The organism is Streptomyces sp. NPDC088124 (genome assembly GCF_040685895.1).
In the GTDB taxonomy this organism is placed as follows: domain Bacteria; phylum Actinomycetota; class Actinomycetes; order Streptomycetales; family Streptomycetaceae; genus Streptomyces.
In genome coordinates, this window is record NZ_JBFBJB010000033.1 from 57,359 (window position 1) to 105,470 (window position 48,112).

General features: G+C 71.5%; 42 protein-coding genes (1 of these 42 only partly in view). 27 read left to right on the top strand and 15 right to left on the bottom strand.

Features of this window, described 5'->3' with window-relative positions; genetic code table 11:
• Position 1 carries a 1-nt sliver of a glycoside hydrolase family 3 protein gene (locus tag AB0P17_RS25990; RefSeq protein WP_365814330.1) on the top strand. It extends 1,823 nt beyond the left edge of the window, so a 1-nt sliver of its 1,824-nt coding sequence is all that appears in the window; the start codon falls outside the window, past its left edge; only part of the stop codon is in view: it crosses the left edge, with 1 base visible at position 1.
• A gap of 150 nt (positions 2-151) precedes the next feature.
• Here the strand turns inward: AB0P17_RS25990 and AB0P17_RS25995 are convergent, their stop codons facing one another.
• From AB0P17_RS25995 to AB0P17_RS26025, 7 genes are all read right to left on the bottom strand, one after another.
• Positions 152-1,600 carry a S28 family serine protease gene (locus tag AB0P17_RS25995; RefSeq protein WP_365814331.1) on the bottom strand — a complete coding sequence of 483 codons (1,449 nt, stop codon included), beginning with the start codon at positions 1,598-1,600 and terminating at the stop codon, positions 152-154.
• Positions 1,601-1,728: 128 nt separating this feature from the next.
• Entirely contained in the window at positions 1,729-2,079 is a 351-nt protein-coding gene (locus AB0P17_RS26000; RefSeq protein WP_365814369.1) for a hypothetical protein, read from the bottom strand.
• Between the two features lie 252 nt (positions 2,080-2,331).
• Positions 2,332-6,357, bottom strand: a complete 4,026-nt coding sequence (locus AB0P17_RS26005) for an ABC transporter transmembrane domain-containing protein (RefSeq protein WP_365814332.1) — start codon at positions 6,355-6,357, stop codon at positions 2,332-2,334.
• Between the two features lie 220 nt (positions 6,358-6,577).
• Positions 6,578-7,585, bottom strand: coding sequence for a serine hydrolase (locus AB0P17_RS26010; protein WP_365814333.1), 1,008 nt, complete (start codon positions 7,583-7,585; stop codon positions 6,578-6,580).
• A 128-nt stretch (positions 7,586-7,713) separates the two neighbouring features.
• Positions 7,714-9,393 carry a thiamine pyrophosphate-binding protein gene (locus AB0P17_RS26015; protein ID WP_365814370.1) on the bottom strand — a complete coding sequence of 560 codons (1,680 nt, stop codon included), beginning with the start codon at positions 9,391-9,393 and terminating at the stop codon, positions 7,714-7,716.
• Positions 9,390-10,439, bottom strand: coding sequence for an agmatinase (speB, locus tag AB0P17_RS26020; RefSeq protein WP_365814334.1), 1,050 nt, complete (start codon positions 10,437-10,439; stop codon positions 9,390-9,392). The genes AB0P17_RS26015 and speB overlap by 4 nt, the downstream gene beginning before the upstream one ends.
• Positions 10,440-10,613: 174 nt before the next feature.
• Positions 10,614-12,107 carry a sodium:solute symporter gene (locus tag AB0P17_RS26025; RefSeq protein ID WP_365814335.1) on the bottom strand — a complete coding sequence of 498 codons (1,494 nt, stop codon included), beginning with the start codon at positions 12,105-12,107 and terminating at the stop codon, positions 10,614-10,616.
• Between the two features lie 163 nt (positions 12,108-12,270).
• Between AB0P17_RS26025 and AB0P17_RS26030 the strand changes: the two genes are divergently transcribed.
• Positions 12,271-13,803 carry a PucR family transcriptional regulator gene (locus AB0P17_RS26030; RefSeq protein ID WP_365814336.1) on the top strand — a complete coding sequence of 511 codons (1,533 nt, stop codon included), beginning with the start codon at positions 12,271-12,273 and terminating at the stop codon, positions 13,801-13,803.
• Here the strand turns inward: AB0P17_RS26030 and AB0P17_RS26035 are convergent.
• Positions 13,787-15,097: an FAD-dependent monooxygenase gene (locus AB0P17_RS26035; protein ID WP_365814337.1), complete on the bottom strand. Its 1,311-nt coding sequence runs from the start codon at positions 15,095-15,097 to the stop codon at positions 13,787-13,789. The two genes, AB0P17_RS26030 and AB0P17_RS26035, sit on opposite strands and share 17 nt — an antisense overlap.
• On the bottom strand, positions 15,094-16,494 hold the full coding sequence (locus AB0P17_RS26040; protein ID WP_365814338.1) for an MFS transporter: 1,401 nt from the start codon (positions 16,492-16,494) through the stop codon (positions 15,094-15,096). Before AB0P17_RS26040 ends, AB0P17_RS26035 begins: the two co-directional genes overlap by 4 nt.
• A 191-nt stretch (positions 16,495-16,685) precedes the next feature.
• Between AB0P17_RS26040 and AB0P17_RS26045 the strand changes: the two genes are divergently transcribed.
• From AB0P17_RS26045 to AB0P17_RS26060, 4 genes are all read left to right on the top strand, one after another.
• Positions 16,686-17,327, top strand: a complete 642-nt coding sequence (locus tag AB0P17_RS26045) for a TetR/AcrR family transcriptional regulator (protein WP_365814339.1) — start codon at positions 16,686-16,688, stop codon at positions 17,325-17,327.
• A gap of 144 nt (positions 17,328-17,471) precedes the next feature.
• Entirely contained in the window at positions 17,472-17,807 is a 336-nt protein-coding gene (locus tag AB0P17_RS26050) for a metalloregulator ArsR/SmtB family transcription factor (RefSeq protein WP_365814340.1), read from the top strand.
• A complete protein-coding gene (locus tag AB0P17_RS26055) occupies positions 17,807-18,523 on the top strand; it encodes a cation transporter (protein ID WP_365814341.1) in 717 nt (238 codons plus the stop codon). The genes AB0P17_RS26050 and AB0P17_RS26055 overlap by 1 nt, the downstream gene beginning before the upstream one ends.
• A 197-nt stretch (positions 18,524-18,720) precedes the next feature.
• Complete coding sequence (locus AB0P17_RS26060) at positions 18,721-19,989, top strand: APC family permease (protein ID WP_365814342.1); 1,269 nt, start codon at positions 18,721-18,723, stop codon at positions 19,987-19,989.
• A gap of 243 nt (positions 19,990-20,232) precedes the next feature.
• Here the strand turns inward: AB0P17_RS26060 and AB0P17_RS26065 are convergent, their stop codons facing one another.
• On the bottom strand, positions 20,233-21,177 hold the full coding sequence (locus tag AB0P17_RS26065) for a bile acid:sodium symporter (protein ID WP_365814371.1): 945 nt from the start codon (positions 21,175-21,177) through the stop codon (positions 20,233-20,235).
• Positions 21,178-21,427: 250 nt separating this feature from the next.
• Between AB0P17_RS26065 and AB0P17_RS26070 the strand changes: the two genes are divergently transcribed.
• From AB0P17_RS26070 to AB0P17_RS26085, 4 genes are all read left to right on the top strand, one after another.
• The gene (locus AB0P17_RS26070) at positions 21,428-21,808 is read left to right on the top strand and encodes a metalloregulator ArsR/SmtB family transcription factor (RefSeq protein ID WP_365814343.1); all 381 of its coding nucleotides are present in this window, start codon (positions 21,428-21,430) and stop codon (positions 21,806-21,808) included.
• The gene (locus AB0P17_RS26075; RefSeq protein ID WP_365814344.1) at positions 21,805-22,575 is read left to right on the top strand and encodes an aquaporin; all 771 of its coding nucleotides are present in this window, start codon (positions 21,805-21,807) and stop codon (positions 22,573-22,575) included. Before AB0P17_RS26070 ends, AB0P17_RS26075 begins: the two co-directional genes overlap by 4 nt.
• Entirely contained in the window at positions 22,575-22,994 is a 420-nt protein-coding gene (locus tag AB0P17_RS26080) for an arsenate reductase ArsC (protein ID WP_365814345.1), read from the top strand. Before AB0P17_RS26075 ends, AB0P17_RS26080 begins: the two co-directional genes overlap by 1 nt.
• A 251-nt stretch (positions 22,995-23,245) precedes the next feature.
• Positions 23,246-24,898: a hypothetical protein gene (locus tag AB0P17_RS26085; RefSeq protein WP_365814346.1), complete on the top strand. Its 1,653-nt coding sequence runs from the start codon at positions 23,246-23,248 to the stop codon at positions 24,896-24,898.
• Between the two features lie 32 nt (positions 24,899-24,930).
• On the opposite strand, the gene AB0P17_RS26090 is transcribed toward AB0P17_RS26085, so the two are convergent.
• Positions 24,931-25,203, bottom strand: a complete 273-nt coding sequence (locus AB0P17_RS26090; RefSeq protein WP_365814372.1) for a hypothetical protein — start codon at positions 25,201-25,203, stop codon at positions 24,931-24,933.
• Between the two features lie 203 nt (positions 25,204-25,406).
• On the opposite strand from AB0P17_RS26090, the gene AB0P17_RS26095 reads away from it, so the two are divergent.
• Complete coding sequence (locus tag AB0P17_RS26095; protein ID WP_365814347.1) at positions 25,407-26,201, top strand: helix-turn-helix transcriptional regulator; 795 nt, start codon at positions 25,407-25,409, stop codon at positions 26,199-26,201.
• Complete coding sequence (locus AB0P17_RS26100; RefSeq protein ID WP_365814348.1) at positions 26,194-26,421, top strand: DUF397 domain-containing protein; 228 nt, start codon at positions 26,194-26,196, stop codon at positions 26,419-26,421. The genes AB0P17_RS26095 and AB0P17_RS26100 overlap by 8 nt, the downstream gene beginning before the upstream one ends.
• A 59-nt stretch (positions 26,422-26,480) precedes the next feature.
• On the opposite strand, the gene AB0P17_RS26105 is transcribed toward AB0P17_RS26100, so the two are convergent.
• The gene (locus tag AB0P17_RS26105) at positions 26,481-26,918 is read right to left on the bottom strand and encodes a cupin domain-containing protein (RefSeq protein WP_365814349.1); all 438 of its coding nucleotides are present in this window, start codon (positions 26,916-26,918) and stop codon (positions 26,481-26,483) included.
• A gap of 119 nt (positions 26,919-27,037) precedes the next feature.
• A complete protein-coding gene (locus AB0P17_RS26110) occupies positions 27,038-27,604 on the bottom strand; it encodes a TetR family transcriptional regulator (RefSeq protein ID WP_365814350.1) in 567 nt (188 codons plus the stop codon).
• 153 nt (positions 27,605-27,757) lie between these two features.
• On the opposite strand from AB0P17_RS26110, the gene AB0P17_RS26115 reads away from it, so the two are divergent.
• The gene (locus AB0P17_RS26115; RefSeq protein WP_365814351.1) at positions 27,758-28,687 is read left to right on the top strand and encodes an NmrA/HSCARG family protein; all 930 of its coding nucleotides are present in this window, start codon (positions 27,758-27,760) and stop codon (positions 28,685-28,687) included.
• 115 nt (positions 28,688-28,802) lie between these two features.
• Positions 28,803-29,960, top strand: a complete 1,158-nt coding sequence (locus tag AB0P17_RS26120) for an acyl-CoA dehydrogenase family protein (RefSeq protein WP_365814352.1) — start codon at positions 28,803-28,805, stop codon at positions 29,958-29,960.
• A gap of 33 nt (positions 29,961-29,993) precedes the next feature.
• Here AB0P17_RS26120 and AB0P17_RS26125 read toward each other — a convergent pair whose 3' ends face one another.
• Positions 29,994-30,773, bottom strand: coding sequence for a phosphatase (locus AB0P17_RS26125; protein ID WP_365814353.1), 780 nt, complete (start codon positions 30,771-30,773; stop codon positions 29,994-29,996).
• Positions 30,774-30,948: 175 nt separating this feature from the next.
• Here AB0P17_RS26125 and AB0P17_RS26130 point away from each other — a divergent pair, with 175 nt between their 5' ends.
• On the top strand, positions 30,949-31,434 hold the full coding sequence (locus AB0P17_RS26130) for a peroxiredoxin (protein WP_365814354.1): 486 nt from the start codon (positions 30,949-30,951) through the stop codon (positions 31,432-31,434).
• Here AB0P17_RS26130 and AB0P17_RS26135 read toward each other — a convergent pair.
• On the bottom strand, positions 31,421-32,143 hold the full coding sequence (locus AB0P17_RS26135) for a TetR/AcrR family transcriptional regulator (protein ID WP_365814355.1): 723 nt from the start codon (positions 32,141-32,143) through the stop codon (positions 31,421-31,423). The genes AB0P17_RS26130 and AB0P17_RS26135 overlap by 14 nt on opposite strands.
• A gap of 223 nt (positions 32,144-32,366) precedes the next feature.
• Here AB0P17_RS26135 and AB0P17_RS26140 point away from each other — a divergent pair, with 223 nt between their 5' ends.
• From AB0P17_RS26140 to glmS, 12 genes are all read left to right on the top strand, one after another.
• On the top strand, positions 32,367-33,968 hold the full coding sequence (locus tag AB0P17_RS26140) for a carboxyl transferase domain-containing protein (protein WP_365814373.1): 1,602 nt from the start codon (positions 32,367-32,369) through the stop codon (positions 33,966-33,968).
• Between the two features lie 28 nt (positions 33,969-33,996).
• A complete protein-coding gene (locus AB0P17_RS26145) occupies positions 33,997-36,048 on the top strand; it encodes a biotin carboxylase N-terminal domain-containing protein (protein WP_365814356.1) in 2,052 nt (683 codons plus the stop codon).
• Positions 36,045-37,028 (top strand): hydroxymethylglutaryl-CoA lyase, encoded by a 984-nt coding sequence (locus tag AB0P17_RS26150; RefSeq protein WP_365814357.1) that lies wholly within the window; start codon positions 36,045-36,047, stop codon positions 37,026-37,028. The genes AB0P17_RS26145 and AB0P17_RS26150 overlap by 4 nt, the downstream gene beginning before the upstream one ends.
• Before the next feature lie 4 nt (positions 37,029-37,032).
• Entirely contained in the window at positions 37,033-38,193 is a 1,161-nt protein-coding gene (locus tag AB0P17_RS26155; protein ID WP_365814358.1) for an acyl-CoA dehydrogenase family protein, read from the top strand.
• 130 nt (positions 38,194-38,323) lie between these two features.
• Positions 38,324-39,190: a siderophore-interacting protein gene (locus tag AB0P17_RS26160; RefSeq protein WP_365814359.1), complete on the top strand. Its 867-nt coding sequence runs from the start codon at positions 38,324-38,326 to the stop codon at positions 39,188-39,190.
• 191 nt (positions 39,191-39,381) lie between these two features.
• The gene (locus AB0P17_RS26165; protein ID WP_365814360.1) at positions 39,382-40,824 is read left to right on the top strand and encodes an aspartate aminotransferase family protein; all 1,443 of its coding nucleotides are present in this window, start codon (positions 39,382-39,384) and stop codon (positions 40,822-40,824) included.
• Positions 40,808-42,115, top strand: coding sequence for a lysine N(6)-hydroxylase/L-ornithine N(5)-oxygenase family protein (locus tag AB0P17_RS26170; protein ID WP_365814361.1), 1,308 nt, complete (start codon positions 40,808-40,810; stop codon positions 42,113-42,115). Before AB0P17_RS26165 ends, AB0P17_RS26170 begins: the two co-directional genes overlap by 17 nt.
• On the top strand, positions 42,112-42,831 hold the full coding sequence (locus AB0P17_RS26175) for a GNAT family N-acetyltransferase (RefSeq protein ID WP_365814362.1): 720 nt from the start codon (positions 42,112-42,114) through the stop codon (positions 42,829-42,831). The genes AB0P17_RS26170 and AB0P17_RS26175 overlap by 4 nt, the downstream gene beginning before the upstream one ends.
• Entirely contained in the window at positions 42,828-44,648 is a 1,821-nt protein-coding gene (locus AB0P17_RS26180) for an IucA/IucC family siderophore biosynthesis protein (protein WP_365814363.1), read from the top strand. The genes AB0P17_RS26175 and AB0P17_RS26180 overlap by 4 nt, the downstream gene beginning before the upstream one ends.
• Before the next feature lie 120 nt (positions 44,649-44,768).
• Positions 44,769-45,743 (top strand): DUF4429 domain-containing protein, encoded by a 975-nt coding sequence (locus AB0P17_RS26185; RefSeq protein WP_365814364.1) that lies wholly within the window; start codon positions 44,769-44,771, stop codon positions 45,741-45,743.
• A 102-nt stretch (positions 45,744-45,845) separates the two neighbouring features.
• Complete coding sequence (locus AB0P17_RS26190; protein ID WP_329826955.1) at positions 45,846-46,121, top strand: hypothetical protein; 276 nt, start codon at positions 45,846-45,848, stop codon at positions 46,119-46,121.
• Positions 46,122-46,204: 83 nt separating this feature from the next.
• Positions 46,205-48,034 carry a glutamine--fructose-6-phosphate transaminase (isomerizing) gene (gene glmS / locus AB0P17_RS26195; protein WP_365814365.1) on the top strand — a complete coding sequence of 610 codons (1,830 nt, stop codon included), beginning with the start codon at positions 46,205-46,207 and terminating at the stop codon, positions 48,032-48,034.
• The last annotated feature ends 78 nt before the right edge of the window (positions 48,035-48,112 follow it).

Consider the following 48,112-nt stretch of genomic DNA (forward strand, 5'->3'; position numbering starts at 1 on the left):
ACGGCGTGGCGGAGACGGAACGTGGGGTGCGCGGCCGGTGGTTGACGGCCGGGCACCCCACATCCATGAGCTCAAGGCCTCACGGGCCTAAGGCCTCACGGTCCTAACGCCGCACGGGCCTAAGGCTTTACGGGCTTACGGGCTTACGGGCTTACGGGCGCAGCGCGTGCTCCCGCTGCACCTTCTGCCTGTCGAGCTTGCTGTCGAACGGCGCCAGCGGCTTCGCCTTCGCCGCGTCCTTCTGGACCGCGGCCGGGGCGACGCCCGCCCACTCCAGGATCCTGGCCGTCGCCTTCGCCTGCTCGTCGGGCACGAGACCGGCGACATTGGCACCGTGGTTGGCACCCGGCGCCACGTACACGTAGCTGTCGCGCGCGCCCTTGCCCAGGCGGAAGGGCTCGGCACCCCACGGGTCGTTCTGTCCGTACACGAACAGCATCTGGTTCGCGTGGTGGCGGACCCAGCTGTCGACGGCGGGCATCGCCAGCGGGTTGAACCGCATCGGGATGGAGCGCGGCACGAAGTTCCGCGGCGGCTGGTACCCGTACCGGCTCAGCTTGCCCAGGTGCGGCAGCTTGATGGTGGGCGAGCCGAGCTCGGTACCCGCCTGGTAGTAGTACGGCGTGTACGGCTCCAGCCCCTGGTCCGTGTAGAAGGAGAACCCGGAGATCGAGTCGATGATGTCGTAGATCTCCTGGTCGGAGGCGGTGGCCGGCGGGATGTACTGGCAGTCCGACTCCGAGCTGTACTGCCAGAAGGCCCAGACGAAGTCGAGGACCACGGCTTCGTACGCCCGGTCGAGCGAGCCGACCGTCGTGAAGGTCGCGCCCTCGGCCTCCGCCCACTCCTGGTAGCGCCGCTCCAGCGGCACGCGCCGGACGAGCGCCTCGCGCTGCACGGCGTTGAGCCGGTCGCGGCACTCCTTGGTGCCCACGCGCTCGAAGAACCGGTCGTACGCCGAGTCCTCCTTGTTGATCACGTCGTTGGGCGCGACGTACGCGACGACGCCGTCCATGTCGCGCGGGTAGAAGCGCTCGTAGTACGTGGCGGTCATGCCGCCCTTGGAACCGCCCGTGGCGAGCCACTTCTTGTCGTAGATCTTCTTCAGCGCGGTGAAGATCCGGTGCTGGTCACTGGCCGCCTGCCAGATCGTCAGCTTCGACCAGTCGGCCGGCTGCGGCCGGGACGGGGTGAAGAAGCGGTACTCCAGGGAGACCTGGTTGCCGTCGACGATCCGGGTCGGCTCGCTGCGGCTCGGGTTGGTGGAGACGTTGTAGCCGCTGGTGAAGAAGACCGTGGGGCGGCTGGTGTCCTTGTGCAGCAGAGTGAGGCGCTGCTGGAAGGTGCCCTTGGACGGATTCCGGTGATCGACCGGCTGCGTGTAGTTGAGAACGAAGTAGCGGTACCCCTCGTACGGCTTCTCCTGGATCAGGCTCATCCCCGGGATCGCGAGGATACGGTCCTTGATGTCGGTGGCGGCGGTGGCCGCTTCCGGTGCGGCCGCGGTGGCCGTGGCGGCGTTGGCCGTGGCCACGCTTGCCGTGGTCACGGTGCCTATGACCAGTACGAGCGACAACACCCATCTCAGCGCCTTGCGCATTCACGCTCCCTGTGTTCATGACAGACGCCGTGAACTTAACCGGATCGGCACCCGACCCGCCAGACCCGCACCTCCCGGTCTGACGGCCGGTCACCCCCCGGACGCGGAGCAGCGGGAGGTCCGCGGGGTCAGCAGAGGATCCAGCCCGTGGAGCCCTTCTTCCCCGAGACCACGCCGGAGGCCCGTACGCAGCGGTTCAGCGCGTGCACCGTGACCGGCCCCGCCTGACGTGTGTAACTCCCGCTGTCCACCACGGGGTTCCCGCCGCGCGGCTGGAGACTGACCGACATGGCGCGCTTCTTGCCCGGGTTCTTGGCGACGGTGAGCGCACAGGCGTACCCGCGCGCCTTGTAGATGCGCAGCTCGCCGGTGGCGAAGGCCACCGTCTTCTCCGGCCGCCCCGAACAGACGGACGCGGCCTCGGCGCCCTGCGCGCCGGAGGCACCCACCACGAGGGCGCCTGTGGCGGTCAGCGTCACGAGGCCGTGCAGCAGCACCTTGGGCACCCTGCCGCCGCCGTTGAATCCGAACACCCATTCCCCCAAGCGTTGTCATGCGTACGTACGTACGACGCCCCGGGCGGTCCGGATGGTTGCAGGAGCGTGCGGGAGCCACGGCGGTCCCGTAGGCCGCGGCGGTCCTGCAAGCCGCGGTGGACTCGTAGGTCGCGGCGGTCCTGTAGGCCACGGCGGGCTTGCAGGTCACCGCGGCCGCGCGTCCGGCCGGGCGCCTCACGAGACGACCGCGGGCTCCTCCTCCCCGATGAAGCTCCGCCACAGCCGCGTGTACCGGCCGTCCAGCGCGAGCAGTTCCTCGTGCGTGCCGTCCTCCACGACCTGCCCATGGTCCATGACGATCACCCGGTCCGCGCGCGCCGCCGTCGTCAGCCGGTGCGCGACAATCAGGGTGGTGCGCGCGCGAGCGCTCGATGAGGGGTGGTGGCCGGGCGACGGGTGGGCCGTACGGCGCCCCGCGAGCCGGTCGGTCGCCTGGTTGACCAGCGCCTCGCTGGCCAGGTCCAGGGCGGCGGTCGCCTCGTCCAGCAGCAGGATGTCCGGGTCGACCAGTTCGGCGCGGGCGAGGGCGATGAGCTGGCGCTGCCCGGCGGAGAGGTTGCGGCCGCGCTCGGCGACCTCGTGCAGATAGCCGCCGTCCAGGGTGGCGATCATCTCGTGCGCGCCGACCGCGCGCGCCGCGGCCTCCACCTCCGCGTCGGTCGCCTCGGGGCGCCCGTACGCGATGGCGTCGCGGACCGTACCGACGAAGAGGTACGCCTCCTGCGGGACGACGCCGAGCCGGCGCCGGTACGCCGTCAGGTCCAGGTCGCGCAGATCGGTACCGTCGGCCGTGACCCGGCCACCGGTCGGGTCGTAGAACCGCGCGACCAGTTTGACGAGCGTCGACTTGCCGGCGCCGGTCTCGCCGACGAAGGCGACGGTCTGCCCGGCCGGTATGCGCAGGTCGACCCCGCTGAGGGCGGCCTCCCCCGAACCGCCGGATGTGACGCCGCCCGCTGTCACATCGCCCGCCGTCGCATCGGCCACCGTTCCGGCATCGACCTCCTCGCCCTGGTACGCGAAGTGGACGTCCTCGAAGGTGAGCTCCCCGCGCAGCGACAGCACGTCGAGGGCCTTCTTCGGGGCCGCCGTCGACGTCGGCTCCCGCAGCAGCTCCTGGATCCGGCCGAGCGAGACGGTCGCCTGCTGGTAGCCGTCGAAGACCTGCGAGAGCTGCTGCACGGGTGCGAAGAACAGGTCGATGTAGAGGAGGTACGCGACCAGCGCGCCCGTCGTCAGCGTCCCCGCCTCCACCCGGCCCGCGCCCACGATCAGCACGGCCGCCGCCGCCACCGACGACAGGAGCTGGACGAAGGGGAAGTAGACCGATATCAGCCACTGGCCGCGCACCCGGGCCGCGCGGTAGTGGTCGCTGCGGCCGGCGAAGCGCTCGCCGCTGTCGCCCTCGCGCCGGAACGCCTGCACGATGCGCAGCCCGGACACCGACTCCTGGAGGTCGGCGTTGACGACACTGATGCGCTCGCGCGCGAGTTCGTACGCCTGGACGCTCTTGCGGCGGAAGAAGACCGTACCGATGATCAGCACGGGCAGCGTCGCGAAGACGACGAGCGCCAGCTCCAGGTCGATCACGAGCAGGACGACGAGGATGCCGACGAAGGTGACGACGGAGACGAACGCGGTGACCAGCCCGGTCTGCAGGAACGTCGACAGGGCGTCGACGTCGGTGGTCATCCGGGTCATGATGCGGCCGGTCAGCTCGCGCTCGTAGTAGTCGAGTCCGAGCCGTTGGAGCTGCGCGAAGATCTTCAGGCGCAGGGAGTAGAGAATCCTCTCCCCGGTGCGGCCGGTCTTCCGCATCTCGCCGATCTGGGCCGCCCACTGGACCAGCACGGTCAGCAGGCCGAGCGAGGCGGCCACCCATACCGCGCCGAGCGCGAGCTGTTCGACGCCCTGGTCGATGCCGTGCCGGATGAGGACCGGCAGCAGCAGCCCCATCCCGGCGTCCACGGCGACCAGGGCCAGGCTGGCCAGCAGCGGCAGTCCGAAGCCGCGCAGCAGCCTGCGCAGCCCGTACGACTCCTCGGCGGCGACGGCGCGCGCCTCGTCGACCTCGGGGACATCGGTGGCCGGGGGCAGCGCCGCGACCTGGGCGAGCAGTTCGGGGGTGGCGCCGGCGTCGGCCGGGGCACCGGCGGCGAGTTCGTCCCGTACCCACAGGGCGGGGGTGACGCCGCGCTCCGCGTCGAACTCGGCGTCGATCTCCTGCTGGACCTGCTGGAGGGCGAGGTCGTCCGCCGGGCAGCCGTCCGTCACCGGACAGCCGTCCTTCGTACGCGCCGATGACGGCGACGGCCCCGCCGCCGGCCGAGAGGCCTCGGGCGCGCCCGCGTCCGGCGTTCCCACCGCCGACATGCCCGCGTCCGGCGTTCCCACCGCCGACATGCCCGCGTCCGACGTGCCCGCGTCCGGCGCGGCGGCGTCGCGGGCGCCTCCCGGTGAGGTGGAGCCCAGTTCGTCGGGCTCGGTCAGCAGCCGCCGGTAGAGGGCGGAGCGTTCCTGGAGTTCCTCGTGCGTACCGACATCCGAGAGGCGTCCCGCGTCCAGTACGGCGATCCGGTCGGCCAGGCCGAGCGTGGAGCGGCGGTGGGCGATGAGCAGCGTCGTGCGCCCGGCCATCACCGCGCGCAGCGCCTCGTGGATCTCGTGCTCCACCCGGGAGTCGACGGCCGAGGTGGCGTCGTCCAGGACGAGCAGCCGGGGGTCGGTGAGGATCGCGCGGGCGAGGGCGATGCGCTGGCGCTGGCCGCCCGAGAGCGTGAGGCCCTGCTCGCCGACCTTGGTGCCGTAGCCGCCGGGCAGTTCGCTGATGAAGCCGTGGGCCTGGGCGGCGCGGGTGGCCCGGAAGATCTCCTCGTCGGTGGCGTCGGGTTTGCCGTACGCGATGTTGGCGCGGACCGTGTCGGAGAAGAGGAAGCTGTCCTCGGGCACGAGGCCGATCGCGGCGCGCAGCGAGGCGAGGGTGAGTTCGCGGACGTCCCGGCCGCCGACGAGGACGGCGCCGTGGGTCACGTCGTAGAAGCGGGGCAGCAGAAGCGAGAGCGTGGACTTGCCGCTGCCGGAGGCGCCGACGACGGCGACGGTCTCACCGGGGGCCAGCTCCAGCGAGAAGCCGTCGAGGACGGGGCGGCCGTCCTCGTACGCGAAGGACACGTCGTCGAACTCGACCGACGCCTCCGCGTCGGCCGGCAGCTCCTTCGCCCCGTCCTGGAGGGTGGGTTCGGTGTCGATCAGCTCCAGTACGCGTTCCACCCCGGCCCGCGCCTGCTGGCCGACGGTCAGGACCATGGCGAGCATCCTGACGGGGCCGACGAGCTGGGCCAGATAGGTGGAGAAGGCGACGAACGTGCCGAGGGTGATCTGCCCCCGGGTGGCCAGCCAGCCGCCGAGCGCGAGCATCGCGACCTGCCCGAGCGCGGGGACCGCCTGGAGCGCGGGGGTGTAGCGGGCGTTGAGCCGGATGGTCCGCAGCCGGCCGGCGAACAGCTTGCGCCCGGCCTCGCGGAGCTTCCCGGTCTCCTGGTCCTCCTGGCCGAAGCCCTTGACGACGCGGACGCCGGAGACGGCGCCGTCCACGACACCGGCGACGGCACCGGCCTGCGACTGGGCGTACCAGGTGGCCGGGTGCAGCTTGGTACGGCTGCGGCGGGCTATGTACCAGAGGGCGGGCGCGACGGCCAGGGCTATCAGGGTCAGCGGCGGCGACAGCCACGCCATGATCGCCAGGGACATCAGGAAGAGCAGGACGTTGCCGATGGTCATCGGCAGCATGAAGAGCAGCCCCTGGATGAGCTGGAGGTCGCTGGTGGCGCGACCGATGACCTGCCCGGTGGAGAGGGTGTCCTGACGGCGCCCGTCGAGCCGGGAGATGGTGGCGTACATCTCCGTACGGAGGTCGTGCTGGACGTCGAGGGCGAGCCGTCCGCCGTAGTACCGGCGGATGTAGGTGGCCACGTAGACGACGAGCGCGGCGACGACGAGCAGCCCGGTCCAAACGTACAGCGAGCGGTCTCCCGCGCCGATCACGTCGTCGATGACGACCTTGGTGATCAGCGGGACGAGGGCCATCACCGCCATGCCGGCCAGCGACGATCCGAGCGCGAGAATCACATTGCGCCGATACCGCCACGCGTACCCGGCCAGCCGCCGTGCCCAGCCCTGCTCCGCCGACCCGCCCGCCACTGCTGCCTCCTGTCGCCCGGACGCCGTCGGGACGTCCTGATCTGCCGGAATGCACCAACGCGGGCGAGAGCGGATTTCATCCCTCCGCAACAAATACCGGTCTCCGGTCCTAGACCTGACCTAGGACCGGAGACTCGCACATAAGTTCGCACCGGGGGCCGGGGGTCGCGTCAAGGGACCGCAAGGGACCTCCAGTCGATCACCCAGCGGCGCGGAAGCGTCAGCGCGTCGCCGGAACGGCCTCCCTCGCCGCCTTCTCCGGGGTCGCCGGAACGGCCTCGTACGGCGTCTGCGGTACGGAGTGGACGGCGGCCCCCGTCTTCGCCGCCACGGGGTTGAGGTCCTTGTGGACCGCCTTCGCGACGGCCTGGATGGTGTTGACGCCGTCGTTCATCGTCTTGTTGTCGTGGGTGAGCACGCTGATCGTGTAGTCGTGCCCCTTGCCGGTGAACGCGCCGACGCTGTGCACGCGCCAGCCATGGGTGGAGCGGGAGAGCCAGCCGTTCTTGAGCTGGACGGTGGCGGTCGCCGGGGCCCCGGCGGGCACGCCCCAGCGCTGGGAGGCGACGACCTTGCGCATCCGCTCCAGGATGAAGGCGCGCGAGTTGTCGCTGAGCACGGTGTTCTTCGCGGTGATCAGGGCGAGCAGCTTCTGCTCGTCCCGGGCGGTGATCTGGGTGAGGCCCCAGTATCCGCCCGTGCCGGGGACGGTCAGGGTCATGCCGGCCGCCTTGAGGAAGCCCTTGATCTTCGTCAGGCCGAGCTGCTTCCACAAGGTGGTGGTGGCCGCGTTGTCCGACTTGGTGATCATGGCCGTGGAGAGGTCGACCTCACGCTGGGTCAGATAGCGGTTGGTCTTCTTCGCGTCCCAGAGCAGGGTGGCGAGGACGGTCACCTTGACCACGCTGGCGGAGTCGTACTTCTGCGTCGCCCGCAGGGTGCAGGTCGTCTTCGTCGTACGGTCGAAGACACCGACGGCGGTCGTGGACGCTCTGTTCTTGAGCGCCGCGGTGATGTCCTTGGTGAGCCGGTCGGCGAGCCCCGCCTTCCCCGAGGTGCAGACGACGGCGGGCGCGGCCGCGGCGGCGGGCGCGGCTCCCGCCACGGCCGCGACCGGAACGAGCACGCCCGCGGCGAGCGCCACGGAGAGCGCCCCACGGGCCCGCCGCCGGGAGGAGAAACCCGTTCCCGGACGCTGTCCTGGTGCTGATGTCCACTGCTGGGTCATGTCGGGTCCCGTCCCCCTGGATGTCGGCGAACGCGCCCCGCGGCACGCTCACTGACACATGACTCACCAGCGTCGGCGAATGGTTGTACGGGGCCGGGTCACACTTGCGGACAAGCGGGACCCGGCGCTCAGGTGTCCAGGTGCGTCGGGGCGAACATGCGCAGCAGGGCGGGGAGTACGACCACGGAAGGGCCGGGCTCGGCGAGCGCCTTCGCCAGGTCCTCGCGCAGGGAATCCGGTGCCGTACGGACCGCGGGGACGCCGAAGGACCGGGCCAGGGCGACGAAGTCGGGCCGGGACAGCTCCGTCCCCGTCGGCTCGCCGAAGGCGTCCGTCATGTACTCGCGGAGGATGCCGTAGCCGCCGTCGTCCACGATCAGCCAGGTCACCGGCAGGTCGTACTGGCGGGCGGTGGCCAGCTCCGCGAGGGAGTACATCGCCCCGCCGTCCCCCGACACCGCCAGGACCGGCTTCGTACGGTCGGCCGCCGCGGCGCCGAGCGCCGCCGGGAAGCCGTACCCGAGGCCGCCCGCGCCCTGGCCCGAGTGCATCGGGCCCGGCCAGGCGGACCAGGCCCAGTAGGCGAGGATCGTCATGTCCCAGAAGCTGGGGGACGTGGCGGGCAGGGCGTCGCGGACGGCGGCCAGCACGCGCCGCTCCAGCGTGAGGTCCTGGGCCGCGATCCGCTCCCGTACCCGCTCCAGCACCGTCCGTACGGACGCGGCGGCGGCCGGGTCCGGGCGCTCGTCCACCGAATCCACCAGCGCGGCCAGCGCGAGCCTGGCGTCGGCGTGGATGCCCAGCGCGGGGTGGTTGGACTCCAGCTTGCCGAGGTCCGCCTCGATCTGGATCACCCGGCCGCGCGGGCGGAAGGTGTGGTAGTTCGAGGACAGCTCGCCCAGCCCGGAGCCGACCACCAGCAGCACGTCCGCGTCCTCCAGGAAGTCCGTGGTGTGCCGGTCCTCCATCCAGGACTGGAGGGAGAGCGGATGCTCCCAGGGGAAGGCGCCCTTGCCCCCGGCTGTCGTGACGACCGGCGCGTCCAGCTTCTCCGCGAGCGCGCGCAGCTTGCCGGAGGCGTCCGCCCGGACCACCCCGCCGCCCGCGATGATCACCGGCCGGGCCGCGTGCGACAGCGCCCGCGCCGCGACGGCGGTCAGCTCGGGGCGCGGGTGCAGCTCGCGCGGGGTGGCGTCCATCGCCGTGACGACCGGCAGCGAGACCTCCGCGAGCAGCACGTCCTGCGGGATCTCCACCCACACCGGGCCGTGCGGGGCGGTGAGCGCGGACTCCCAGGCGGCGGCGAGCGCGGACGGGATCTGCGAGGCCTTACGGACGGGATGGACGGACTTGACGATGTCGCGGAAGGACGCCTGCTGGTCGCGGAGTTCGTGCAGATACCCGTGGCGCCCGCCGCCCAGGCCCGCCGCCGGTACCTGGCTGGAGATGGCCAGCACGGGCGCCGAGGCCGCCGCCGCCTCCTGGAGCGCCGCGAGCGAGGTCAGGGCGCCGGGGCCGGTGGAGAGCAGCAGCGGGGCGACCTCGCCGGTGACCCGGCCGTACGCGTCGGCGGCGAACCCCGCGTTGTTCTCGACGCGCAGCCCGATGTACCGGAGCGAGGAGCGGCGCAGGGCGTCGAACATGCCGAGGGCGTGCTGTCCCGGCAGGCCGAAGACGGTCGTGGCGCCGAGCCCGTACAGCGTCTCGACGACGAGATCGCCGCCGCGCCGGCCGGGTGGCGGGGACAGCGCCGCGGCGGCCTGCTCCGGGGTGAGGCGCACCACGTCGTGGTCGTGATCGTGCATCAGCGCGCCTCGGCGGCAGCGCTGTTGGCGCCCCCGGCGACCGGTGCGGTCCTGGCGATCTGGCGGGACATGACCGTCGTCAGCTCGTACGCCGTGTGGGAGGCGGCGACCGAGGTGATCTCCGCGTGGTCGTACGCGGGCGCGACCTCCACCACGTCGGCGGAGACCAGCCGGCAGGAGGCCAGCCCCCGGATGATCTCCAGGAGTTCCCTGGAGGTCAGCCCGCCGGCCTCGGGCGTGCCGGTGCCCGGTGCGTGCGCCGGGTCCAGGACGTCGATGTCGACGGAGATGTAGAGCGGCCGGTCCCCGATCCGCTGCCGCAGCTGGTCCGCGATCTCGTCCACGCCCCGGCGCATCACATCGGCGGAGGTGACGATCCCGAACCCCATCCTGGCGTCCTCGTCCAAGTCCCGCTTCCCGTACAGCGGGCCGCGCGTCCCGACGTGCGAGAGCGCCTCCGTGTCGAGGATGCCCTCCTCGACGGCCCGGCGGAACGGGGTGCCGTGGGTGTACTCCGCACCGAAGTAGGTGTCCCAGGTGTCCAGATGGGCGTCGAAGTGGAGCAGCGCGACCGGTCCGTGCCGCTTCGCGGCCGAACGGAGCAGCGGGAGTGCGATCGTGTGGTCGCCGCCGAGGGTCATCAGCCGTGCGCCGGTGCCCAGCAGGTCGTCGGCGGCCGCCTCGATCGTGTCGACCGCCTCGTTGATGTCGAACGGGTTCGCGGCGATGTCCCCGGCGTCCGCGACCTGCGCGAGCGCGAACGGGGAGGCGTCCTGCGCGGGGTTGTACGGGCGCAGCAGGCGCGATGCCTCCCGGATCGCGTTGCCGCCGAAGCGGGCGCCCGGCCGGTAGGAGACCCCGGTGTCGAAGGGGACGCCGACGACCGCGACATCGGCCGTGCCGACCTCGTCCAGCCGGGGCAGCCGGGCGAACGTGGCCGGCCCCGCGTACCTCGGGACACGGGACGAGTCGACGGGCCCGCGCGGGCCGCTGCGGTGCCCCCGCTGCCCGTCCTGTCCGTGCTGTCCGTGGTGTCCGTTGCTGCTCATCGTCGGGCCTTTCCGGGTGTCGCCGCATGCGGTTCCGTACCGCGTCACGCGCTGGGGTTGTTACGGCTATTTCGACCGTTACAGCCGTTACGGCTGATGCAGTTGTTACGGCCGTTACAGCTGTTGCGTATTGCTCTGTGCCGCTCCGTGCAGTTCTGTCCGGAGTGCTTTCGTCTAAGAATGGACCAGCCCACTGACAGCGGGCTCCCCCGCCTCCTCCGGCGCCTCTCCCGCGAGCCGGGCGCGCCACGCGGCGAGCACCGCCTCGTCCGTCGGCCGCGTCGCCAGGCTGACGATCACATAGGCGGCCAGGGAGGCCAGCAGGCCGTAGTAGATGGGCTGGTTGGCGAGGATCCCGTACGCCGCCATCAGCCCCACGACCGTCACCCCGCCGACGACCACGGCGGCCAGCGCCCCGTACACCGTGCCGCGCCGCCACAGCAGCCCGCCGAGGATCGGTACGAGCAGTCCGCCGACGAGGAGGTTGTACGCGACGGTCAGTGCCTCGACCACGTTGTTGAGCGCGACGGCGACGGCGATCACGCCGACCCCCATGACCAGGATGAACAGCCGGTTCCCGCGCACCTCGTCCACCTCCCCGCGGCCCGCTTCCCCGCGGTCCGCGCCGCCCCGCCCGACGGCGCCGCGCAGCCGCGCCCAGATGTCGTTGTTGGCCACGGTCGCGCAGGCGATCAGCGCGCCCGAGGAGGTCGACATCACCGCGGCGAGCGCGGCGGCCAGCACCAGCCCCCGTACGCCCAGGGGCAGTTCGTCCTTGACGATGGTCGCGAAGGCGTCGTCGGCGCTGCCCAGGTTCGGGTAGAGCACCTTGGCGGCCGTCCCGATGACCGCGCCGGCCAGCGCGTACAGCAGACAGTACGTACCGGCGACGGTGCCGCCCCAGCGCGCGACCTTGTCGCCGCGCGCGGTGAACACCCGCTGCCAGATGTCCTGTCCGATCAGCATGCCGAAGGTGTAGATCAGGACGTACGTGAAGATCGTCTCGCCGCCGATGCCGAACGGCGAGAAGTACTCGGAGGGAAGCCGCGCCTTCATCTCGCCGATCCCGCCCGCCTTGACGACCGCGATGGGCAGCAGGAGCAGCAGCACCCCGATCGTCTTGACGACGAACTGCACCATGTCCGTCAGCGTGATGGACCACATGCCGCCGAGCGTCGAGTACGCGACGACGATGGCGCCGCCCAGGATGATCGCGACCGTGCGGTTCAGGTCGAAGAGGACGTCGAAGATCGTGGCGTACGCGATGGTCGAGGTGACCGCGAGCATCAGGGTGTACGCCCACATCACGATGCCCGAGATGAGCCCGGCCCGGCCGCCGTACCGCAGGTCGAGCATCTCCGAGACGGTGTAGACCTTCAGCCGGGCGATCCGCGCGGAGAAGAAGACGGAGAGGGCGAGCAGTCCGAGGCCAATGGCGAAGACCATCCAGGCGCCGGAGAGGCCGTGCCGGTAGCCGAGGCCGACGCCGCCGATGGTCGAGGCGCCGCCGAGGACGATGGCGGCCATGGTGCCGGAGTACATCCAGGGGCCGAGCCTGCGGCCCGCCACCAGGAACTCGCTCTTGGACTTGGCGCGGCGCATGCCCCACCAGCCCATGGCGAGCATGCCGGCCAGATAGACGACGATCACCGCGTAGTCGACAGCCATGGGCTTCCTCCGTCTCGTCTCACGCTTGAGGGCACTCGCGTTCGTACGTGGCCGTACTGGCCGTACGTGGCCGAGCGTGTGGGTCATGACGGTAGGTGGCCGCAAAGCAGCGCTGAAGTGTACGTTTCATCCATTCTTTCCGTAGAGGAGGGATGGATCATCCATGCCGGACAGCACCGGGGCCCCTTCCGCCCCCTCATCACCCCCGCCCTCTTCCGCCCCCTCGTCCTCTCCACCTACTCCCCCGGTCCCGCTGGCCGAGCTGCTGGCCGACCGAACGCTGGGGCTGCGCCGGATCGCGGGCCCGCCGGACGACGGTGCGCAGGTGGTGCAGTGGGTGCACACCTCGGAGATGGCGGACCCGTACCCCTATCTGCTCGGTGGCGAGCTGCTGCTGACCGCGGGCGTCCAGCTCACCGACGCCGCCGCGGACGCGTACACGGCACGCGTGGTCGAGGCGGGCGCGGCGGCGCTCGGCTTCGGGGTGACGCCGGTGTACGACACGGTGCCGCCCGCCCTGGTCGACGCCTGCGACCGGCACGGGCTGCCGCTGCTGGAGGTGCCGCCGCGTACCCAGTTCACGGCGGTGGCGCGCGCGGTGTGGCGGCTGATGGCGGAGGCGCGCCACCGGGAGCTGCGCCGGGTGACCCGTGCCCAGCAGGGCCTGGCCGCGGCGGCGGCACGGCAGGACCCGGTGCCCGCCGTGCTGCACCAGCTGGCGTCGGGGCTCGGTGGCCGCGCGGTCCTGTTCGCCCCGGACGGCGCGGAGCTGCACTCGACGGGCCGCGTCGCGGCCCCGGGCGCCCGTACGGCGCTCGCGCGCCTGGCCAGGGTGGTCGGCCCGGCCTCCGCCCCGACCCCCTCCTCCGCCACGGACACGACACCGGGCGCCCACCTCGCGGCGTACGCGCTCGGCGGCGGCCAGGGCCTGGTGCTCGGCGTGGCGGCCGAACGGCGCGAACCCGGCGACCACACCGTCGCGGGCGTCGCCGTGGTCCTGCTCTCCCTGCTGACCGCGCCGCATCAGGGCGCGGCGGAGGCGGGCCGCTCGGCCGCGCTCGTCCGGCTGCTGCTCGGCGCCGCCCCCGCCGAGGCGGCGCCGCTCCTCGGCCCCGGGCCCTGGCGGGTCGTCCAGGGGCGCGGCGGCGCCACCCCCTTCGCGGCGGGCGCGCTGGCGGCGGCCCTGGGCAGCGCGCTGGCCGACACGGACGGCACCACGGTCCGCGTCCTCACCGACCGCGAGGTCACGGCCCAGCCGGGCTGGACCCTCGGCGTCAGCGACCCGGTCCCCCCGGAGGAGCTGGCCGCCGCCGACACCCGCGCGCTGCGCGCCCTGGGCCGCGCGGAGGCCACCCGTACGCCGCTGGTACGCCACGACCCGGCCGGCCCGGCGGCCGGGCTCACCGCCCTGATCGCCCCGGAGGAGGCCGCCGCCCACGCCCGCGCGCTCCTGGCCCCCGTGCTGGCGGCGCCGGGCGCCCCGGCGCTGATCGAGACGCTGCGCGCCTGGCTCTCGCTGCACGGCAGCTGGGACCGTACGGCGGTGGCGCTGACGGTCCACCGCAACACGGTCCGCCACCGGATCACCCGCTGCGCGGCGCTCCTGAAGCGGGACCTGGACGACCCCGACGTACGGATGGAGCTGTGGTTCGCGCTGCGAGAGCCGCCCGCGCCCGGTCTCACGTCACGGGCGTGAACGCGGGCAGGGTGAGGGCCGAGTGGGCAGGGCGTCCCTCCGCGACGGGCAGGGTGGTCAGCTCGCGCAGCATGTCGTTGCGCCGCTCCAGGGCCTGGGCCGTGGCCGGGAAGAGCGCGGCGCCGCCCTCGCCGACCAGGTCCTGGTTGAGCGTCACGAAGCCGCGGGTGTCGTGTTCGTAGGCGGCGAGGCCCGCGGCGTGGTCCCGGCCGGCCAGGGAACCGGCGAGCATGTACGCGCCGACGAGCGCGAGGCTGGAGCCCTGACCGGTGAGGAACGAGGGCGCGTACGCGGCGTCGCCCACCAGCGCGACCCGGCCACTGGACCAACGGGGCATGCGGATCTGGCTGACCGTGTCGAAGAACAGGTCGTCGGCGTCGCGCAGGGCGGCGAGCAGCCCAGGGACCTCCCATCCCGCGTCGGCGAAGACCTCGGCGACCAGCTCCCGTTGGGCCTCCGGGTTCCGGAACGCGCCGAACGGCGGTTCCGGGCGGGCGAAGTTCAGGAGGACGTGTACGTCCTCGTCGCCCCCCACGGCGTAGAGTGCCGCGGCCCGGCCCGGGGTGTTCCACATCACGGTCTCGTAGGAGAGCCCGAAGGTGTTGCGCAGGGTGAATCCGGCGAAGCAGTAGCCGAGGTACCGGTGGAACCGCTCTTCGGGGCCGAACAGGGACGCGCGGGTACGGGAGTGCAGGCCGTCCGCGCCGACCACGATGTCGAACGTACGGCTGCCGCCGCCGCGGAAGGTGACGTCGACCCCGTGGCCGGACCGGTCGGCCCCGCGGCCCGGCTGGTCGAGGGTGTCGACGGAGTCGTCGAACAAGAACTCCACGTCGTCGCGGACCGCCGCGTGGAGAGCGGCGGTCAGATCCCCGCGCCGGACCTCCACGTCTCGTCCCGCGACACCGCCGGTGACGGTGTGCGGGGCGACCGAGGCCACCTCGTCGCCGTCCCCGTCGAGGAAGGTCAGCCGGCGCAGGTCGATGTGCGCGTCCCGCAGCCGCGGCAGGATTCCCATTCTCCGGACGACATCGAGCGCGGTGCCGCGCACGTCGACGGGGTAACCGCCGCCGCGCGGTGCGCCCGCCTTCTCGACCACCGTGACGGCGAATCCGTGGCGGTTCAGCCAGAACGCGAGGGCGGGCCCCGCGATGCCGGCCCCGGATATCAGGACCGTGCGCCTCCGTGACGTACGGAAGCCCCTGGAGGGAGCGGCCGGATCGGTCCTCGGCAGATCAGCCCTGGACTGATCGATACTGACCAGATCTTCTCTCATCAGATCATTGCGGGTCATTCCTTGACTCCTTTGCTCAGGGTACGGACGACTAGCAGGGACAGCGCCGTGACGGCGCCCGCGATGACGAAGCCGGTGACGAAGGCCGATTCGGCCGGGACGTCCGATCCGGAAGGGGTCCCGGCGGTGAGGATCGCGCCACTGACCTGCACACCCACGGCGTAACCGAGGACGCGGGTCACCAGGACGAGGCTGGTGGCGATGCCGGTGTCACCTTGATCGACGGAGGTGGCGGTGCTGGTCACCATCGCCGTGACGCACAGGCCGTTGGCGAGCGCGATCAGCGCCTTGCCGATGACGAGGTGCCAGACCTCGGTGTGCACGGCCGCCAGGGTGAACAGGGCGGCGACCATGAGGACGGTCCCGGTGGTGACCACGGCGCGCGAGCCGAAGCGCCGCGCCCCGATCCCGCCGATCGGCCCGGCCAGCGACGCGGCCATGGCGCCGGGCAGCAGGAAGAAGCCGATCTCGGTGGCGCTCGCCCCGAACCCGTAGCCGTCGGCGGAGACCGCGAAGAGCTGCGGGACGAGATAGACCGGCACCGAGGTGCCGACGCAGATCACGAACGTCAGCGCACACGCCTTCCATACGGCGGGGCGCCCCAGCATGCGCAGATCGACCATCGGCGAGGCCGCACGGCGCTCCACCGCCACCCATCCGGCCGCGAAGGCGGCGGTCACCAGGAGGAGGGCGCCGAGCACGAGGGGCTGCGCGCCGAGGTCGGGCGCCAGCGCGAGGACGAGCATGAGCGTGACCAGCGTCCCGCTCAGGAGGACCAGGCCGGGCCAGTCGACCAGGGCACCGTCCGACGGGCCCGGCCGGTCCCGCGGCATCAGCCTGTTGACCAGCAGGGTGGACCCGATGACCGCGATCGTCGGCAGCGCGAACATCCAGTGCCGGGAGAGTTGTTCCGCCACGGGCCCGGCCGCCAGCGTTCCCGCCATCCCGCCGCCCACGAACAGCCCGCTGACCACCCCGATGGCCACCTTCGACTCTCCCTCGGGGAGGTGTTCGCGCACCAGGATGAACGACAGGGGCAGCGCGCCCACCATCGCTCCCTGCAGTATCTGACCGAGCAGCAGCACCGGCAGGTTCGGCGCCAGGGCGGACACCAGGCCGCCGGCCGAGACCACCGCCATCAGCCGGACCAGGACCCGTTTTCCCCCGTAGCGGTCGCCGAACTTGCCCGCGACCGGGGTGACGAGCGCGCCGGTGATGAGGAGCGTGATGCTGAGTAACGCCCCTTCGGCGGGACTCATGTCCAGCTCGCGCTGGAGGAGCGGGAGCGTCGGCGTCACCACCGACTCCAGGGCGCCGGTGGCGACGGCCAGCAGGCCGAGGGCCCCGACAGCCGCGTTCCCGATGCGGGCCGGGGGAACCGGAGTTGTTGTGGTCATGGACGTCCTTCCGTCGTTGCCGGGCGAGTGAGGAGCGATCGGCCGTACGCGGAGCGCCGCCGCCCTGCCGGGCCCGGCGCGGGCACAGCGGCCGTTCACGCGAGGCGCGATGCGCAGGGTGTGTACGCGTGCGGCGCGCCCGCCGACAGAATTACACTACACCGTGCAGTGTAGGACGTTAAGATGCGTTCATGCCGACCACGAAGACACTGCGCGAGGGGTCCACGCCGAAGCGGGCCGCCATCCTCTCGGCGGCCCGGGAACTGTTCCTCACCGATGGCTTCGACCGGACCAGCGTCGACGCGGTCGCCGCCAGGGCCGAGGTGTCCAAGCGGACCGTCTACGACTACTTCGGCGACAAGCAGACGCTGCTGCGAGCGGTCGTCGACGCCGTCGGCCAGTCGCTGATCACCACGATCCGGGGCACCCTCGACGACACCCTCACCGACCTCACCGCCCTCACGGAGGAGCCCGGCCTTGAGGACGCCCTGGTCACGTTCTCGATGCGCATCGCGACCGACATGCTCGGCTCGGCGGAGTACGCGACGCTGCAGCGACTGGTCCGGGCGGAATCCGGCCACCTCGCGCAGCGGGGCTACAACTCCATGGCGGACACCCCCGACGAGGCGCTCGCCGAGCGGTTCGCCGCCTTCGCCGAGGCCGGGCTGCTCGACGTCCCGGACGCCCGGCTCGCGGCCGACCAGTTCATCGCGCTGACCTTCGGCGTCGCGCTGGACCGGCTCGGTTCCGCGAACGCCGCGGAGGACACCCGCGTACGGCCACTCGTCGTCGAGGGGGTACGGACCTTTCTCCGGGCCTACCGAACGCGGTAGGCCCGACCGATACCGAGGACGCCGTCGAGAACCTGTCCGGGTCCGCCCGCCGGCAGGTCTCCTTCTCCGGGGCGAGCGTGCGGCGGCCACCACCCCACACAATCCACGGTTTCCTGAATTCAGGAAACCGTGTACTGTCGGGTTGTGCTGACCGTCGCTTCCGACATCGAGGTGCTGGCCCGTTTCGGCCGCGCGCTCGCCGATCCGATCCGCTGCCGGGTCCTGCTCGCCCTCCGGCAGGCGCCGGCTTACCCGGCCGACCTCGCCGACGTCCTCGGCATCTCGCGGACCCGGCTGTCGAACCACCTGGCGTGTCTGCGGGACTGCGGCCTGGTCGTCGCCGTGCCCGACGGCCGGCGCACGCGCTACGAGCTCGCCGACGAACGCCTCGGCCACGCCCTGGACCATCTCCTGGCCGCGGTCGTCGCGGTCGAGGAGGACAAGACCTGCCCCGATGCCGCCACGAAGGGCTGCTGCTGATGGTGTCCATATCCCTGGGGCTGTCGCCGGCCCGCCGCGAGGTACTGGCCCGCCGGATACGGCTGCTGGTGGCCGCGACCATCGCCTACAACGTCATCGAGGCCGTCGTCGCCCTGACGGCGGGGACGGCGGCGTCCTCCACCGCCCTGATCGGCTTCGGCCTGGACTCCATCGTCGAGGTCTCCTCCGCCGCCGCGGTGGCCTGGCAGTTCTCCGCCCGCGACCAGGCCGTCCGCGAGGCACGCGAGCAGCGCACCCTGCGGATCATCGCCGTCTCCTTCTTCGCCCTCGCCGCCTACGTGAGCGTCGACGCGGTCCGCGCGCTGGCCGGCACCGGTGAGGCGGACCGGTCGGTCACCGGCATCGTCCTCGCCGCGCTGTCCCTGGCCGTCATGCCGTTCCTGTCCGCCGCCCAGCGCAAGGCGGGCCGCGAACTCGGCTCCGCGAGCGCGGTGGCGGACTCCAAGCAGACCCTGCTCTGCACCTACCTCTCCGCCGTCCTCTTGGTGGGCCTGGTTCTCAACGCCACCCTCGGCTGGTCCTGGGCCGACCCGATCGCCGCCCTCGTCATCGCCGCCATCGCGGTGAAGGAGGGCCGTGACGCCTGGAAGGGCAAGGGCTGCTGCGCCCCCACCGCTACGGCGGCGACGTCGGCGGCCGCCACGACCGGCACTGATGCCTGCGGCTGTGGGCCCGGCTGCTCCTGCTGCTCGTGAACAGCTCGTTGCCGACCCCGCCTCGCTCCGCGCGCCCCCGCTGATACGTGCCGGGCAACGGCTGAGGGGCGGGGAACGGGGCCCGACCCGCGCGTCCACGCTCCGGGCATGGGTGCGTGGTGTTCAGCTTGAACCCTTATCGTGCGCGCGGACCGCGGGCCCTTCCGGTCGGCGGCCGTGGTCGAGGAGTGACGAAGGTGAGCAGCAGCGTGCCCACGCCCCGGGTTCCGGACGAACTGCGGCGGCGTCTGGGGGTACCGGACGCGGTGATGATCGGGCTGGGGTCGATGATCGGCGCCGGGATCTTCGCCTCGCTGGCCCCGGCCGCCCGCGCGGCCGGCTCCGGGCTGCTGATCGGGCTCGCGCTCGCGGCGGTCGTGGCGTACTGCAACGCCACGTCCTCGGCGCGGCTCGCCGCCCGCTACCCGACCTCCGGTGGCACCTACGTCTACGGGCGCGAGCGGCTGGGCGAGTTCTGGGGATACCTGGCCGGGTGGGCGTTCGTCGTGGGCAAGACCGCCTCGTGCGCGGCGATGGCCCTGACCGTCGGTTCGTACGTCTGGCCAGGCCAGGCCCACGCGGTCGCGGTCGCCGCCGTGGTGGCGCTGACCGCGGTCAACTACGCCGGGGTACAGAAGTCCGCCCTGGTGACCCGCCTCGTCGTCGCCGTGATCCTGGCGGTCCTCGCCGCCGTCGTGACGGCCTCGCTCACCTCAGGTGCGGTGGACGCCGCCCGCCTCCAGGTGGGCTCGGACGCGACGTTCGCCGGGGTGCTCCAGGCGGCGGGTCTGCTCTTCTTCGCCTTCGCCGGCTACGCCCGCGTCGCCACTCTCGGCGAGGAGGTCCGCGACCCGGCCCGCACCATCCCCCGGGCCATCCCGATCGCGCTCGGCATCACCCTCGTCGTCTACGCCGCCGTCGCCGTCTCCGTCCTGCTGGTCCTCGGCCCGCACGGCCTCGCCGCGGCCGCGGCACCGCTGACGGACGCCGCCCGGGCCGCGGGCGCCGCCTGGCTCGTCCCGGTGGTGCGCGTCGGCGCGGCCGTCGCCGCGCTCGGCTCGCTGCTCGCGCTGATCCTCGGCGTCTCCCGTACGACGCTGGCCATGGCTCGCGATCGCCACTTCCCGCACGCCCTCGCGGCCGTGCACCCGAGGTTCAAGGTCCCGCACCGGGCCGAACTCGTCGTCGGTGCCGCCGTCGCCGCCGCGGCCGCGACCGTGGACGTGCGCGGGGCGATCGGCTTCTCCTCCTTCGGTGTCCTGGCCTACTACGCGATCGCCAACGCCTCCGCCTGGACCCTGACCCCCGCCGAAGGCCGCCCGGCCCGGATCGTCCCCGCGCTCGGCCTGGCCGGCTGCCTTGTGCTGGCCTTCGCTCTCCCCGTCTCCTCCGTGGTCACGGGAGCGCTGGTGCTGGCGGCCGGCGCGGTCGCGTACGCGGTCCGCCGGAGACTCGCCCGGCGGTGAACCCGCCACGGGGACGTCAGCTCGCGGCGGACTGGCTCACGGCTAGGGTCTTTCGTTTGGATCAGGCTGGATCAGGGAGCGGGGTCTGGTGCCGTGGATCGCAAGGCGGAGGAGGGAGGCGACGCAGGAGCGGATGGGGCCTCCCCTGGTCGAGCGAAGCCGAGACCTTGGGGATGACGGACGACAACGCGGCGAGGCGCGGTGCCAGGGCACGCGAGCCCAGCATGATCCAAACGAGAGGCCCTAGGTCCGGTCCGGGACGAGCCGGGGGACGAGGCGGACGTAGGCGACCATGCCGAGGACCTCGACGAGGGTCTGGGTGACCACGACGACCGCTGCGACGGCCAGGTCGTCGGGCAGGGCCAGGGCCATCGGCAGCACGACGAGGGAGTTGCGGGTCGCCCCGGTGAACACGATCGCCCGGCCCGCGGGCGCCTCCAGGCGGAACAGGCGGGCAACTCCCTTCCCTGCGAACGCCATCACGATCAGGAACGCGGCATAGAAGGGGACCACGGCGGCGACGTCGGCGAGGCTGCCGCCGAGCTTGGGCACCTGGGAGGCGACCACGACCAGCAAGGTGGCGGCCATCAGCGGCACCATCGTGGTGGTCGCCGCGTCGGAGACCTTCTGTCCGGCCGGGCGGCGGGCGGCCCACGCCTGCAGAATCCAGGCGAGGGCGAGGGGGATGACGATCAGAACGAGGAACGCCTCGACGAACGGGCCCGCCTCGACGATGTCGGCCAGATCCGAGCCCATGAACAGGTAGAGGAAGCCGGGCAGGAGCAGCATCTGCACGACCAGCAGAACCGGAGTCGCGGCCAGCAGCCGGCGGCTGGACCCGCCGGCCAGGCCGGAGAAGACAATCACATAGTCGACGCACGGGCACAGCAACACCAGCAGCACGCCGAGCCGCACCGCCTGGTCCACGGGCAGGAACGCGAACATCGCGGCGACCACCAGCGGCACCACCACGAAGTTCACCACCACCGCGGCGGACAGGAACCGTCCGTCGCGCAACGAGCGCACCAACGCGGCGGCGGGGACCTGGAGGAAGGTGACGAACAGCAGCGCGCCCAGGACCGGGTTGATGGCGTGCTCCAGACCCGGCCCGAGCCCGGGGACCGCCCAGCCGATCAGACCGCCTGCGGCCATCGCCGCCAGGTAGATCGCGACCTGGTGGTGTTCCATCCGCTCGACCAGGCCCTGCGGTCCCTGCTGCGACACCCGAACCGCTCCCTCATGTTCCCGCCGGCCGCCTCGTGGCGGCCGCGCGCTGTCCATCCTCACAGGCCGCCGTACCGGGCCTGCGGCGCCTCCCGCTCAGCGGGCGCCTGGCCTCTGGACACGGGACATGGCGGTCTCCCATCGAACGGCATTTTCGATATCCGCCGATGCAGCCGGCCTTGCCGCTGGCATCGACAACTGTCAATATAGAAGAATGTCGAAACAAGCTGCTCTGCCGGTCCTCGGACAGGACGACGACGCGTGCTGCGCGCCCATGGTCCGTGAGCCCCTCGGCGAGGAGGCCGCGGCCGAGCTGTCGCGGATGTTCAAGGCCCTCTCGGACCCGATCCGGCTGCGGCTGCTGTCACTGATCGCCTCCCACGAGGGTGGCGAGGCATGCGTGTGCGACCTCATCGGCCCCTTCGGCGTCTCCCAGCCGACGATCTCCCACCACCTGAAGGTGCTGCGCGGGGCCGGTCTGGTCGGCTCCGAGCGGCGCGGGACCTGGGTGTACTACTGGGTGCTCCCCGAGGCCCTGGCGAAGCTGTCCGCCCTGCTGGAGATTCCCGCCGTATCCGCGAAGGCCCCGGCGTGAGCGCGCCCGCGCCGCTGCTGCGGCGGGCGACGACCGAAGGGCTGGGGACGGCCGCGCTGGTCGCGGTGGTGGTCGGCTCCGGGATCCAGGCCACCGAACTGACCCATGACGTCGCCACGCAACTGCTGGCCAACTCTCTGGCCACCGTCTTCGGCCTCGGCGTACTGATCGCCCTGCTCGCAGGGGTCTCGGGGGCCCACTTCAACCCCGCCGTCACCCTGGCCGCCTGGTTCACCGGCCGACGCACCGGCGACGGCCCCACCCTGCGCGATGTCGCCGCGTACGTACCCGCCCAGACCGTCGGGGCGATCGGCGGCGCGTTGCTGGCCGACGCCATGTTCGGCAAGCCAATGGTGCACTTCTCCACGCACGAGCGGTGGGCCGGACACCTGTGGCTGGCGGAGGCGGTGGCCACCGCCGGGCTCGTCTGGCTCATCTTCGGCCTGGCCCGCGCCGGCCGCGCACACCTCGCGCCGCCGCTGGTCGCCGCCTACATCGGCGCGGCGTACTGGTTCACCTCCTCCACCAGCTTCGCAAACCCGGCCGTCACGATCGGCCGGGCGTTCACCGACACCTTCGCCGGTATCGCCCCCACCTCCGTCCTGCCCTTCCTCACCGCCCAGCTGCTCGGCGCCGCCGCCGGACTCGCGCTGGTCACCGTCTGCTTCGGCCGCACGACGGGGACCGGGTCCGAGGCCGTCGTCCTACCCGGCGGGCAGAAGTCCGCCACCCCCACCCGCTCCACCGAAGAAAGCGCCCTGACCTGATGAGCACCTCCACCACCCCGTCCGTCCTCTTCGTCTGCGTGCACAACGCCGGCCGCTCCCAGATGGCCGCCGCCTTCCTCACCCACCTCGCCGGTGACCGCGTCCAGGTCCGCTCCGCCGGCTCAGCCCCCGCGAGCACCGTGAACCAGGCCGTCGTGGAGGCCATGGCCGAGGCCGGCATCGACATCGCCGCCGAGACCCCCAAGGTCCTCACCACCGAGGCCGTACAGTCCTCGGACGTCGTGATCACCATGGGCTGTGGCGACGCCTGCCCCTACTTCCCCGGCAAGCGGTACCTGGACTGGCAGCTCGACGATCCGGCCGGGCAGGGCGTCGCGGCCGTCCGGCCGATCCGCGACGAGATCGAGCGGCGCGTCCGCGGCCTGCTCGCCGAATTCCGCATCGAGCCAGCGGCGTGACGGCCACCAGGACCGGCGTGCGCCGACGCAGCCGCGCAGCACCCGCGTCCGGCACCGCCGAGAGACGTTCACCTGGCGGCAGCACCTGCTTCACCTGCGTTTTCGGCGCCTGACACCCCAGGACCCAGAGGGCTCCCGGCGCCGGTGGATTTGGGTCCCGGGCTGGGTCCCAGGGCCCAAGCCGCCGGCGTTTTCCACTCCGTAGCGTTCGCCCGGGAACCAACCTTCAGCGGGGGAGGAGTGGTGAGGACATGAGAAGCAAAGGCCTGGCGCAGCCCTTGATTTCCCGGGACCGGGGACAGACGGGAATGGAGTACCTCGGCTTGCTCACCCTCGTGGTGAGCCTGGTACTGGCGCTGACGCTCACCCCGGTCGGGACGAAGGTGACCGGCGGACTCCACGACGCGATATGTCAGTTGACCACCGGCGAGTCCTGCCGGTCGGGTTCGGGTGACGGCGACGACACGGCGCTGCCGGCCCCGGACTCCACCGATGCGGGTGACGGCGGGACCACGACGCTGTCGGACCCCGAGGGCAAGCCGGAGGAGCCGACGGAGGAGGACGCGGCCTTCGAGCCGGACAAGTGCATCCTGGCCTCGGAGACCGACAAGCAGAAGACCGTGATGCGGATCCTCTTCATCAAGATCAGCTCCAGCAGTGAGCTGAAGGTCACCCAGTGGTCCGACGGAACGGTCACCCTCGACTCCACGGGCACGGTGCAGGGTGGCGTGGAGGGCGGGATCGACTTCCCCGGGCTCAAGTCATGGGGCGGCAGCGCCTCGTTGTCCGGCAGCTACACCAAGGGCGGGGGCGGCGGCGGCCGGTGGCTGTTCGACGGCAACAAGACCGGCGACCCGCAGAAGGACCTGGAGGCCAACTACAAGGACGCCCAGCAGTTCGCGGAGTACCTGAAGGGCGCCGCGAAGTGCAACAGCGCTCCGCCCCGTGCCTGGGGCACCGAACTCGGCATGCTCTGCAACCACCAGAACAAGGACAAGCTGCCGGAGCTGCCGCCGGACCGGCAGCCCGACCTCGACATCACCAAGACCACCAGCGAGAAGTCGGGTGACGTCAAGTTCGGCAAAAGCCTCAGGAAGGGCAAGGACAACAAGAGCGTCGGCCAGCTCACGGGCAAGGGCGCCCAGGGGACATGGATGGAGGACACCCTGGTCATGCGCGGCAACGGAGAGATCACCTTCGTCTACACCATGGAGATCAACGGCCGGGTCGGCAACGGCTACCAGGGCGAGGGCAGCCACATGCAGCAGTTCTACGTGACGTACAACGCGGAGGACTACGACAAGGAGGAGAAGGAGGGCAAGCCCCACCGCCCGACCCGGCTCAGGATCTCCACGGCCGAGCGCGGATTCAGCGGCAACCCGGGCGTCGACATCCGGGGATCGGTGCCGGCCGGTCCGGTGACCATGCACATCGAGGGCGGCGGCGGGAAGACCGAGACCGAACTGCACACCGAGGTGGCGGAGCTCGACCTGAAGGACCCCAAGGACAGCGAGACCGTCGAGAACTACCTGCGCAACGGTGAGGACGGCGACGACAGCGGACTCAAGCAGATCCACAACGCGGGCATTCCCTCACCGGCCTCGGCGGCGAAGCCGCTGACCCCCGACTCCACCCCCTTCGAGCGGCTCCTGCACGACAAGGCGAAGCTCAGCAGCCTGGACTACAAGGTGAACATCGACTGGTGGAAGGCCGGGTTCGCACTCAGCCTGGGCACGTCCCTCCACAAGCTGAGCACGGGCTTCAAGCTCTTCGGCCTGGAAACCAGCCGGGAGAAGGAAGAGCAGAAGCTGACCGGCGACCCGACCTACGCGGGCGCCCCCCGCGAGGACGGCACGCGCCCCTGGCTGCCGTTCGAGAAGTGCAGCTCGATCAAGCCGGTCTGAGCCGAGCCGCTCCGGGAGGCTGTTCCGGCAGATCATTCCTCGGCGTCATCCGTATCGGGACATGGGGGCTCGGGGATGCGGGCCCCTCGACTTTCCGCGATCCGACAGGCGTCGCGCAGCGCCTCGGACATGCGGGCCGCGAGGAAGCGGAGTTGCACCGCGGTGGTCTTGGAATCGGCGAGCATGTCGGCCGCGTGTCCCAGAATCTCGGCGGCCATGTCGAGTTGCGCGTCCTCCATCTCGTCGGCCAGGCGGGAGATGTAGCCGGTTCCGTCACCGGAGAGATAGCACGGCTTGCCATCCATGCCGGACCACGGAAGCAGCCGCAGCGCCTCTCCCGAGCCATTGAGAGCAGAAATACCGAGCACGTCGTCAACTCCTAGTTGGTCACCGTTCACACCCCACAGGGATCCCCTGTGTAGCGAATCACTCACAGAGTGCGACGGCGCTCGCTAGGCTCGCCAGTAGGTAGCGGGTGACGGGGCGCTTGTCGCGAAGGAGTCGGCGAATGGGCAGCATCTACGGCGATTGGCTCAAGGAACAGCGTGTGGCGGCGGGGTTGACGCAACAGGAGTTGGCGAACGCCGCGATCATGACCCGTTCGCACATCTCGCATATCGAAGCGGGGCGCCGAATCCCGTCGAAGGACGACGCCCGGCGTCTCGACAAGGCGCTGAACACAGGAAACGTATTGCGCAGCTTCCTGCCGCGAGATGATTCGGTTGTCGCCGATCGTTTTGAAACCGCGCGGCAACTCGAACAACAGGCAACGACAATCCATGAGTTCGCACTCTCTCTGGTCCCCGGCATTCTTCAGACCGAGCTCTACATGCGTGCGGTTCTTGACACGGCCTCCCCGCCTTGGAGCAGGGAGGAGTGCGACAGGATCGTCGTCACGCGGCTGGAGCGGGCGAAGATCCTCGCCGACCCGGTGACGCCCGTAGTGTGGGCGTTGTTGGATGAGGCGGTGCTACGTCGCCCGGTCGGCGGACCGGAGGTCATGACGGAACAGATCTTGCACATCGTGCGCTTGGCCGAGGATCGGCGCGTAAGGGTGCACGTTCTACCGCACGGCCTGGGAGCTCACCCGCTCCAACAGAGCATGCTGACGCTGATGTGGTTCGAGGATCAGCCCCCCGTGGCCTATTCCGAAGCGATCTACATGGCCAAGGTTCACGATGACCCGGCCATGGTCGAGCGAATCCAAGGCGCCTACGCTCTGGCGTTGGGCGACGCACTGCCCACGAGGGAATCACTCGCCCTGCTCAGGGCAGCAGCAGAGGAATACAGACACCATGACTGAGAACGCCACCCCTGACACCACCAGGACAAGCGGCTGGCGCAAGTCGTCCTACAGCGGAAACGACGCAGACAGTTGCCTCGAAGTGCTCGACCACCACCCCTCCGGCATCCCCGTCCGCGACTCCAAAACCCCCCACTCCCCCGCCCTCCTCTTCCCCCCGGCCCATTGGTCGTCCTTCATCACCGCCGTGAAGAGCGAGGCGTTCCGCCCCCTCCCCTGAGCACCTGGCGCCGGTCGCTGGGCAGCCGGCGTTCCGCTGCCCAGCGGCGATCTCGCGGGTCAGCCCGCGGACGGGCGCGGGGCGCGCAGGTGTGCGCGGTCCTTCAGTTCCTTCTCGTCGACCAACCTGAGCATCGGCTGACCCGGCGCGCACAACATGGTCACCACGAACTTGGTCGGCGCGTCCGGCAGGGCGTTGCCGTCCTGGTAGTGGATCACGTCACCGCCCGGCTCCCAGAACGTCCCACCCGCCTCGACCACATGCTCCGGCTCGCCCTCCAGCTCGAACCGGAGCGCGCCCTCGATCACGTAGCCGAACGACGGGCCCGAGTGGCGATGCGGAGGGAGCCCGGGGTGGCCGGGAGGCCAGTCGACGAGGATGGTCATTCCCGAACCACCGTCGGGAAAGAAGGGCGGGGTGACTTCCTGCAGCACCTTGACCTCGGGCGGCAAGGTGACCTCGGGGGCGGCTCCGCCCCCTGGGTTCTTCTCCGACATGTACGGCACCTCCGTGAGCCCTGCGCGGAACGGACGATCTTGCGATCCTGAGACCACTCTGCCCCCGGTTGGCGACCGCCACAATCCGGGATAAAGCGGCATCAAGAGGCGCGCCCCCGTTATCTCTCCGGGCTGAGCCCGGCGACCGTCAGGCCGAGCAGCCGGTCCGCCTCGGCGGCGGGGTCCTGGTGGTGTTCCGTGGCCCAGACGATGCCGGCGATCAGGGTGAGCAGGTCGGCGACGGTCACGTCCGGTGCCACCGCGCCGTCCCGTGCGGCGCGGCGCAGCAGGGGGTCCGCCGCCTCGGTGAACTTCGCCGCGCAGGCGTTCATGTGCGCCTCCTCGGCGGAGACCGGCGCGTCCGGGGTGAGCGCGACGGCCGCGCCCCGGGCAGACGCGGCGTACGCGGTGACCGCGCGCAGCCACTCCAGCAGCGCGGCCCGGGGGTCGGGGGCGTCGGCCAGTTCGCGGACACGGTCGCGCAGGGCTTCGAGCCGTTCGTGGAAGACCGCGTCCAGGAGCGCGCGGCGGTTGGGGAAGTGCCGGCGCACGGTGGCGGAGCCGACCCCGGCGACGCGCGCGATCTGCTCCAGGGAGGCGTCGGCGCCGCGCTCGGCGACCTCCGCCTCGGCCACGGCGAGGATCCGCGCGTAGTTGCGCCGGGCGTCCGCGCGCTGGACGGGCATGGCGTCATCTCCGGGGTCGCCTGGCGGGGATCCACCGAGCGGGGTTGCTAAGTGGCGGGGCCCTCCGTATCTTACCGAAAGCAGAAACGGCGGGCCCCGCCGTTTAATACCCGCGCCGGTCCCGCACCGGTCGCGTACCGCCGGAGGAGCGTCATGCCCACTGATCCGTCCACCGATCCCGCACCCGTCCTGGTCACCGGCGCCACCGGCCGGCAGGGCGGCGCCACCGCCCGCGCCCTGCTCGCGGCGGGCGTCCCCGTCCGGGCGCTGGTCCGCGACCCCGGCACCGACCGGGCGAAGGCCGTCGAGGCGCTCGGGGCCGAGCTGGTCACCGGCGACCTCGACGACCGCGCCTCCGTGACCCGGGCCGCCGAAGGGGCACGCGCCGTCTTCTCGGTGCAGATGCCGGATCTGGCCGGAGCCGGGTTCGAAGGCGAGCTGGCCCAGGGCGTCAATCTGATCGAGGGCGCGAAGGCCGCCGGCGTGCCGCAGTTCGTGCACACCTCCGTCTCCGGCGCCGGACAGCACACCGAGGCCCCCGGCTGGGCCGAGGGCCGCTGGGCGCCGATGGAGCCGTACTACGCGACCAAGGCCGGACTCCAGGACCAGGTACGCGAGGCGGGGTTCGCGCACTGGACGCTCCTCAAGCCGGGCTTCTTCATGGACAACTTCCTCCCCTCCATGGCGTTCCTGTTCCCGCGTGGCGTCGAGGGCGGTCTGGTGAGCGTCGTGAAGCCCGGGACCCGCCTGTCGCTCGTCGCGGTCGGCGACATCGGCAGGGCGGCGGCCGCCGCCGTCGCCGAGCCGGAGCGGTTCGGCGGGGTCGAGTTGGAGCTGGCGAGCGACTACCTGACGATGACCGAGGTCGCCGCGGTCCTCTCGCGCACGCTGGGCACGGAGCTGACCGCACCCGACATGACCGAGGAGGAGGCGATCGCGGCGGGGATGCCGGGGATGGGCGCCGCGCACGCGTTCATGAACGTGGTCGGCCAGCCCGCCCGCCCGGAGCACGCGCGGGCCCTCGGTATCCCGCTCACGACCTTCGAGGAGTGGGCGCGGGAACACCTGCGGGCCACCGCGTGACCGGTCCACGCCATCCGTAACCTCTGGACACCCGAACGAACCCCTGGGTAACTTGGACTGAGCAAGCGCTTAATCGAATGCTCGGGCCAGTCGTGGAACCGCAGGAGGTTTTCCCGTGCGCCGTACCGTTTACAACGAGGACCACGAGGCGTTCCGGGAGACCATACGCGCCTTCATCGAGGCCGAGGTCGTGCCGGTGTACGACGAGTGGTACGAGGCGGGGCAGGCGCCCCGCGAGTTCTACCACTCCCTCGGCGAGCTGGGCATCTTCGGGATCGAGGTGCCCGAGGAGTACGGCGGGGCCGGGGAGGAGTCCTTCAAGTTCCAGGCCGTCCTCACGGAGGAGTGCGCCCGCGCCGGGGTCTCCTTCGGCGGTTCCGGCGTCCACGTCGCGCTCTGTCTGCCGTATCTGAAGGCGTACGCCACCGACGAGCAGAAGAAGCGGTGGCTGCCCGACTTCGTGAGCGGCCGGGCGATGTACGCGATCGCCATGACCGAGCCGGGCACCGGTTCCGACCTGGCCGGGATGAAGACCACCGCCAAGCTCTCCGAGGACGGCACGCACTACGTCCTCAACGGCGCCAAGACGTTCATCACCGGCGGTGTCCACGCGGACCGTGTCATCGTCTGCGCGCGGACCGCCGCGCCGAAGCCCGACGACCGGCGGTTCGGGATCTCGCTGCTGGTCGTGGACACGAAGTCGGAGGGGTACACGGTCGGCCGCAAGCTCGACAAGCTGGGGCTGAAGACCTCCGACACCGCCGAACTGTCCTTCACCGACGTGAAGGTGCCGGTCGGGGACCTGCTCGGCGAGGAGAACGAGGGCTTCTCCTACCTCGGACAGAATCTGCCGCAGGAGCGCCTGGGCATCGCGATCGGGGCGTACGCGCAGGCAGCGGCCGCCGTCCGGTTCGCGCAGGCGTACGTGCGGGACCGTACGATCTTCGGCAAGAGTGTGGCGTCGTTCCAGAACACCAAGTTCGAGCTGGCCGCCTGCAAGGCGGAGGTGGACGCCGCGGAGGCCGTCGTGGACCGCGCGCTGGAGGCGCACGACCTGGGCGAGCTGACCGCGGCCGAGGCCGCCTCGGTGAAGCTCTTCACCACCGAGGTCGCCCACCGCGTGATCGACAAGTGCCTCCAGCTCCACGGCGGGTACGGCTACATGAACGAGTACCCGATCGCCCGGCTGTACGCGGACAACCGCGTCAACCGGATCTACGGCGGCACCAGCGAGGTCATGAAGACGATCATCGCCAAGTCGATGGGGCTCTGACCCGCCGGTCGGCGGGGCGCCGGGGCGGGGCTGTCAGAGCAGCCCCGCTTCGTTGAGCAGGTAGGCCGTCATCGGGTCGTAGAAGCGCGGGTTCGCGACATGGTCGTCCAGCGGGACCGTCACGCTGAGCGTGCCCTCCGCCTCGCCGAGGAAGAGCGCGGGGTCGTTGCAGTCCGCGTACCCCATGGAGTCGAGGCCGCGCTGGCCCGCGCAGCCCGCCCAGCCGTGGTCGGCGACGACCAGATCGGGCTGCGGTCTGCCGTCGCGCTCCATGCCGTCCAGGATCGCCCGCATCGGCTCCGGGGAGTGCGTGTGCCAGAGGGTGGCGCCGCGCTCCAGCACCGCGACGTCCGCGAACTGGAAGACCATGCCCTCGTCCGCCGTCAGCCTGCCGGGGATCCGTACGATCTCGCAGCCGGCGGCCCGCAGCGCGTCGGCGGTCTGCCGGTGCACATCCAGCAGGCCACCCGGGTGACCGGTCGCGAAGAGCACCCGCTCCTTGGCGTCGGCGGCCTTGCGCAGCCGCGCGGCCATCCGCTCCAGGGCGTCGACGGTCAGCTCGGGGTCGATGGTGTCCTGGCCCGAACGGTGCCCGGGGTCGTCGTTCACGCCGCAGCGCTCGGCCATCACGGCGAGCACGTCCTGCTCGTCGGTCCAGCGGTCACCCAGCTCCAGACCCAGCCAGTAGTGGCGGTCACCGTTGGCGAGCTTGCGGTAGTGGGAGAGGTTGTTGTCGCGGGGCGTGGCGACATCGCCCGCGATACGCGTACGGACGAGGTGGTCGACGAGGGCGGGGCGACTGGGTATCGGCATGCGCCCATTGTGCCGTCCGACCCGCGTGGCGCGCCGGGTGTCCCGCACGCCGGGACGGATCCGGGCCCGGGGCGCCCCGGGCGATCCGGCGGGACCCCGGCGCCGGGTGCCCGCCGGGGAGTGGTCCACTGTGCGTACCTCCATTACTCCGTCTCACCTCAACCGGGAGTGTCCAGTGGCAACTTCACCCGATCTCGGCCGGCCCGTGGCGCCCTTCACCCTGCCGGGCGGCGTGCTCGACGGCGACACCTTCGTACGGCGGGAGTACCGCCTCGAAGAACGGCAGGGGCACCCGCTGGTCATCGCCTTCTATCCCGGGGACGACTCCACCGTCTGCACCAAGCAGCTCTGCTCGTACTCCAGCGGTCTGGAGACGTTCACGGATCTGGGGGCCGAGGTCTGGGGCATCAGCCCGCAGGACGTCGACAGCCATGAGGCGTTCGCGCGCAAGCACGACCTGCGGATTCCGCTGCTCGCCGACACCGACCGGGCGGTCGCGAAGGCGTTCGGGGTGGCCGCGCCGGGGATCGGGGTGCGCCGGTCGGTGTTCCTGGTCGCGCCGGACGGCTCGCTGCACTGGAAGCACGTGGCGCTGCTCGGGATGACCTTCCAGCCGGTGGAGACCCTGGCCAGGGAGCTGTCGGGGCTCAAGACCGCCTGAACCGCGGCACCGGGTCCTCGGCGCTTCCGGAGCCGTCCGTACCGCCGAAGCCTCCGGCCCCGTCGGCGCCTTCCTCGCCCAGCGCGGCGAAGGCGCCGTGGGCCAGGCGGCGCAACAGCGCCTCCGTCTTGGCGCGGCCCGGCAGGCTGCCGCCGTACGAGCCGAGGTGCGGCGTCGAGTTGAGCAGCCCGAACACGGCGTGCACGGCGCCGCGCGCCTGCGCCTCCGGTACGTGCGGGTACAGCTCCCGTACGACCGAGACCCACAGCTCCACGTACTGCCGCTGGAGCTGACGCACCAGCTTGCGGTCGCTGTCCCTGAGCCGGTCCAGCTCGCGGTCGTGGAGGGTGATCAGCGCGCGGTCGTCCAGGGCGAAGTCGATGTGCCCGTCGATCAGCGAGGCCAGCAGCGCGGCCGAGTCCCGGCCCACCCCGGTGACCCCGGGGGCCTCCACCGCCCCCGCCGCCTCGTCCGCCTCGCGGACCCGCAGCCTCCCGCCGTCCAGCAGCCGGCCGCTGATGCCGACCAGCAGCTCGGCGAGCATCGCGTCCTTGCCCGCGAAGTGGCGGTACAGCCCCGGCCCGCTGATGCCGACGGCCGCTCCTATCTCGTCGACACCCACGCCGTGGAAGCCGCGCTCGGCGAAGAGGCGCGCGGCCTGCTTGAGGATCTGTTCGCGGCGGGTCGGGGCGGCGGTCCGGGTGCTCATGAGAAATCATTCTAGACAGGGTCGTTAGCGATCGTTAACCTGGACTCGGCGAGGTTAACGCTCGCTAACGCCCGGGCAGGTACATCAGGGCAGGTACAGGCATGCGGACACAGGCATGCGGACCCATGCGGGCGGACACATGCGGGCCGGAGCGAGGGAGCTACCAGCGATGCGGCAGCCGACGAGGCAGGGGACACGGCGGGTGACCGCGCAGCGTGCCCCCGTGCTGACCAGCTCCGCCGACCCGGCGTCGGCGGCGTGGAAGGCCAACGAGGTGGCGCACGGCGCGCTGGCCGACGCGCTGCGCGCCCGGCTCGGCGCGGCCCGGCTGGGCGGCGGCGAGAAGGCCCGCGCCCGGCACACCGCGCGCGGGAAGCTGCTGCCGCGCGACCGGGTGGACACGCTCCTCGACCCCGGGTCGCCCTTCCTGGAGCTGGCGCCGCTGGCGGCCGAGGGGATGTACGGAGGGGCCGCCCCGGCCGCCGGGGTGATCGCCGGGATCGGCCGGGTCAGCGGCCGTGAGGTGGTGATCGTCGCCAATGACGCGACGGTCAAGGGCGGCACGTACTACCCCATGACGGTGAAGAAGCATCTGCGCGCCCAGGAGGTGGCCCTGGAGAACCGGCTGCCATGCGTGTATCTCGTCGACTCGGGCGGCGCCTTCCTTCCGCTCCAGGACGAGGTCTTCCCGGACCGGGACCACTTCGGGCGGATCTTCTACAACCAGGCGAGGATGTCGGGCGCCGGCATCCCGCAGATCGCCGCCGTCCTCGGCTCCTGCACGGCGGGCGGGGCCTATGTCCCGGCGATGAGCGACGAGGCGGTGATCGTGCGCGGGCAGGGCACGATCTTCCTGGGCGGGCCACCGCTGGTGAAGGCGGCGACGGGCGAGGTGGTCACGGCCGAGGAACTGGGCGGCGGCGAGGTCCACTCCCGTACGTCGGGGGTGACGGACCACCTCGCGGAGGACGACGCGCACGCGCTGCGGATCGTCCGCACCATCGTCTCGACCCTGCCCGCGCGCGGGCCGCTCCCCTGGCCGGTCGAGCCGGCCGAGGAGCCCGCGGTGGACCCGGCCGGGCTGTACGGCGCGGTGCCGGTGGACTCCCGTACGCCCTACGACGTGCGGGAGGTGATCGCGCGGGTGGTCGACGGCTCGCGGTTCGCCGAGTTCAAGGCCGAGTTCGGCACGACGCTGGTGACGGGATTCGCGCACATCCACGGCCATCCGGTGGGGATCGTCGCCAACAACGGCATCCTGTTCTCCGAGTCGGCCCAGAAGGGCGCGCACTTCATCGAGCTGTGCGACCAGCGCGGGATCCCGCTGCTCTTCCTCCAGAACATCTCCGGCTTCATGGTCGGCCGGGACTACGAGGCGGGCGGGATCGCCAAGCACGGCGCGAAGATGGTCACGGCGGTGGCGTGCGCGCGGGTGCCGAAGCTGACGGTCGTGGTCGGCGGTTCGTACGGGGCGGGCAACTACTCGATGTGCGGCCGGGCCTACTCCCCCCGCTTCCTGTGGATGTGGCCGAACGCCAAGATCTCCGTGATGGGCGGCGAGCAGGCCGCCTCCGTCCTCGCGACCGTCAAGCGGGACCAGCTGGAGGCGCGGGGCGAGGAGTGGGGCGCCGAGGACGAGGAGGCGTTCAAGGACCCGATCCGCGCGCAGTACGAGAGCCAGGGCAATGCCTATTACGCGACGGCCCGCCTGTGGGACGACGGCGTGATCGACCCGCTGGAGACCCGGCAGGTGGTGGGGCTCGCCCTGACCGCGTGTGCCAACGCCCCGCTGGGCGAAGCGGGCTTCGGCGTCTTCCGGATGTGAGAGCGCGATGGTGAGGGTGGGAGCGCGAATGTTCGACACGGTCCTGGTGGCCAATCGCGGCGAGATCGCGGTCCGCGTCATCCGTACGCTGCGCGCGCTCGGCGTGCGCTCGGTCGCGGTCTTCAGCGACGCGGACGCGGACGCCCGCCATGTGCGCGAGGCGGACACGGCGGTACGGATCGGCCCCGCGGCGGCGTCGGAGAGCTATCTCCGCGCCGACCGGCTGCTCGACGCGGCGGCGCGTACGGGGGCGCAGGCGGTCCACCCGGGGTACGGCTTCCTCTCGGAGAACGCGGCGTTCGCGCGGGCCTGCGGTGCGGCGGGGCTGGTCTTCATCGGGCCGCCCGCCAGGGCGATCGAGCTGATGGGCGACAAGATCCGCGCCAAGGAGACCGTCGGGGCGGCGGGCGTGCCGGTGGTGCCCGGCTCCTCGGGCAGCGGGCTGACCGACGCGGAGCTGGCCGGGGCGGCGGCCCGGATCGGGCTGCCGGTGCTGCTGAAGCCGTCGGCGGGCGGCGGCGGCAAGGGCATGCGGCTGGTGCGCGCGGAGGCGGTGCTCGCGGAGGAGATCGCGGCGGCCCGGCGCGAGGCGCGCTCCTCGTTCGGGGACGACACGCTGCTGCTGGAGCGGTGGGTGGACCGGCCGCGCCACATCGAGATCCAGGTCCTCGGCGACACGCACGGCAACGTGGTGCATCTCGGTGAGCGCGAGTGCTCGCTCCAGCGCCGCCACCAGAAGGTGATCGAGGAGGCGCCGTCCGTCCTGCTGGACGCGGAGACGCGGGCGGCGATGGGCGAGGCGGCGGTCCGGGCGGCGCGTTCGTGCGGCTACACGGGGGCGGGGACGGTCGAGTTCATCGTCCCGGGCGACGATCCCGCGTCGTACTTCTTCATGGAGATGAACACCCGACTCCAGGTCGAGCACCCGGTCACGGAGCTGATCACCGGTCTTGATCTGGTGGAGTGGCAGCTCCGGGTGGCCGCCGGGGAGGAGCTGCCCTTCGCGCAGCAGGACATCACCCTCACCGGGCACGCGGTGGAGGCGCGGATCTGCGCGGAGACGGTCTCCGTGCGGGAGGGCAGCCGGGGCTTCCTGCCCTCCGGGGGCACGGTGCTGGCGCTGCGCGAGCCGGGGGGCGACGGCGTACGGACGGACTCGGGCCTGGCGGTCGGCACGGAGGTCGGCAGTACGTACGACCCGATGCTGTCGAAGGTGGTCGCCCACGGCCCGGACCGCGCCTCGGCGCTGCGCCTCCTGCGGGCGGCCCTCGCGGACACGGTCACGCTCGGCGTCCCGACGAACGCCGGGTTCCTGCGCCGGCTGCTGGCCCATCCGGCGGTGGTCGCGGGCGAGCTGGACACCGGGCTGGTGGAGCGCGAGATGGACGGCCTGGTGCCCGACGGGGTCCCGCCGGAGGTGTACGCGGCGGCGGCGGCCGTCCGTCAGGCCGAGCTGGCACCGGCGGGTGACCCGGCCACCGGATGGGTGGATCCCTTCTCCGTGCCGAGCGGCTGGCGGCTGGGCGGGGCGCCGGTCCCCGGGCGCCACATGCTGCGCGTGGCGGGACATGAGCCGGTTGCCCAGGAGGTGGGGCCCTCGGACGTCTTCCGGGTGGAGCCGGGGCTCGTCACCGTCACCGTGGACGGGGTGACGCACACCTTCCATCGGGCGGGGCACTGGCTCGGCAGGGACGGCGACAGCTGGCACGTCCAGGACTTCGACCCGGTCGAGGCGGCGCTGCGGGGCGCGGCGGCGGGGAGCGGGGTGGACGCGCTGACGGCGCCGATGCCGGGGACGGTCACCGTCGTGAAGGCGGGCGTCGGGGACACGGTCGTGGCGGGGCAGAGCCTGCTGGTGGTGGAGGCGATGAAGATGGAACACGTCATCGCCGCCCCGCACGACGGCACGGTCGCCGAGCTGGATGTCGTCCCGGGGTCCACGGTCGCCATGGACCAGGTGCTGGCGGTCATCACCCCGGCCGGGACACCGGCCGAGGCTCCGGCCGGGGTCCCCGTCGAGCCGTCCCAGGAGCAGGAGGCCGCCGGGGTCCCGGCGGCCGGCGGACAGGAGGAGTCATGACCGACGGGCTGCCCATGGCCGTTCCCGCGCAGGGGCTGCCGCCCCGGGTCCGTATCCACGAAGTGGGCGCGCGGGACGGGCTGCAGAACGAGAAGGCCGTCGTACCGACCGAGGTGAAGGCCGAGTTCATCCACCGGCTCGCGCACGCGGGGCTGACCACCATCGAGGCCACCAGCTTCGTCCACCCGAAGTGGGTGCCCCAACTGGCGGACGCCGAGGCGCTCTTCCCGCTGGTGGCGGATCTCCAGGGCGAGGTGGCGCTCCCGGTCCTGGTGCCGAACGGGCGGGGCCTGGAGCGGGCGCTGGCCCTCGGCGCCCGCCAGGTCGCCGTGTTCGGCAGCGCCACCGAGTCCTTCGCCCGGGCCAATCTCAACCGGAGCGTGGCCGAGTCGCTCGCCATGTTCGCGCCGGTCGTGGCCCGTGCCCGCGACGAGCGGATGCGGGTGCGCGGCTATCTCTCCATGTGCTTCGGCGACCCGTGGGAGGGGCCGGTCCCGGTCCATCAGGTGGTCACCGTCGCCAAGGCGCTCATGGACCTGGGCTGCGACGAGCTGAGCCTCGGCGACACCATCGGGGTCGCCACCCCCGGCCATGTCCAGTCGCTGCTCGCCGAGTTGAACGAGGAGGGCGTGCCCACGAGCGCGCTCGGCGTGCACTTCCATGACACGTACGGCCAGGCGCTCGCCAACACCCTGGCCGCGCTCCAGCACGGCGTGACGACGGTGGACGCGTCGGCGGGCGGCCTGGGCGGCTGCCCATTCGCCCGGAGCGCCACCGGGAATCTCGCCACCGAGGACCTCGTGTGGATGCTCGACGGCCTCGGGGTGGAGACCGGAGTCGACCTCGGCCGGCTCACCGCCACCAGCGTCTGGCTGGCCGGCGAGCTGGGCCGCCCCAGCCCCTCCCGTACCGTCCGCGCGCTGTCCGCCCCGGCGCAGTCCCCGGCGCAGTCCCCCGCGGCCCCGTCCCCCAAGGAGTAACCCGATGTCCCTGGACCACCGCCTCTCCGCCGAGCACGAGCAACTGCGCCGCACGGTGGAGGAGTTCGCCCGCGAGGTCGTCGCGCCCAAGATCGGTGACTTCTACGAGCGGCACGAGTTCCCGTACGAGATCGTCCGCGAGATGGGGCGGATGGGACTGTTCGGGCTGCCGTTCCCGGAGGAGTACGGCGGCATGGGCGGCGACTATCTGGCGCTCGGGATCGCCCTGGAGGAGCTGGCGCGCGTCGACTCGTCCGTGGCGATCACCCTGGAGGCGGGGGTCTCGCTGGGCGCCATGCCCGTGTACCGGTTCGGGACGGAGGACCAGAAGCGCGAGTGGCTGCCCCGGCTCTGCTCGGGCGAGACGCTGGGCGCGTTCGGGCTGACCGAGCCCGACTGCGGCTCGGACGCGGGCGGTACGCGCACCACGGCGGTGCGCGACGGCGACGCGTGGGTGATCAACGGCACCAAGTGCTTCATCACCAACTCGGGGACGGACATCACGGGCCTGGTGACCGTCACCGCCGTCACCGGCCGCAAGGACGACGGGCGTCCGGAGATCTCGTCGATCATCGTCCCCTCCGGCACCCCCGGTTTCACGGTCGCCGCCCCGTACTCGAAGGTCGGGTGGAACGCGTCGGACACCCGCGAGCTGTCCTTCTCCGACGTACGCGTCCCGCTGGCCAATCTGCTCGGCGAGGAGGGCCGCGGATACGCGCAGTTCCTGCGGATCCTGGACGAGGGCAGGATCGCGATCTCCGCGCTGGCCACCGGGCTCGCCCAGGGGTGTGTGGACGAGTCGGTGGCGTACGCGCGGGAGCGGCACGCCTTCGGACGGCCGATCGGCGCCAACCAGGCGATCCAGTTCAAGATCGCGGACATGGAGACACGGGCGCACATGGCGCGGATCGGCTGGCGCGACGCGGCCTCGCGGCTCACGCAGGGGGAGCCGTTCAAGAAGGAGGCGGCGATCGCGAAGCTGTACTCGTCGACGGTGGCCGTGGACAACGCCCGTGACGCGACCCAGATCCACGGCGGCTACGGCTTCATGAACGAGTATCCGGTGGCCCGGATGTGGCGCGACTCCAAGATCCTGGAGATCGGCGAGGGGACCAGTGAGGTCCAGCGGATGCTCATCGCACGGGAGTTGGGCCTGCCCGGCTGACCCTCTCCGTCGCCCCACACGACCCGTCCCCCCACACGACCCCTTATTAAGGTTAGGCTAACCTTCCTTGGTATGAGCTACCGGCCGTGACAGGCCGGGCCGCACCGAGCACCCAGGGAAGCAGAGCCTTATGCAGACGGCCGAGACCGCCCCGTTCCGTTTCTTCTCCCTCCAGGTCGCACGGACGCGGCGGCTCAGCCCGTCCCTGCTCCGCGTCACCTTCACCGGCCGGCCCGGCGACGGCCTCGGCGACCTCGCCCACTGCGCCGCCGGGGGCCGCGACCAGAGCCTCTCCCTCTTCCTCCCGCAGCCGGGCCGGCCCGAGCCCGTCGTGCCGGTCGAGAACGGCGACGGCTGGTGGGCCGCCTGGCGGGCGCTGCCCGACGACGTACGCGCCGTGATGCGCTCGTACACCCTGCGGGAGCAGCGCCGCGACCCGGACGAGATCGACATCGACTTCGCGCTGCACCCGGACGGCGGACCCGCGTGCCGCTGGGCGGGCCAGGCGTCCCCGGGCGACCGGGTGCTGGTGCTGGGGCCGGCCGTGGCGAACAACACGGCGGTGCGGTTCCGGCCGCCGGCCGACACCGACTCCGTACTGATCTGGGCCGACGAGACGGCGCTGCCCGCGGCCTCCGCGATCCTGGAGTGGCTGCCCGCGGGCCTGAAGGCGGACGTCTGGATCGAGGTGCCGCACTCCGGCGACCGGCAGCCGCTGCCCACGGCCGCCGACGTCCGGATCACCTGGCTGGTACGGGACGAGGGCGCCCCGTCGGCGCTGACGGCCGTACGCGCCCACACCTCGCGCGGGAGCGCTCCGTACGCCTGGATCGCCGGGGAGTCGGGCACGGTCAAGGAGCTGCGCCGCCATCTCGTACGGGAGCGGGGCATCGACCGGCGCCGGGTGACCTTCGTCGGCTACTGGCGACTCGGGCTGAGCGAGGAGCAGTTGCGCGAGGCGGCGACGGAGTCCGCGCAGGAAGCGACGTCCACATAGCCCCCTCCGCGCAGGAAGCGACGTCCACATAGCCCCCTCCGCGCGGGGAGCGACGCCCACATAGCCCCTCCGCAACGAAAGCGACGAGGGCCACTTCGGTGCGGGATGGAAAAACTAAGTTAGGTTAGGCTAACCTAAATTCACCCGATCAGGCCTCACCCCCACACCCCCACGTCCGGGAGGACCCCAGCATGCGTGCGCACCTGCTCAATGGCGCGACGGCGGACCGCTACCGGCGCTCCGTGACCGAGGGAGTCGAGCGGGTGGCGAACCGACTCGCCACAACGGAGCGGCCGTTCACCGGCATCACCCCCGACGCACTGGCCCCGGTGGTCGCCGCGGTCGATCTCGACCAGCCCCTCGGTGACGCCTCCGCCGCGCTCGACGAGTTGGAGAGCGTCTATCTGCGGGACGCCGTCTACTTCCACCACCCGCGCTATCTCGCGCACCTCAACTGCCCGGTTGTGATACCCGCCGTGCTCGGCGAGGCCGTGCTCTCCGCCATCAACTCCTCCCTGGACACCTGGGACCAGAGCGCGGGCGCCACCCTCATCGAGCGGCGGCTCATCGACTGGACCGCGCGGCGGATCGGGCTCGGCGCCTCCGCCGACGGCGTCTTCACCAGCGGCGGCACCCAGTCCAACCTCCAGGCGCTGCTCTTCGCCCGCGAGGAGGCCAAGGCCGAGGACCCGGGGAAACTACGGGTGTTCGCCTCCGAGTGCAGCCACTTCAGCGTGCAGAAGTCCGCCACCCTGCTCGGCCTCGGCCCCGACGCCGTGGTCTCCGTGCCCTGCGACCGCGACAAGCGCATGCGGACCGTCGCCCTCGCCGCCGAGCTGGAGCGGTGCCGCGCCGAGGGGCTGACCCCGATGGCCGTCGTCGCGACCGCGGGCACCACCGACTTCGGCTCCATCGACCCGCTGCCGGAGATCGCCGCGCTCTGCGCGCAGTACGGCACCTGGCTGCACGTCGACGCGGCGTACGGCTGCGGGCTGCTGGTCTCCCCCACCCGGCGGGCACTCCTGGACGGTATCGAGCACGCCGACTCCGTCACCGTCGACTACCACAAGTCCTTCTTCCAGCCGGTGAGTTCGTCGGCCGTGCTGGTACGGGACGCGGCCACCCTGCGCCACGCCACGTACCACGCGGACTATCTGAACCCGCGCCGGACGGTCGAGGAGCGCATCCCCAACCAGGTCGACAAGTCCCTCCAGACCACGCGCCGCTTCGACGCCCTCAAACTGTGGATGACCCTGCGCGTCATGGGCGCGGACGGCGTCGGCCGGCTCTTCGACGAGGTCTGCGATCTGGCCGCCGAGGGCTGGCAGCTCCTCGCCGCCGACCCGCGCTACGACGTGGTCGTGGCGCCCCAGCTCTCCACGCTCGTCTTCCGCTACCTCCCCGAACACATCACCAGCCCCACCGCGATCGACCGCGCCAACCTCCACGCCCGCACAGCACTCTTCGCCTCCGGTGAGGCCGTCGTCGCGGGCACGACCGTGGGCGGCCGCCAGTACCTGAAGTTCACCCTGCTCAACCCCGAGACCACCGTGCGCGACATCGCCGCCGTCCTCGATCTGATCTCCGGCCACGCCGAGCAGTACCTGGGAGAGAACCTTGTCCACGCTTCCTGAACGCGGCGCGCCGTACGACTTCGTCGGCATCGGGCTCGGCCCCTTCAACCTGGGACTCGCCTGCCTGACCGAGCCGATCGACGAACTCGACGGCGTCTTCCTGGAGTCGAAACCCGACTTCGAATGGCACTCGGGGATGTTCCTCGAAGGCGCCCACCTCCAGACGCCGTTCCTGTCGGACCTGGTCACGCTGGCCGACCCGACCTCGCCGTACTCCTTCCTCAACTACCTGAAGGAGTCCGGGCGGCTGTACTCGTTCTACATCCGCGAGAACTTCTATCCGCTGCGCACCGAGTACAACGACTACTGCCGCTGGGCCGCGGCCCGCCTCTCCAGCGTGCGCTTCGACCGTACGGTGACCTCGGTCGCGTACGAGGAGGAGAGCGAGCTGTACGTGGTCCGCACGGCGGACGAGACATACCGTGCCCGGCACCTGGTGCTCGGCACCGGGACCCCGCCGTACGTCCCCGAGTCCTGCCAGGGGCTCGGCGGTGACTTCCTCCACAACTCCCGCTATCTGCAAGGAAAGGCGGAGCTCCAGAAGAAGGAGTCCATCACCCTCGTCGGCAGCGGGCAGAGCGCCGCGGAGATCTACTACGACCTGCTCTCCGACATCGACGCGCACGGCTACCAGCTCAACTGGATCACCCGGTCGCCGCGCTTCTTCCCGCTCGAATACACCAAACTGACGCTGGAGATGACCTCCCCGGAGTACATCGACTACTTCCACGCGCTGCCGGAGGACACCCGCTACCGGCTGGAGTCGGGGCAGAAGGGGCTGTTCAAGGGCATCGACTCGGATCTCATCGACGAGATCTTCGACCTGCTCTACCGGAAGAACCTGGGCGGCCCGGTCCGGACCCGGCTGATGGCCAACACCGCGCTGACCTCGGCCTCGTACGAGGAGACGGCCGACGGCGGTACGTACACGCTCGGGCTGCGCCAGGAGGAGCAGGAGCGGGACTTCTCCCTCGCCACCGAGGGACTGGTCCTCGCCACCGGCTACCGGTACGTCTCCCCCGCCTTCCTGGAGCCGGTCGCGGACCGGATCAGGCGGGACGGGCACGGCCGTTACGACGTCGCCCGCAACTACAGCATCGACACGACCGGGCGCGGGATCTTCCTCCAGAACGCCGCCGTGCACACGCACAGCATCACCTCGCCCGACCTGGGCATGGGCCCGTACCGCAACGCGTACATCATCGGCGAGCTGCTGGGGCGGACGTACTACCCGGTCGAGAAGTCCATCGCGTTCCAGGAGTTCGCCGCGCCGGAAGGCACCGTCCGATGACCGGGGGCGCGCCGGGGCCGGAGATCCTGTTCTCCCGTACGGACGAGCGGCTGGGCCTCTTCGAGGTACGGGCCGTCGACCCGTTCGCCGACGTCGAGCTGCTGCACCGCTGGATCACCCATCCCGGAGCCGCCTTCTGGCTGATGCAGGGGGCCACACTGCCGGATGTCGAGCGGGAGTACATGGGCATCGCCGCCGCCTCGAACCACGACGCGTTCCTCGGGCTGCACAACGGCGTCCCCGCCTTCCTGATCGAACGGTACGACCCGGCCGAGGTGGAGCTGAAGGGCCTGTACGAGGCCGAGACCGGTGACGTCGGGATGCACTTCCTGGTCGCCCCGGCCGACGGATCGCGGCGGCTGCACGGTTTCACCCGCGCCGTGATCACGACGGTGATGGCGCTGCTCTTCGACGATCCGGCCGTACGGCGCGTGGTCGTCGAGCCGGACGTGCGCAACACCGCCGTCCACGCCCTCAACGAGGCGGTCGGCTTCCGGATCGAGCGAAGACTGGAGAAGCCGGAGAAGGACGCCTATCTGAGCGTCTGCACCCGCGAGATGTTCCACGCCGCGCTCGCCGCACGGACACGACAGGCAGCACAGCCCGCACAGCCCGCACAGGCCGCGCACAACGAGCGGACCGAGCAGACCGCCGAGCAGGCCACGGAGCAGAGCGCCGAGCAGACCGTTCGAGCAGCACGAGGAGTCACCCCATGAGCAGCCCGAAAGCACCCGCCGGCACCGACGCCGCGGTGAGGATCACGGAGAGCGTCGCCCATCTCACCCCGGCGCTCTGGGAGCAGGCCGGCCGGCTGCTCGTCCGCAAAGCCCTCGCGGAGTTCTCCCACGAGCGCATCCTGACGCCCGAGTCCCTCGGCGGCGACCGCTACCGGGTGCGGAGCGACGACGGCACGACCGAGTACCGCTTCACCGCGCGCCGGTTCGCCCTCGACCACTGGCGGATACCCGCCGACTCCGTACGGCGCCACCGCGGCGACGCCGAAGTACCGCTGGACGCACTCGACTTCTTCATCGAGCTGCGCGAGACGCTGGGGCTCTCCGCCGCGGTCCTGCCGGTCTATCTGGAGGAGATCTCCGCCACCCTCGCGGGCACGGCGTACAAACTCACCAAGAAGCCGGTGACCTCGGCGGAGCTGGCCACCGCCGGTTTCCAGGAGATCGAGACGGGGATGACCGAGGGGCACCCCTGCTTCGTCGCCAACAACGGGCGGCTCGGCTTCGGCGTGGACGAGTACCGCGCGTACGCCCCCGAGACCGCGAGCCCGGTCCGGCTCGTCTGGCTCGCCGCGCGCCGCGACCGGGCCACCTTCACCGCGGGCGCCGGGCTCGACTACGCCTCCCTGATCGGCGCGGAGCTGTCCGCCGGGACACGGGAGCGGTTCGACGGGATCCTGCGGGACCAGGGGCTCGACCCGGACGACTACTTCCTGATCCCCGTCCACCCCTGGCAGTGGTGGAACAAACTCTCCGTGACCTTCGCCGCCGAGCTGGGCCGGCGCCATCTGGTCTGTCTCGGGGAGGGCGAGGACGACTACCTGGCCCAGCAGTCGATCCGTACCTTCTTCAACACCAGCGACCCCGCCAAGCACTACGTCAAAACCGCGCTGTCCGTCCTCAACATGGGCTTCATGCGCGGCCTCTCCGCCGCGTACATGGAGGCCACGCCCGCGATCAACGACTGGCTCGCCGGTCTGATCGGGAGCGACGCCACCCTGCGCGCGGCCCGCTTCTCGATCATCCGCGAGCGCGCGGCGATCGGCTACCACCACCGGCAGTACGAGGCCGCCACCGCCAAGGGCTCCCCGTACCTGAAGATGCTGGCCGCGCTCTGGCGCGAGAGCCCCGTGCCCTCGCTCCGGGGCGGGGAGCGGCTCGCCACGATGGCGTCCCTCCTCCACACCGACCGGGAGGGCTCGTCCTTCGCGGGCGCGCTGATCGCCGCGTCGGGGCTGGCGCCGGCGGAGTGGCTGCGCCGCTATCTGGACGCGTACCTCGTGCCGGTGCTGCACTCCTTCTACGCGTACGACCTGGTGTTCATGCCGCACGGCGAGAACGTCATCCTGGTCATCGAGGACGGTGTCGTCCAGCGGGCGGTCTTCAAGGACATCGCCGAGGAGATCGCGGTGATGGACCCGGCCGCGGTGCTGCCGCCCGCGGTCGAGCGGATCCGCGCGGACGTCCCCGAGGACATGAAGATCCTCTCGGTCTTCACCGATGTCTTCGACTGCTTCTTCCGCTTCCTCAGCGCCGATCTCGTCTCGGACGGCACGCTGCCCGACGAGGAGACGTTCTGGCGCACGGTCGCGGAGTGCGTCCGGGGGTACCAGGAGTCGCTGCCGCGGCTCGCGGAGAAATTCGCCCGGTACGACCTGTTCGGCGAGGAGTTCGCGCTGTCCTGCCTCAACCGGCTGCAGCTCCGCGACAACGAGCAGATGGTCGACATCACGGATCCGGCGGGCGCGCTCCAGCTCGCCGGGGCGCTGGCCAACCCGCTGGCCCGGTTCGCGGCCTAGGCCCTGTCGCGACGGCGGCCGGCCCCGGCCCTGTTTCACGGGTCGGGGCCGGTCTGTTCGGGGGCCGGAGCCCGCCGTTCCGTCTCGTGTTCCGCCGACGCCTGATGGAAGAATCCCCGCATGGCGGAAATCATCCAGCGGGACGGCACCTGGACCTTCGACGGGAGCACGGTCCGTATCGTGCCCGGCAAGGACAAGGGCGTGGGCCTGCTCCGCAGGACACTCGGCGAGATCGGCGTGCCGCTGGAGGCGCTCGCCGGGATCTCCTTCGAGGCCGGGCGGAAGTCCGGGCGGCTGCGGCTGCGGCTGCGGGACGGCGCCGATCCGCTGCTCCAGATCACCGGCGGCCGGCTGGGCGACAGCTCCGAGCCGTACTGTCTGACGGTCGAGAAGGACCGTTTCGGGGTGGCCGAGTACCTGGTGGACGAGGTGCGCAACGCGCTCCTCCTCGACCAGGTGGACCCCGGCCCCGTCGACCGCTATCTGCTGCCGGGCCCCGCCCTGCCGATCACGGTGGGCGCTGGCGACGCGACCGTCTCCTTCGACGGGGAGCGGATCCGGCTGGAGTGGAACTGGAAGACCGAGGAGTCCAAGTCCTCCGGCGGCCCCCGCACGCTCCCCCTGGACGATGTGGAGGGGGTGGAGTGGCTGCCGAGCCGGGGGCTGGAGAACGGCTATCTGCGCTTCCTGGTGTCACGGATGCCGACCTCCACCCCGGCCAAGCACGACCCGCACGCCGTCGATCTGTACGGGTTCCGGAAGGACCCGCTGATGGCGCTGGTGGGCGCGGCGGTGGTGGCCCGGCTGCCGCATCCGAGGGCGGCGGCGTCACCGGAGGGCGAGATTCCGGGCGCAGGCCCCACGGAGATCGGCGCCCCGGCCTCCGGAGCGGGCCCCGTACCGGCCCCCGGGGCGGCTTCCGGGGCCCCCTCCGCGACCCACGCGGCGAGCGGGCCGGACGCGCCGGGCCATGGATCCGACGATCATGACGCCCTGCTGCGACGCCTGCGGGAGCTGGGCGAGCTGCATCAGTCGGGGATACTCACCGCCGAGGAGTTCGCCACCGCCAAGCAGGCCATCCTCGGCCGCCTCTGAGACGGGGGCCGCCTCCCTCATTCAGCTCTCATATTCAGCGGTTCCTGCCCGATTCCGGGCAGGATTCTTGCAAACACCCTCGTGCGCCCGCAATATCGACGAGTGCTCGAACGCCGACCGTCGTACGACGACCTCATCGACCATCTTGTGCGCAGCACCGCGCTCCAGCGCGGTGAGGCCGCCCGTGTGGTGCTCGACGTACTGGCGTACTTCGACGAGACGACCGAGGAATTCGTCCGGCGCCGCCACCGGGAACTGCAGTCCGGCGGCGCCGCCAACGCGGAGATCTTCGAGCGGATCGCGGCCGAGCTGCCGCACCGCGCGGTGGCGCCCCCGGAGCTCTCGCTCCGGCAGCTGCGCCGCATCGTCTACGGCTGACACCGCCGCTGCCGCCGGCACGGCCGGCACGTACCGGCGGGTCCGGGCACGCACCATGAGAACTCAGGAGGGGCAGAGACCGTATGTGCGGAATCGTCGGATACATCGGCAAGCGTGACGTGGCACCGCTGCTGCTGGAGGGCCTGCAGCGACTGGAGTACCGGGGGTACGACTCCGCCGGCATCGTCATCACCGGCAAACCCGCCGCGGGCAAGGCCGCCGTGCTGAAGATGGTCAAGGCCAAGGGCCGCGTCCGCGAGCTGGAGTCCCGCGTCCCCAAGCGCTTCGCCGGCACCAGCGGGATCGCGCACACCCGGTGGGCCACGCACGGCGCCCCGAGCGACGAGAACGCGCATCCGCACATGGACGCCGAGGGCAAGGTCGCGCTCGTCCACAACGGGATCATCGACAACGCCGCCGAGCTGCGCAAGAAGCTGGAGGCGGACGGAGTCGTCTTCCTCTCGGAGACCGACACCGAGGTGGTCACCCACCTCGTCGCCCGCTCCCAGGCGGACACCCTGGAGGAGAAGGTCCGCCAGGCGCTCCAGCTCATCGAGGGCACCTACGGCATCGCCGTCATGCACGCGGACTTCCCGGACCGTATCGTCGTCGCCCGCAACGGCTCCCCCGTGGTGCTGGGCATCGGCGAGAAGGAGATGTTCGTCGCCTCCGACGTGGCGGCGCTGGTCTCGCACACCCGCCAGGTCGTGACGCTGGACGACGGCGAGATGGCCACCCTCAAGGCCGACGACTTCCGTACGTACACCACCGAGGGGTCGTCCACCTCGGCGACGCCGACCACCGTGGAGTGGGAGGCCGAGTCGTACGACATGGGCGGCCACGACACGTACATGCACAAGGAGATCTCGGAGCAGCCGGACGCCGTGGACCGCGTGCTGCGCGGCCGGATCGACGACCGGTTCTCCACCGTGCACCTGGGCGGGCTGAACCTGGACGCCCGTGAGGCGCGCGGGGTGCGCCGGATCAAGATCCTCGGCTGCGGCACGTCGTACCACGCGGGTCTGATCGGCGCGCAGCTCATCGAGGAGATGGCGCGGATCCCCGCCGACGCCGAGCCGGCCTCGGAGTTCCGCTACCGCAACCCGGTCGTGGACCCCGACACGCTGTACGTGGCGGTGTCGCAGTCCGGTGAGACGTACGACGTGCTGGCGGCGGTGCAGGAGCTGAAGCGCAAGGGCGCCCGGGTGCTGGGGGTCGTCAACGTCGTGGGCTCGGCGATCGCCCGGGAGACCGACGGCGGGGTGTACGTGCACGCGGGCCCGGAGGTCTGTGTCGTCTCCACCAAGTGCTTCACCAACACCGTCGTCTCGTTCGCGCTGCTGGCGCTGCATCTGGGCCGGATCCGCGATCTGTCCGTGGCGGACGGCAAGCGGATCATCGCGGGGCTGCGCAGGCTGCCCGAGCAGATCGCGGAGATCCTGGCGACGGAGCACGAGATCGAGAAGCTGGCGGCGGAGTACGCGCAGGCGAGTTCGATGATGTTCATCGGGCGGGTACGGGGCTACCCGGTGGCGCTGGAGGCGTCGTTGAAGCTGAAGGAGATCTCGTACATCCACGCCGAGGCGTATCCGGCGTCCGAGCTGAAGCACGGCCCGCTGGCGCTGATCGAGCCGGCGCTGCCGACGGTGGCGATCGTCCCGGACGACGACCTGCTGGAGAAGAACCGGGCGGCGCTGGAGGAGATCAAGGCGCGCAGCGGCCCGATCCTGGCGGTGGCGCACCAGGAGCAGGAGAAGGCCGACCACACGATCGTGGTGCCGAAGAACGAGACGGAGCTGGACCCGATCCTGATGGGGATCCCGCTCCAGCTGCTGGCGTACCACACGGCGCTGGCGCTGGGCCGGGACATCGACAAGCCGCGTAACCTCGCGAAGTCGGTCACGGTCGAGTAGCGGTACGGGAGGGCGGTACGGACGGGCCGAACGCCCAAGCCCAGCCTCGCGTGGCTGGGCGAGACCGCTCGCCGCGCG

Coding starts and splice junctions, on each gene's coding strand:
- AB0P17_RS26155 (WP_365814358.1), top strand. CDS start 37,033: ATGTCCCTGGACCACCGCCTCTCCGCCGAGCACGAGCAACTGCGCCGC.
- AB0P17_RS26160 (WP_365814359.1), top strand. CDS start 38,324: ATGCAGACGGCCGAGACCGCCCCGTTCCGTTTCTTCTCCCTCCAGGTC.
- AB0P17_RS26095 (WP_365814347.1), top strand. CDS start 25,407: ATGGGCAGCATCTACGGCGATTGGCTCAAGGAACAGCGTGTGGCGGCG.
- AB0P17_RS26180 (WP_365814363.1), top strand. CDS start 42,828: ATGAGCAGCCCGAAAGCACCCGCCGGCACCGACGCCGCGGTGAGGATC.
- AB0P17_RS26175 (WP_365814362.1), top strand. CDS start 42,112: ATGACCGGGGGCGCGCCGGGGCCGGAGATCCTGTTCTCCCGTACGGAC.
- AB0P17_RS26125 (WP_365814353.1), bottom strand. CDS start 30,773: ATGCCGATACCCAGTCGCCCCGCCCTCGTCGACCACCTCGTCCGTACG.
- AB0P17_RS26100 (WP_365814348.1), top strand. CDS start 26,194: ATGACTGAGAACGCCACCCCTGACACCACCAGGACAAGCGGCTGGCGC.
- AB0P17_RS26165 (WP_365814360.1), top strand. CDS start 39,382: ATGCGTGCGCACCTGCTCAATGGCGCGACGGCGGACCGCTACCGGCGC.
- AB0P17_RS26030 (WP_365814336.1), top strand. CDS start 12,271: ATGCCGGACAGCACCGGGGCCCCTTCCGCCCCCTCATCACCCCCGCCC.
- glmS (WP_365814365.1), top strand. CDS start 46,205: ATGTGCGGAATCGTCGGATACATCGGCAAGCGTGACGTGGCACCGCTG.
- AB0P17_RS26010 (WP_365814333.1), bottom strand. CDS start 7,585: ATGACCCAGCAGTGGACATCAGCACCAGGACAGCGTCCGGGAACGGGT.
- AB0P17_RS26110 (WP_365814350.1), bottom strand. CDS start 27,604: ATGCCCGTCCAGCGCGCGGACGCCCGGCGCAACTACGCGCGGATCCTC.
- AB0P17_RS26025 (WP_365814335.1), bottom strand. CDS start 12,107: ATGGCTGTCGACTACGCGGTGATCGTCGTCTATCTGGCCGGCATGCTC.
- AB0P17_RS26080 (WP_365814345.1), top strand. CDS start 22,575: ATGAGCACCTCCACCACCCCGTCCGTCCTCTTCGTCTGCGTGCACAAC.
- AB0P17_RS26085 (WP_365814346.1), top strand. CDS start 23,246: ATGAGAAGCAAAGGCCTGGCGCAGCCCTTGATTTCCCGGGACCGGGGA.
- AB0P17_RS26150 (WP_365814357.1), top strand. CDS start 36,045: ATGACCGACGGGCTGCCCATGGCCGTTCCCGCGCAGGGGCTGCCGCCC.
- speB (WP_365814334.1), bottom strand. CDS start 10,439: ATGAGCAGCAACGGACACCACGGACAGCACGGACAGGACGGGCAGCGG.
- AB0P17_RS26090 (WP_365814372.1), bottom strand. CDS start 25,203: ATGGATGGCAAGCCGTGCTATCTCTCCGGTGACGGAACCGGCTACATC.
- AB0P17_RS26135 (WP_365814355.1), bottom strand. CDS start 32,143: ATGAGCACCCGGACCGCCGCCCCGACCCGCCGCGAACAGATCCTCAAG.
- AB0P17_RS26065 (WP_365814371.1), bottom strand. CDS start 21,177: ATGGAACACCACCAGGTCGCGATCTACCTGGCGGCGATGGCCGCAGGC.
- AB0P17_RS26185 (WP_365814364.1), top strand. CDS start 44,769: ATGGCGGAAATCATCCAGCGGGACGGCACCTGGACCTTCGACGGGAGC.
- AB0P17_RS26115 (WP_365814351.1), top strand. CDS start 27,758: ATGCCCACTGATCCGTCCACCGATCCCGCACCCGTCCTGGTCACCGGC.
- AB0P17_RS26045 (WP_365814339.1), top strand. CDS start 16,686: ATGCCGACCACGAAGACACTGCGCGAGGGGTCCACGCCGAAGCGGGCC.
- AB0P17_RS26145 (WP_365814356.1), top strand. CDS start 33,997: ATGTTCGACACGGTCCTGGTGGCCAATCGCGGCGAGATCGCGGTCCGC.
- AB0P17_RS26055 (WP_365814341.1), top strand. CDS start 17,807: ATGGTGTCCATATCCCTGGGGCTGTCGCCGGCCCGCCGCGAGGTACTG.
- AB0P17_RS25995 (WP_365814331.1), bottom strand. CDS start 1,600: ATGCGCAAGGCGCTGAGATGGGTGTTGTCGCTCGTACTGGTCATAGGC.
- AB0P17_RS26035 (WP_365814337.1), bottom strand. CDS start 15,097: ATGACCCGCAATGATCTGATGAGAGAAGATCTGGTCAGTATCGATCAG.
- AB0P17_RS26040 (WP_365814338.1), bottom strand. CDS start 16,494: ATGACCACAACAACTCCGGTTCCCCCGGCCCGCATCGGGAACGCGGCT.
- AB0P17_RS26105 (WP_365814349.1), bottom strand. CDS start 26,918: ATGTCGGAGAAGAACCCAGGGGGCGGAGCCGCCCCCGAGGTCACCTTG.
- AB0P17_RS26070 (WP_365814343.1), top strand. CDS start 21,428: ATGTCGAAACAAGCTGCTCTGCCGGTCCTCGGACAGGACGACGACGCG.